This window comes from Streptacidiphilus sp. MAP5-3 (genome assembly GCF_041262505.1).
Lineage (GTDB): Bacteria > Actinomycetota > Actinomycetes > Streptomycetales > Streptomycetaceae > Streptacidiphilus.
In genome coordinates this window covers 225208-282878 of sequence record NZ_JBGCCL010000004.1, presented here as the reverse complement: position 1 = coordinate 282878, position 57671 = coordinate 225208, and the positions used below count along the sequence as shown (strand labels likewise).

Below are 57671 nucleotides of genomic sequence, written 5' to 3'. Positions count from 1 at the left end.
CCCGTTGTCGGTGATGGTGATGCGGGAGGCGATCTGGGTGCCTTCGAGGGCGCGTGCCGCCGCGGCGGGATCGAAGCACTCCACCTCGACCAGGTCCTCGGTTCCCGCCATGAGCTCGCCGATGGGGCCTTGGTGGATGACCTTGCCGCGGTCGACGATGGCGACCTGGTCGCAGGTGCGCTCGACCTCGTCGAGCAGATGCGAGGAGAGCACGACCGTGCGCCCTTCGTCGACCAGGGAGCGGATGAGTTCGCGCGTCTCGTGCATGCCGGCCGGGTCCAGGCCGTTCATCGGCTCGTCGAGGATGAGCAGCTGCGGGTCGGCGAGCAGGCAGGCGGCAAGGCCCAGGCGCTGGCGCATGCCCATGGAGTAGGAGGAGACCTTGTCGTCGGCACGGCCGGCCAGCCGGGTGCGCTCCAGGGCCGGCCCGATCTGCCGGTCGGCGCCCCCGCCTCTCGCGGCGGCCAGGATCTTCAGGTTCTCGCGGCCGGTCAGGTGGCCGTGGAAGCGGGGTTCGTCGACGATCGCGCCCACGCGGGCCAGGGCGCGACCGCGCTGCTGCGGGACGGGGATGCCGAGCAGTGAGATCGTTCCGCTGTCGGGGCGGGTCAGTCCGAGCAGGGATCGGATCAAGGTGGTCTTGCCAGCGCCGTTCGGCCCCAGATAGCCGAAGGCCACTCCCCGTGGGACGAGCAGGTCGACGGCATCGACTGCTGTGCGGGCGCCGAAGCGCTTGGTCAGTCCGTGCACCTCGACGGCCCACTGGCCGGGTTCACCGGCCGGTGGGGGCGCGGCGGCGCCTTGTTGGGAAACGCTGGTCATCTCTCGGGTCCTTTTCGGGGTTGTCGGCTGATGCCAGCGTCTCCGGGCGCCATCGGATGCGTCTGCGGTCGCCCGGACCAAGGCGTTCATCCGCAAGGATGAATCCGTCTCGCCGCAGGGATGAAGCAGACGGCCTGGTCAGCCGGTACGTTCGGGGTATGCAGGCTGTTCGGCGCGTCGTGGACGGTGACCTGGACCGGTTCCTCGATGCCGGGGTAGCGGTCACCGCAGCCGTGCTGGCCGCCGTCGCCGCGTGGGGAGTGTCCGGGCCGATCGGCACGATCCACGGCCCGGCGTGGCTGCGCGTACTCCTGCCGCTGGCCCTCGGCGCCCCGCTGTTGCTGCGCCGTCGCGCCCCGTTGTTGATGTGGGCGGCGATCTGGGCGGGCATCGCGCTGCTGACTCTGGTCGGCGGGCATCCGCCGCAGGGCCTGTACTTGCTGTTCGTCCTGTTCTGCGGCGCGTATGCCCTCGGGGCTCACGCGGGCTTCCGCGATGCTGTGATCGGGTTGGTCGGCACTGTCCCGGTCATCGCGCTGATCGGTCTCGGCGGGGTCGGCGTGGGCCTGGGAGCCGCACCGCTCGTGGTGTTCTGGCTCGCGGGTGTGCTTGTCCGCGCGCGCAGGCAGCAGACCGCGCTGGCCGAACGCAACGCGGAACTGGAGCGAAAAGCGGAGCAGGTCAGAGCCGCCGAACGGACACGGATCGCGCGGGAGCTGCACGACATCGTCGCCCATCACCTCAGTGTGATCGTGCTGCAGGCCTCCGGTGCCCGCGCCTCGGGCGCGTCAGCCGAGTCGACTCTGGAGAAGATCGAGAACAGTGGACGACAGGCGCTGAAGGAGACACGCCGCCTGCTCGGCGTCCTGCGCGAGGCCAACCCGGACACCGGATTCGCCCCGCAGCCGGGCATCGGCGAACTCGACGGGCTCGCCACCAGCGTCCGCGCCGCCGGCCTGCCGGTGAGCCTGATCATCACCGGCGACCACACAGACGTGCCAGCGGCCGTGGACGTGTCGGTCTACCGCATCGTCCAGGAGGCGCTGACCAACGTCCTCAAGCACGCCGACGCCACCCACGCCGAGGTGGCGATCACCTGCGCCCACGAGGCAGTCACCATCGAGGTCACCGACAGCGGATCCCACCAGCCACCCAACCCGACGCCGGCGGGCGGACACGGCCTGACCGGCATGCGCGAACGGGTCGCCATATTCGGCGGCGAACTGAGTACCGGACCGCACCCCGGCGGCGGCTTCGCCGTGCGGGTGCGGCTCCCCCTGCAGGACGGACCACCGTGATCAACGTTCTGATCGTCGACGACCAGGACCTCGTCCGCGAGGGCCTGCGGATGCTCCTGGAAGCCGAACCGGACCTGGCTGTCGCCGGAGAAGCCGGCGACGGCACCCAGGCTCTCGCCCACGCGCGCCGGCTGGACCCCGACGTGATCCTCATGGACGTCCGCATGCCCACCATGAACGGCATCGAAGCGACCACCCGGCTCATCGAAAGCGGCTCACGAGCCCGGATCCTCATGCTGACCACGTTCAACCTGGACGAATACGTCTACCACGCACTCAAGGCCGGCGCGAGCGGCTTCCTACTCAAGGACGCCACCCGCGAGCAGCTCGTCGGCGCCGTCCGCGCCGTGGCCTCGGGGGAAACCCTCCTCGCCCCCGCCGTCACCCGGCGACTGATCGAGGACTTCTGCAGCAGACCCGCCCCGGGCACCCCCACCGATGGCGCAGCGGGGCGGCTGAGCGAACGCGAACTCGGCGTCGTCCGGCTCGTGTCCCAGGGAATGTCCAACGCCGAGATCGCCGCGAAGCTCTACCTCAGCGAAGCCACCGTCAAAAGCCACATCGCCCGCATCCTCGCCAAACTCGACCTGCGCGACCGCGTCCAGATCGCCGTCCACGCCTACGAACACGGCATCGTCCGCCCCGGCCACAACACGCCGCCCCCAGCGCAGGAATTCTAGTTGGCCAGGCGCACGACTCCGGAACCGAGTCAACCCCCGAAGGACTTACGAACTCGACCACTTAGGTTCCGCGACGTTCGGCGTAGCCATCGCGGCGGGAAAGCGAGATGTCCGACACCGGTACTACCGGTGTCGGGCATCTGTCCTTCATAGCCGCAGGGCGAGGATGCTCACTCCGCTGGGTGCGCTCACCCGGATGTCGTCGGAGCCGCGCGCGCTTGCTCTCGCTGAGTCGTTCCATCTTTTGGCGATACCGGACTCGGAGCGCGATCAGCTGCCGCCCGAGACGACGGTGTCGACGCGGCTGCCGCGCCAGCGAGCGTCGCTCGCACCTCCGCCAACGTGAGGCCCGTCAGGTCAGCGATCTGATCACGCCGCTCGCCCAGCGCTGATAGATCCACCAGCGCCCGTTGCGCCGCCGCTTCTGGTACTGCGGCTGCTACTTCCGCGTCCGCGAGGAGCTTCTCCGCACGAGCCGCAGCTTGCTGCCTCAGAGCGCGTGCTCGTGCTGTCTCCTCGTAGTAGTCCGTGAGGGCGGACTCGACCCGCTTCTCGTGCTCCAAGCGCTGCGCGTCTCGCTGTGCCTTGGCTGCCTGTGCCGCTTTCGCCGCGGCTGACCGCGACGCTGCAATTCGTCCACTCATGCGCAGCACCATAGCCGCATCCTGCCAGGTGAGAAAAGCCTTCGGATTGCCCTTTGGGAAACGATGAGAAGTTTTGAGAAACGTCGAGACATCTCTCGAAGAAAAAACCTCGCCGAGCCTCCGATTGACATTGTCTGACCAGCAGCGTTGCTCCATCTCTGAGGTCATCCAGACACCTCTTGCAGATATTCTGAGCATGGCCCGCTGCGCGGATATAAGCTGCCCCTGATGACACGATCGGGAGCAGTGGAAAAGGCGGCGCGAATAGCGTCGCCCCGTCGCTGTATCGCGAATGTTTCGGGCAGCGGGTGGTCGCGTTGATGACCATCCACAAGCTCACCAGCGGGGCGGGCTACACCTACCTGACACGGCAGGTCGCGGGCGGCGACGTGCAGCGTCAGCGCGGCCAGGCGGCAGCCGACTACTACACCGCCAAGGGCAACCCTCCCGGCGTCTGGATGGGCAGGGGAGCGCCGCTGCTGGACCTGGCCGGGCAGACGGTGACCGAGGACCAGATGAAGCACCTCTACGGCCTTGGGCAGCACCCGAACGCGCAGCGGATCATCGCCGCCTACCTTGCCGAACACGTCACGGCTGGCATGGACGAAGCGCAGCGGACCAAGGTCGCCGCAGCGGCGGTGAAGGCCGCCACGCTCGGTCGCCCGTTCCCGGAGTACAAGGCGCTGGCACCGTTCGAGCAGCGCGTGGGGGAGCGGCTGGAGGTCCTGCGCAAGCAGGCTCGGCGCGAGCCCACCGACGGTGAGTTGAAGAAGATTCAGCGCGACGAGTCGGCCCGGCAGCGCGCGGCGGTCGCGGGCTTCGACGTGGTGTTCGCGCCGGTGAAGTCCGCCGCGTTGCTGTGGGCGTTGGACGAGCGCGAGGAAGTCCGCAGCGCTGTGCGCCAGGCCCACGAGGCCGCACGGGATTCAGCGATGGAGCTGCTGGAGCAGCACGCCGCGTTCACCCGCACCGGCTCGATCGGGCAGGCGCAGATCGAGACGAAGGGCCTGATCGCGGCGGCGTTCGACCACTTCGACTCCCGCGCGGGCGACCCCAATCTGCACACCCACGTCGCGGTCTCGTCGAAGGTGACGGGGGCGGACGGGAAGTGGCGTTCGCTGGACGCCCGCGCCCTATACGCGACCACGGTCGCAGCCTCCGAGCACTACAACACCCGCTTCGAGACCGAGCTCAGCGCGCGGCTCGGCGTCACCTTCGAAGCTCGCCAAACCTTGGGGAAGAAGGCCCCGGTCCGCGAGGTCGCAGGGGTTCCAGCGGAGTTCATCACGCACTTCTCCTCGCGCCGCACCGAGATCGAGGCGCGCTACGAGCAACTGCTCCGCGCCTACCGTGCCGATCACGGGCGCGACCCGTCAAAGGGCACCGCGCACAAACTGGCGCGGCAGGCCAACCTCGATACCCGCGAGAGCAAGAAGGCCGCCCGCTCCGTTCAGGAGATGCGCGCTGACTGGACGCGCAGCCTCACCGAGGCCCACGGCCCACACGCCGTCGGGCAGCTGATGGCGGCCGTGCCGGGCACCGCCCAGCGCCCCCAGTCAGCCGTGAAGAACGACCCGTCGGGGGTCGACTTCGAGGCCCTGGCCGAGCGCGCCGTCGCCACTGTGGCGCAGGAGCGCTCGACCTGGACCGTGTGGAACGTGCGTGCCGAGGCGGAGCGCCTGGTCCGCGAACTTGGCCCTGCCGACAGGCAGCAGCACGACGCCTTCACCGAGGCGATCATCACCGCGGCCGTCTCTGCGAAGCACAGCGTCCAGGTCACCGCCCCGGCCCTGATCACCGAACCGGCGGAGCTTCAGCGCTCGGATGGCAGCTCGGTGTTCGAGCAGCACGCCGCGATCCGCTACACCTCCCAAGCCGTCCTCGACACCGAGCAGCGCATCGTGGATGCGGCCAAGACCGTGACCGCGGTCGGACTGTCTGGCCCCTTCACCGCCGCGGCGATCGACGGCTTCGAGAGCCGCCACCGCACCCTGGACGCCGGGCAGCGCGCCCTGGTCCAGGGCTTCGCCACCGACCCGCGCATGGTCGTCCTGGGGCTTGGCCCGGGCGGCTCGGGGAAGACCACCGCGATGCAGGCGTACGTCCATACCGCTGCCCAGGCCGGGCAGCGCGTCGTCCCGCTGGCGACCTCCGCGGCTGCCGCTGCCGTCCTGGCCAAGGACCTGAAACGGCCCGCGGAGAACCTGCACAAGTCCCTGTGGGAGTACACCACCGGCCCCGCCGCGACGGCGCTCCAGAGCGGCGCTCTGGTGCCGCGCAGCCGCGCGTCTTTCGCTCTGCGTCCGGGGGACGTGGTGTTGCTGGACGAGGCTGGGATGGCGGGCACCGCGAACATCGACCAGCTGGTGAAGTTCGCCGCCGCGCGGGGCGCGGTCGTGCGCCTGCTGGGCGACTACCGCCAGCTGTCCTCCGTCGAATCGGGCGGCATCCTGCGCCGGCTCCACCACGAGGTCGGCGCCTACGAGTTGACCGAACTGCACCGCTTCGCGGACAAGGACGAGGCCGCCGCCACCCTCCAACTCCGTGTCGGTGACAGCGCGGGCCTGGACTTCTACCAGCAGCACGGGCGGATCGTCGGCGGGTCGCGCCTGGCGATGCTCGATGCCGCCTACGCCGGGTGGAAGGCCGACATGCTGGCGGGCAAGACCACCTTGATCAGCACCGCCACCAACGCGGATGTCACAGCCCTGTCCGCTCGCGCCCGCGAAGACCGCGTCGCCGCCGGACAGGTCGAGCAGGATGGCGTGCTGCTGGAGGACGGCAACTGCGCGGGCCGCGGGGACTGGATCGTCACCCGCGACAACAGCCGGACGATCACCACCAACCGGGGCCGTGACTGGGTGAAGAACGGCGACGCCTGGGAGGTCTTGGCGCGGCGGGCCGACGGTTCGCTGAAGGTCCGCCACATGGGCCACCGGGGACGGGTGACGCTGCCCGCCGACTACGTCGCCGCCAGCGTGCAACTGCTGTACGCGTCCACGGTCATGCGCTCCCAGGGCGGCACCGTGGACACCGCCCACCCCCTGGTGACCGAAGACATGACGCGCGAACAGCTGTACGTGCAGATGTCCCGCGCCCGCGAGAAGACGACCGCCTACACCGTCACCCACGAGCTGCTCGCGTTCGACACCGATGAGCAGTTGGATGCGACCCGGCACGACCCCGACACCTACGCCGCCCGCGAGGTACTGGAGCGCGTGCTGGCCCGCGAAGGCGCCGACCGCACCGCAGCCGAAGCCATCGCCGAGAGCCAGGAGGAGGCCGTCTCGCTGTCCACCCTGGTCCCGCGCTACGACCACGCCACCGACACCCTCACCCGCCACCATTACACCCAGCTCACCACAGCGATTTTGGGCCCGGACCTCGGCCAGACCATCACCGCGGACCCCGCCTTCAGTGCGGTCACCCGGGCACTTCGCGCTGCCCAAGGCCAGGGCTGGCAGGCCGAGCAACTGCTTGCCGCAGCCGCCCGCCAAGGCGACCTGAACTTGGCCGACTCGCCGGCCCAGCTGCTGGCCTGGCGCATCAACCAGCACACCGAAGACCACCAGCCCGCCGCCCACCTGCATCGGCCCACCACGGCCGACGCCACCCGCTACGCCCAACTCCTGGGCCTCGACTCTGTCGTCTTGAGCGCGGAGACGGCAGTGACGACGCCCGCTGCGCTGCGCACCGTCGCCGTCTCCGGCACGACGTCCGCAGGCCACCCATACGTCCCGGCACAGGACTTGGACCGGTACGCCGATGCTGTCGCACAGCTCACCGGAACCACCGCGACCGAAGTCACCGGACACCGCGACTGGCCACAACTCGCCGCCGTCCTCGCCGCAGCCCACCGAGCCGGACACGCCACCATCACCCTGCTGGACGCCGCCCACCCGAACACCGCCAACGGCGACAACCCGGTCCACGACCTCACCACCCAGGCCCGTCAACTCCTCGTCCAACAAAGCGTCCCCGCTGCCGAGCACCGCATCCCAGCCGCCCTGCGCCACCAGGCCGCCGCCCACCACGCCCTGGGCGACCACCTCGCTGAACAGACACGTCACGAGGCCGCCTGGCCCGCCCTGACCGCGGCCCTTCGCCGCGCCGAGACCGCCGGACACAGTCCCGACCAACTGCTGCGCCAGGTCGCCGACGCCCGCACGCTTAACGGCGCGGACAGCATTAGCCAGCTCCTGGCCTGGCGCATCAACAGCCACCTGGCCAACGCCCCGGCACCTGGCATCGATCAGCGCGCTACGGACCGTCACAGCGAGCAGTGGCGCACCCTTGCTTGGACCCTCAAGGCCCTTGAGAACAACGGCATGGACCTCACCCACGCCCTCACCAACACCGTGGGGGAGCACCAGCTTGAGCGACTGCTCCAGCAGGCCCGCACGCTCCACAACGCAACCGGCCGGGTGCGCCAGGACCTGCCCGCCTGGGTGACCGCGCCGCAGCCGAACACAGCCATGGACCCGGCACACCGCACCTACCTCGACGACCGCGCCCAGCTCATCTCCGACCGGATGACCGCCCTCGCCGAGCGCATCACCACCGACCGACCCGACTGGAGCCGGAACCTGGGCGAGCCCCCCACGGACCCGTCCGTCCACGTCACCTGGACCCGGCACCTGGCCACCATCGCCGCCTACCGTGACCAGTACCAGGTCACCGACAACAATCCCGCCCAACCCGCTGGCCCCTACATCGAACAAGGCCGCACCGGACACGCCGCCTACTGGACAGCCGCCGCATCAGCCCTCGCCGCCCAACAGTTGACGCGCGCCAGCGCTGCGTCGGGAGACGTGACGCTGACCCCTGAAGGTGCCACTCGCGCCACCTTCGCGGCCGACGTCTTCCAGACCCTTACGCCCGAGCAGCAGCAGGCCGTCATCAACGACATCGCCACCCGCACCGGCGCAACGTGGCTCCGGCACACCCCGGTCACCGACGACACGGCGCTGCGCCATGCCACCATCGCCGACCCGCTCACCACCGTGATGATCGAGTGCGGCCACCTCACCCCAGAGAGCCACCCGGCCGCCTCCGACACCCCGACATCAACCGATACTGAACCTCCCCAGGCGACCCAGCCAACTCTTGCCGAGCGCCGCCGAGCAGGCCGCGCCGCCGAACGCGCAGCCCACCGTGAGCAGGTACAAGCTGGCAACGGCCCGTCGACCCGCGGCACGAGACCGATGCGCCAGGTACCTCAGCAGCCGCCAGCGGCGGCGCGAACCGACCAGCGACCGCAGCAGTCCCAGCAACCCACCGTCCAGCAGCCTCCGATCCAGCGCCCAAACGAGCAAGGACCGCGGATCCGGTAGACAACCGACACCTTGGGAGTGAGAGCTGTTTGTTGCCGGCTAACCAGGCAGACCCAAAAGTCGAGCTGGCCGACGACCAACTGCGTCGGTACGCCGACCGGTTCGTTCGGCCCACCGGCGGGCCTGGCAGGCCGGGGACTGAACGTGCATCCCATGTGAGCAACTGAGCCGACGGCCGGGCAGAGAACAAGATCACGGCCAACGACGGGGGCTTACAAAGAAGCGCAAACGGGACGGGGATGGCGATACGTTTTTCCCGGCTTCGACAACCCTTCAAAGACATGCCTCAATTGCCCCATTAGTCATATCGCTTTCAGTCCATTCGTGGACGCACCTTGCATCTATCCTGGCGGTCGATCTAGCCTTCGCTACAGCACTCAGAGGATCGGCCGGTCAGGAAAGTAGCATTGAAGTATAGACGCATCAGACTGGATGAAATCCAGGTCGGGACTCCCATTAGGATCGACGTCGGCAACATTGTCGAGCTTGCAGAATCGATCAAGAAGAACGGCCTCAGGGAGCCACTGCTCCTAAACCCGCTCAACTTGATGATCATTAGCGGCTACAGGAGGTATGCGGCGTGCCGCCTAAAGGCCTCTGGTCTCACGGTAATGGCAGCGCTCCCCGACGACGTCACGGATGCGTGCAATGAGGTCAAGCAGCATCTTGACGCCCCGGATCGACAGTATTCACTCCCGCTTAATGCTCGCGAGCGAATCAATCTTGGGATCCTGCTAAATCAGCTTCCGAAGCCGTCGGAAGCGATCGGCAATTTCACCCATGACTCGGTCACAGGCCCAGCAATCGGCCTGACATCGGCAATTCTATGGCGCGTGAGATCAACTCTGGGAAGGGCAAGAGAATGGGAGCCTACCCCGGATGTCGACGCCCTCCTGGCAAGAAGAATAGTGCGTCTAATGCTGGAGGCGATCGATCACCCAGTTGAGGGCGTGAGCGCCAGCCAAGCCGTGAAAATCCTGCACGGGATGTGGAAGAGAGGGGAGTGTCCCCACTTGCTCTCAGAGGTGATCAAGCCGCGGCCGGAACGGCTCTCCAGCAACACTCCGACCAGGTCGAGGCAGGTATCCGTCGGCCTGGCTGGCATCCCCCGACGAGCCAGCGCCGTGGAATTCAGGCGCGGGGTAGACGCAATTTCCGGGGCGTGCGCCGGGTTGGCGAGCCTAGGAGCCACTGAGATCCCCAGGGAAGACGCTGATTACCTGAGCCGGGAGATCAAAACCGACATGCAGTTCCTTCGTCAATTTCTAAAGAAGCTTCAGGAGGCGTGATGACTACACGGCTGCTCACATCCAGCATCGAAATGATTCCCCCTAATGGAGTCACGACTGACTCGCGGGTCAATACGCGGCCCGTTGATCGCGCTTGGGTCCAAAGGAAGCTCCGGGAAGGATTCGACGAGAAGCGAATCGGAGTGCCCACAGTTTCTATGCGAGAAGATGGCTCGTTCGTCTGGCTGGACGGGCAGAATCGCGGAGAGCTCTGCAAGGCCGCGGGGCGTGGCGACGAGGCCATCAGCATGAAGGTATTTCGCGGATTGTCCCTTGCCGAGGAGGCCGAGCTCTTTCTTGGCTTGAATGACAATCGCAAGGTTGCGCCCATCTACAAGTTCATTGCTGAGGTCACCGCCCGGCGTCCTGAAGCAGTAGAGATCACTCGAATTGCCTCTGAGTTCAACTGGTCGGTTTCCGACAATGGCAGCACGAACAATATCGCTGCGGTAGCCGCGCTTAGCTCGATCTATCGCTCTACTAATCCACCTGGAACGACCCTCCGCGTGACCCTCTCTATCGTGACCCAGGCGTGGGGGCACTCGCAGGAGTCCGTCACTGCCCCTATTCTGCTGGGGCTCGCGTCCGTGTTGAATGACAGCCCTAACCTGAGCACGGTCTCGATGGTCAAAAAGCTCGCCAGCTATGACGGCGGGCCCGCAAGTCTCCTGGGCAAGGGACGAGGATTCCGATCAGCGACCGGTTGCACCGTAACTCAGGGGGTGGATCAGGTGATCAGGGCGACTTACAACAACGGCCGACGATCGGGTCGACTGAACACGTGGGGCCCGCCGGCAGCTCGGACCGCAACCCCACAGGAGCAGATGACCGTGCGCTTCTGAAGCTGAGCGCCCCGGTGCAGCCACCATGTGGCCACCGGCGCGAGGACAAGGGGGGCCGAAGAGGACTAGGCACTGTCCTGGCGATCACGGGCTGGACTGGGATCTGCAGTCGCGATCGCCAGGGTCCCCACCGCCGACTCTGGCCAGACAGGGGCGGGTCTTACGATCTGGCCCATGACGAGCACTCCGGAGTCCTGGACCATTCGCCATTTCTCCCAGGCCAATCCCGCCGGTCCGGGCTGTGACAGCGTGCCGACGCTCTTGCGGAGGATGGCCGATTCGATCGAAGCGTTGGGTCCTGTCGAGGTTCAGGATGTCGTCATCGAGTCGGAGATGACGCAGCATGGACCTTGGCGGTCGGGGACGGTCTACTTCCACCTGCCCGAAGACAACTGAGCCCGGCCAGCGCTCACGAGCGGAGCCAGACGACGAGGGCTGCTGTGGTGACTGTGCCGAGGAAGATGTAGGCACGCTTGTCGTACCTGGTCGCGACGGCGCGGAAGTTCTTCACCTTGTTGATGGCCCGCTCGACGGTGTTGCGTTTCTTGTACCGCTCTGTGTCGAAGCCGGGCGGCCGACCCCCGGCGCTCCCGCGCCGGACACGGTTGGCCGCCTGGTCCGACTTCTCCGCGATCACGTGCCGGATCCCGCGTCCGCGCAGGTAGGCACGGGTTGGGCGGTTGCTGTAGCCCTTGTCGGCGCTGTCCGGCTTCGTGCGCGGCCGTCCGGTGGCCAGACGCGGCACGCGGATTCGCCGCATCACCTCCTCGAACTGGGTGCAGTCGGCGCTTTGCCCAGGTGTGATGACCAGCGACAGGATGCGGCAGTGGCCGTCGGCGCTCAGGTGGAGCTTGGTGGTGAAGCCGCCGCGCGAGCGGCCGAGTGCTTCACCTCCCGCACCACCTCCGCCAGCCGGGCGACCAGGTTCGCCCAGATCCGAGCGGTTCTGACCGCCTGCGCGGAGCCCCCTTTGACACGACGTCGGCCACGGCGTCTTCAACGCTCACGCCCAGCGCATCCGCGAACAACTCCTGCGCCTGAACCAACAGATCACCGGCCACCGGCTGCTGCGTGGCGGCGTGCTCCCTGGCGGCGCACGCCTGCTCGCCCTGCCGACACCCGCCGAGATGCGGGCGATCGGCGAGGACATCGGCGACCTGGTCCAACTTGCCCTCGGCCACCCCGTCGTCAAGGACCGCTTCACCGGCACCGCCGCGCTACCAGCCGAGGCTGCCCGCGATCTGGGCTGTCTCGGCTACGTCGCACGAGCCAGTGGTCTGGCCCTCGACGCCCGCATTATGCACCCCGCCCTCGACCTCGGCCCCGCCCTCCACGTCCCGACGACGGAGACCGGGGATGTGCTGGCCCGATTCCAGATCCGGGCGAAGGAGATCGACATCTCCCTCTACCTGATCGACCAGCTGACCCGCCGTCTGGAACCGGGCAGCTTCACCGTTCCGCTCGCCGAGGAGGGACCCGGGCACGGCAGTGGACTGGTCGAGGGCTGGCGCGGCACCATCGCGACCCGGATCGAACTCGCTCCGGACAGCACTCTGACGCGGGTGAAGCCCGTCGACCCGTCGTTCTTCAACTGGCCCGCCCTGCCCGTCGCGCTGGCCGACACGATCGTCCCCGACTTCCCGCTGACCAACAAAAGCTTCAACCTGTCCTACGCGGGCAACGACCTGTGCCCCCCGCCCTGCGCGCATGCGACACCCGCGCGCCGCGACGCGCCCGCGTGCTACCAGGCCAAACCGGGCACCAGCCGCACCGTCCCACTGCATATCCGGGGTATGGACCGGCGTCCAGAAGACGCACCATGCAGACGAGGATGCTTGCCAACGCGCGGGCAGGGGGTGCGCGTGAGAGCGTGGCGGCCGCGTTGGCGGCGTCGGCACGCCCACCGGCCCGCTGCCATCCGACCACCAAGGGCTGACGTTTCCCGGAGCACCGTTGACGATGAGATCGCTTTCGCCGCCCGATTGCTGCCCGACGCCCGGGAACGAGGCCATCACAACGAAGCCGAGCGTCTACGCCAGTGCATCGACCAATTGCTCGACAGGCGCTCGGCCGGGGACACTCTTGACCCCTCCGACGGCCCGGAGCAGTGCTAGAGGTCAGGCCGGACTCGACTCGCCCCAACCCGTGCCATAGCCAAGTTCGAGCAGTCCCGGTTCAGCCCCAGGACGAGAAGAACCCCGCCCCGCTGCGGGACATCAGCCGCCGGGGCAGGTGGTACTGACTGGTCAGATTGATCAGAACGTCCTCGACCGTACCGGTCTGCCCCAGCATCTGCATAGGGGCACAGATCTCCTGCGATCTCTCCGGCTGAGAGCGTCAGTGTTCGGTGTCGTCCTCGACTCCGACGCCCCGTTCGACCATCCCCTCACGGTCGGAACGACAACCGTCACAAGAGCATTGTGGCCAAGAGGGTCACTTCTCTTGGCTATCGTGGCCGTGTGTGTGGCTGTCATGTCCAGTAGTAGCTGCGAGCTAACGGGGAACGCATGCAGACAGGGTTCGTTGACCGGGTCGATGAGATGGCGCATCTTGAGCGCCTCCTGGGTGGTACTGATGGGGCTGCCCGCTGCGTGATCATTGAGGGTGAGACGGGCATCGGTAAGAGCGCTCTGATCTCGGAGTTCGCGCGTCGGACGACGCAGCGGGCGGTGGCTCCGGTGGCGTGTCGGGTGGCACAGACCCGCTGCTATGCGCAGATCGGTCAGAGCCTCAGCTTCTATCCGGTCGCCGATCTATTGCACCAACTGGTCGGCAGCGGCCAACCCCAACCCTTGCCTTGGTGGCGGCGAGCCTTGCGCCAGGCCGGCCCCAGCGCGGTCGCGTCGGCGCCGCAGGTCCTGTCGGCGGTCGTGCCCGGGCTGGGAGCGGTCTGGACCGCGGGCCGGGAGATCGTGCAGGCCGCGGTGACGACGGGCTCGGTGCCGTTGGACAGCGTGATGCCGATCCAGCTTGGTGCGGCGCTGCGAGTCGCGGAGGCGATCTTGGACCTCGGGCGAGCCGCTGAGCCCGTGGTGCTCGTCGTCGACGACCTGCAGAACGTCGACCCCAGCAGCCTGATGGTCCTCGATCGCCTGGTACGTAGCTTGGAGGACAGCCAGATGTCGGTCGTCGTCACCTACGCCCCGGCGGGTGCCGCAGTGGACCCCGTGGCCGAGCTTCTCGACGAGTGGGTCAAGGACCGTGTAGCTGTGCGCCGTTCCCTGTCGGGATTGCCAGCAGACGCGGTCGCGGAGCTGGTGCGGTGGCGACACCCGGACGCACCCGCCGACCTCCCCTCGCGCCTCCAGGAACTGACACTCGGGCATCCCATGTTCTTGTCCTTGTGTCTGGACGATTGGCACTCGGACAACGGCGATACCTGGAAGCCATCGGAGAGCCTGAGGAAGACCGTCGAGAAGCGCCTGTCCGCGCTGGCAGGGCCGGACCGGGAGCTGCTGCTGGCCGCGGCCGTTCAGGGCCCGGTGTTCGTCTCCCGGGTGGTCGCCGAGGCCTGCGATCAGCCACACGAGCCGGTCCTGGAACGGCTGCGCTGGATCGGGACGGAGCTCGGCCTGATCCGGCCGGAGGAGACGCCGCCCGCGTGGGCGGAGGGAGAGCAGGCCGACTGCTACCGCTTCGAGCACCGCCTGGTCTGCCAGGCCCTCTACGACCTGCAGACGGGGCAGCAGAAGCGGACCAGGCACTCCCGGGTTGCCCATGCGCTTGAGGTCGCCCTGCCTGGACAGGAGCCAAGCGCCCGGCACCTGGAAGTCGCATACCACCTCGCACGCGGCGGCCCCGAGGATCGCGCTGCGGCAACGGACGCGTACACCGGCCTGGCCCGGACCGCTGCGCTGGAAGGACTCTCCTTCGTCGAGGCCGAGGAGCACTGCAGCCGAGCCATCGAGCTGGCGCGAGCCTTGCCAGAGGGCGACTTCAGCCGCGACCGGAAGCTCATCGCCGCGATCGAGCTGCTGCTGTCCCTGACCGAAGTCCGCTGGCGCGGCAACCACCAGCCCGCCGGCGGACCGGACATCGACGCCCTGGCCGCCGAGGCGGAACAGGCCGCGCAGCGGTGTGGGGATCCCGCCTTGCTTGCCCGTACTGCCCTGCTCCGTGGTAAGACGCTGATGGCCACACGGGGGCTGGTGCCGTCCCTGAACAAGCTCCGTGAGGCCGTCGAGCGGGCCGAGGCCGCTGGCGAGTCCGTGGCGGTTTATGTCGCCAAGGTCGAGTACGGGCGGCAGCTGTCGAAAAGGGATCTGGGCGCCGGACTCGCCCTGCTGCGCGAGGTCGAGCACATGTATGCCACCGATCCCGCTCTGGGCTCCGGGAACGACCCGGTCCTCCAGCACGCTCGGAATCTCGCCCAGATGCAGCTGGCGATCAGCCTGTACGACACCGGCCACCTCTCAGAGGCACTGGGGCGCTTGGAGGCCTGCGCGAGCCGACTTCGCGAGACGGCCCCCAGCACCGAGCTGCCCATAGCGCTCAACTACCTCGCTCAGGTCCACACGACGATGGGAGCCCCCGAGAAGGCACGCCTGGCGCTCGCAGAGGCCCGCGAGATCGAGGAACGCCGCGGCGGTCCCAGCGGATGGCACGCTTACAACACCGCTCTGCTCGCGCAACTGCTTTCCGCGGAACTGGAAGAGCGCGCAGAGGGCCTGGAGCTGATCGAGGCCGCCTGGCGGGAGACCGAGGAGACCTGGCTGCTCAACCTCGTCCCCATCGTCCGGAATCTGTACGCGCAGACGTTGCTCGACCAGGCGCCTCAGGCGGTGCCCCGTGAAGCGGATGAACTGTTGGCGCAGTCGGAGAAGCTCGCTCAGGACACTTGCGTGGAGACGCGGCAGACCGGGATGGTCCGCAGTGAGATCGCCGCCCGGATTCTGCTTAGCCGAGTCCATCGGGAGCGGGGGCAGCTGGGGGAGGCCGTCGCGCATGCGGACGGTGCGCTGGATCTGCTGGACAGTGTCGGGGACATGCCTGCCCTGCGTACGGAGGAGGTTTTCTACTACGCCGCCGTCGCCCACGGTGCCGCGGGGAACCTTGAGCGGGCACAGGGGCTGATCGACCGGGCGCGCACCGAGGTCCTTCGCAAGGCCGACGGCGTCGACGGCGACCAGGCACGCGAGACTTTCCTCCACACGTCACTTAACGACGCCATCCTGAAGGGCATTGGTATCCAGCCGTCATGCTGACCATCACTAAGGAGTTCGCCTTCTCGGCGAGCCATGTCCTGGACCGCCTGCCGACCTGGCATCCCTGCGCGCGCATGCACGGACACAACTACATCCTCAAGCTCGAACTGGCCGCGCCCGAGGAGGCACTCGACGACGTCGGATTTGTCCGCGATTATCGAGACCTCGATGCGTTCAAGAAATGGATGGACGACACCCTCGACCACCGGCACCTGAATGAAGCGATGGGGGGGGGTGTGTTCCCCGTCAGCTGAGAACTTGGCATTGTGGATCTTCAAGCTCTGGGCTGAACGCCTTCCTGAATTGAAGGCAGTCCACGTGTCCGAGACCCCGAAGACCTGGGCGGTCTACCGCCCAGATAGCCGCTGCCCGAGCTGCGGCAATCACGCGTGAAAGCTCTCCGGCGGCGATGACGTGTGGACCCCGGCCCGAAGGCTCCGGCCGCCCGCACCGGCGACTGGCACTTACCAACCGAGCCGTCGTCTCCCAGATCTGCGCCCACTCGCGCCGGTTTCTGAGCCGACCTGCGTGACCAACACACCCCGAACACCTGAGGCGGCCCTCGCCATCCCCGGCGTCCCGAAAGCGGGGCAAGCTTTCAGCGGATTGACCCAGCTCTCGTGCCTCGGCCTTTCCGGCGCCTGCCCAAAGGCATTGAGGCTTCTGTGGTACCCACACTCGCTGCTGAGTCCCTGTGGGGGTGGACTCCGGTCGCTTTGCGATGGTGCCCGCGTCGATCGGGGCCGCGTGATCAGGATCGACGCCGTGGAGTGCACTCTTGAGCTGGCGAACGGTGGTTCGGCTAGCGACCTCTAGCCTCAATACCAGTGACTTAAGAGTCCCATGTGCGTGGCACCTTGGTCGGTGGGTTGATCGGGGCGGTTTTGTAGTGCGGGGCGATGGCCACGGCTTCGGCGGGTTGTCGGGTTGGTTGTGGCCAGAGCCGGTGCTCGGCTCGCTTGACGGCGAAGTTGGACATCTTGCGTTTGACGACCCGGGCGTTGGAGCGTCGGCGCCGCCGGGGCAGCAGGTGGCGGGCTATCTCGCGGAGACCTTCGGCAATGGCTGTGGCCAGGCGATCAGGGGGAAAAGGCCGCCTGCGCGGTCACCTGTCGGCGCACGAGGCGGAGGGAGCGGGTGAAGGACAGCCGGTCCGGGTCGGAGCCGAGGTCCTGCGCGGCGGTATGCATGAGCTGGCGAATCGCGTGGTGGACCAGGAGGTGGGCCCAGACCTCCTGCTCGACGCCGTCGGGCGAGCGGGACCGCAGGACGGTGGCGGGGCCGCGCTGGTGGGTCTTCAGCTCGTCCAGCGTTGTCTCGATCTCCCAGCGCTCTTGATACAGGGCCGCCAGTTCCGATGCGGGTGCCTCCTCGTGGTCGAGGATCGTGGTGATCAGCCGGTACGGTGCCGGATACTGCGGGCGGCCGGGGTCATCCAGGGTGTACTCGATGACCCGCACCACGGTGGGATCGGTGCGCTTGCGGTGGTCGCGAGCGGCCACGATGTCCGACAGGTACGACCCGTCGGGGAGTTCCTCGCGCACGGGCAGGACGGCGGTGGCTTTGATGCGCCACAGCAGGTCGGCGCCGCCGGCCGAGGCGGCCCGCCACTGGTCCAGGCCGGCGAAGCCCCGGTCGGCCATCAGCAGGTCACCCGGGCCGACAGCGTCGAACAGCTCCCGCGCGAGCACGGACTCCGCCGTGATGAACGGCCCCAGGGCCGCGCGGGTGATGGCGTGGGTGCCGCACTCGGCGAGTGCCACCACCCGCACCTGGGGGAAGGCGGTCCGCTCGCCCCGGTGGGTCTTCGGACGGCCAAACCGCGCGTCGTTCTCCTCGCTGTCCGGCACATCGAACGTGGTCCCGTCGACCGCCATGAGACGCCAACGTCCGTACCATGCACCAGCGGTAGACTCGTTTGCCATGGGCTTGGCAGTCTGCTCGAACAGCGCCTTCAGCGGCTCCGGCCCGAGCTTGACCCGCGCCCGGGAGATCGCCGCGGTCGTCGGTACCTGCCACGACCCCGACCAGCGCCTGGCCCACGCGAGGCCCTCGGTCAGCAGCCTCGCGACCTCTTCATAGCCCTGTCCGGAGAACAGGCACATCGCCAGGACGAAGTAGACCACCACTCGTGGCGGCAGCAGCCGGTTGCGCTTCCCGGACTTCCCGCACGACTCCACGATCCGGTCCACCACATCCGGCGGGAACGTACGCGTCAGCAGCCCGATCGCGATCCGATCCGACAACCGCTCATCCGTCTCCGGCTTGACCTGCCCAGGCCGTGGCATCCCAGCACCTCCTGGACAGGCACCTTACCAGTCGGGATCCTTAAGTCACTGGTATTGCCTCTAGCCTCAATACCAGTGACTTAAGAGTCCCATGTGCGTGGCACCTTGGTCGGTGGGTTGATCGGGGCGGTTTTGTAGTGCGGGGCGATGGCCACGGCTTCGGCGGGTTGTCGGGTTGGTTGTGGCCAGAGCCGGTGCTCGGCTCGCTTGACGGCGAAGTTGGACATCTTGCGTTTGACGACCCGGGCGTTGGAGCGTCGGCGCCGCCGGGGCAGCAGGTGGCGGGCTATCTCGCGGAGACCTTCGGCAATGGCTGTGGCCAGGCGATCAGGGGGAAAAGGCCGCCTGCGCGGTCACCTGTCGGCGCACGAGGCGGAGGGAGCGGGTGAAGGACAGCCGGTCCGGGTCGGAGCCGAGGTCCTGCGCGGCGGTATGCATGAGCTGGCGAATCGCGTGGTGGACCAGGAGGTGGGCCCAGACCTCCTGCTCGACGCCGTCGGGCGAGCGGGACCGCAGGACGGTGGCGGGGCCGCGCTGGTGGGTCTTCAGCTCGTCCAGCGTTGTCTCGATCTCCCAGCGCTCTTGATACAGGGCCGCCAGTTCCGATGCGGGTGCCTCCTCGTGGTCGAGGATCGTGGTGATCAGCCGGTACGGTGCCGGATACTGCGGGCGGCCGGGGTCATCCAGGGTGTACTCGATGACCCGCACCACGGTGGGATCGGTGCGCTTGCGGTGGTCGCGAGCGGCCACGATGTCCGACAGGTACGACCCGTCGGGGAGTTCCTCGCGCACGGGCAGGACGGCGGTGGCTTTGATGCGCCACAGCAGGTCGGCGCCGCCGGCCGAGGCGGCCCGCCACTGGTCCAGGCCGGCGAAGCCCCGGTCGGCCATCAGCAGGTCACCCGGGCCGACAGCGTCGAACAGCTCCCGCGCGAGCACGGACTCCGCCGTGATGAACGGCCCCAGGGCCGCGCGGGTGATGGCGTGGGTGCCGCACTCGGCGAGTGCCACCACCCGCACCTGGGGGAAGGCGGTCCGCTCGCCCCGGTGGGTCTTCGGACGGCCAAACCGCGCGTCGTTCTCCTCGCTGTCCGGCACATCGAACGTGGTCCCGTCGACCGCCATGAGACGCCAACGTCCGTACCATGCACCAGCGGTAGACTCGTTTGCCATGGGCTTGGCAGTCTGCTCGAACAGCGCCTTCAGCGGCTCCGGCCCGAGCTTGACCCGCGCCCGGGAGATCGCCGCGGTCGTCGGTACCTGCCACGACCCCGACCAGCGCCTGGCCCACGCGAGGCCCTCGGTCAGCAGCCTCGCGACCTCTTCATAGCCCTGTCCGGAGAACAGGCACATCGCCAGGACGAAGTAGACCACCACTCGTGGCGGCAGCAGCCGGTTGCGCTTCCCGGACTTCCCGCACGACTCCACGATCCGGTCCACCACATCCGGCGGGAACGTACGCGTCAGCAGCCCGATCGCGATCCGATCCGACAACCGCTCATCCGTCTCCGGCTTGACCTGCCCAGGCCGTGGCATCCCAGCACCTCCTGGACAGGCACCTTACCAGTCGGGATCCTTAAGTCACTGGTATTGCCTCTAGCCTCGATCTTTCGTGACGGTCTGCCGGTTCTCCTGGCAGGCCGTTTTGGCTCGTCGGGACTTGGTGTCGTTGCTGGTCAGCCGAGGTTCGGCAGGTTCTGGAGGCGTTCGAATGCGGCGGTGATGACCGGAGCCCAGGGCCGGTGGCGGGACAGTCGGAGCCAGAGTCGGCGGCCGGAGGCGACGAGCCGGGCCGCGGGGGAAAACAGTCGCAGCCGCAATCGCTTGGGTTCCCACCTGCGGGCTTCGCCGGTGAGCGCGAGCATCGGCATCCAGGCGAGCAGGTCCAGGGCGAGCTGGACGATCTCCAGCCAGACCTGGTTCTGGGCGGTGTCGTGCAGGGGCAGGTTCCGCAGGCCGGTGTCGCGGGCCGCACGGATCCGGTCCTCTGCCCGCGCCCGCTGGCGGTGCCGCAGCTCCAGGGTCGCGATCGCGGTCCCGGTCGTGCTCGTCGCGAAGCAGGTCAGCCGCATCCCGTCAGCGTCGGTGAAGCGCAACTGCGCCGGGGTGGGGCCGTTCCTTGCGGACGACCAGCCGCATGCGCGGCGGCCAGCCCTTGAGGACATCGCCTGCCAGTTCGGCGACCCACGCGCCGTCGCGCACCTGGCCGTCCGTCCGGTTCGACGGCCGGCGTCCAGGCCGAGTCCGGAACCAGGAGAACGGCCTGATGGACGGCGTCAGTGATGGCCATCCCGACCGAGTAGGACAGCCACCGCCCGCGCCGGGTGAGCCAGTTCAGGAACTTGTGGGTGCCCCCAGCGGAGTCGGTGCGGATCAGCGTCCGCCGTCCGCGCCGGAACTGCTTGGGGAGTTGGGCCAGCGCTTGGCGGGTGACGGTGATGTGGTCGGCAGCGGTGTTGCTGCCCGCGTTCCCGGGCCGCAGCAGGCCCGCGACCGGCTCACCCGAGCCGCCTGGGCCGTGGTCGACGAACGCGACCAGCGGGTGGTGACCGAAGGTCTTCTTCCATGTCGCGGCGGCGTCCTCTTTCTCGGAGTGGGCCAGAACCAGCACGCCGTCGATGTCCACGATCACCTCGCCACCGGAGTCCGGGGCGGCCTGACCGGCCAATTTCCACACCCGTGCTCGGACTTCGGACCGTGCCCGGCGGATGGCCCCGAGCGCGCGGGGACCGGCTGCGGCGAGGGCGTCGACCAGCCGGGACACCGTCGGGTCGGACGCCACCGGGCCGAACACGTCGGGCTCGGCCCGCAGCATGCCGATGTCGGACAGGCAGTCGCCGCCGAGCGCGACGGCCAGGGCAAGGTCTAGCAGGACCTTGCCGGGATCGTGCACCGCCCGCGGCATATGCCACGGTTCCAGGGCGGTCGACAACGCGCCGTCCAGCCCGGTCCGGCTGGCGGTCTCCACCAACAGCACCCCGCCGGCCTGCGAGACCGTCTCCTCACCGTCGCCCCGGACGCGGACACGCGGATACAACCCGCTACGCTTGCTCACCTGGAGAGTGAGCCTTTTTCAACCTCATGCTGACGCGTTGAGGTGGAGGGTGAGAACGGCTTTGACGACGTCGGTGATGCGGCTCGGGCTGCAGCGGAGCTTGCGCAGGAGCCGCCAGCCCTTGAGGGTGGCCATAGCCTGCTCGCCCACCGCGCGGATCTTCGCATGCGAGAGGTTCGCGGCCTTCTGGCCTGCGGAGAGCTTGGTCCATCGGCCCCGGTACGGGACGCGGATGGTGCCGCGGGCTCCCTGGTAGCCCTTGTCGGCCCAGCAGCGGATGCCGGCAGCGGTGAGGGCGTCGATGATGCCGTGGGTGCGGGCGGCCTTGATGTCGTAGACCGCACCGGGAAGGGCTGGCGAAGCCCACAGCGGCCGGCCGAACGGGTCGGTGAGGACCTGCACGTTCATGCCGTGCCTCTTGTGCTTGCCTGAATAGTAGGGGCGGTCGGCGGCGACGCAGTCGATGGGCAGCAGGGTGCCGTCCAGGATGACGAACGCCTTGGAGGTGGCTGGCTCGACGGCCTGTTCCAGGGTTGGGGCCAGGGCGGCGAGGACGTCGACGGCCTCACGGACGTAGCGGTAGGCGGTGGCGACGCCGACTCCGAAAGCGGCGGCCAGGCGCTGGTAGGTGTCGCCGCAGCGCAGATGAGCGAGGGCGAGCAGGGCCTGCCGGCCCGGCGACAGCCGTCGCCAGCGCGTCTTCAACTGGTGCCGTCGCTGGGCCAGGTGGCGGGACAGCAGCCGCAGGGCCGAACTGGACAGGTCGATCGCGGACCGGTAGACAGGCACGACGAAGCTCCTGGTGGACAACGGGTGATCTTGGTCGTGAAACCCGTCTACCAGGAGCTTCACTGCTTCGTACAGCCGCGCACGTCCAACCCGCGTCGCCTACAGCCAGGTTGGAAAAGGCTCCGTGCTTCTTTCCTTGCAGCTGACAGGACCCTCGACAAGTCCCATCGTTGCAGGTCAGCAGCACTCTCCATTTATTTGATCAAGACTCGGACAGGCCCACTCGTGAAAGCGCGAGGCTAGAAGGCCCTATCCGTGTGCTGCCGCGTAGTAGGCTGATAGAACGTCAACTGCCCTGGGGGGGACATGAATGAGCTGGAAGTGCTTCAGGTTGCAACGCCCGCAGCGCAGGCTCTGCTCACCACCATGCTGACAGATGGATGGAGCGCAGTGAAAGCGCGTTTCGCCAAGAGCTTGTCGCGTAACTCCGCGGAGGAAGACAGTACTGCCACCTATTTGGAGTATTGTCGGACTCTAATTGTGGCCTCGGAGTCGAGCGACGTGGCGGAACGTACCCGCGCTGAACTCATAGAGCGCCTGAGGCTTGCGTTGATGGCGAACCCTGCTGCAATGCAGGAAGTGACGAAAATCGTGGACGGCATTGAGGGGCAAGCGCGGCGGGCAGAGCAGCGGACAGTAAAACAGTCCGCTACGGCCAAAGGAAATTCTGTCGTGTTCCAGCAGGGGTTTGGAACGCAGACATATGAGGCCAAATGACCTCGCAGTACGATCCGAACGACGGTTCATCCGATTCGACCCGGCAGTGGTCGAGCGTCCATGATCATGGGACGTCGTTTAACCAGAAGTACGGGTTGCAAATCTACTACTCCCCTCGCGAGCCCGGGTCGGTCGCGAGCCTTGAAGCGACTGCCAGGCGTGAAGCGCTCACAGATCTCCCTTTGGTGCGAGACTGTCACGACGCTATCGAATTTGGGGTGCACCCGGCCGCCCTTGCAGGGGGAAATAGGGTGCCCGCCTATGTCAGGCGGGATATCGATGAGGACCTTGAAACGCTGCTGCGCCCCGGCCGGTTCGTCCTACTGATCGGGGACTCTACGGCCGGAAAGAGTCGCTGCGCTTACGAAATCCTTCAAGCGCAGTATGCCGATTTTCTAATTCACTCCCCGGAAAATGGAGAAGAATTCTCTGAGGGTGTACTTGCTCTCGCGGATCAACGAAAAGTCATCTGGTTGGATGACCTGGAACGATTTCTAACTCCTCCAATTCTTCCCAGCAAGATGCTCGATGAAGCTCTTCGACAGAAATCAGTAATCTTGGGAACGATTCGCGCCGAGCAACTGAATCTGATATCTCCTCGGTATGCAACAGGCCCGAATGCCCCGAATGCCCAGTTGCTGCGAAATGCTCGCGCCGTTATCTCTCGCGCGCACACAATTCACGTTGAGCGACGGTGGAGCAGCGAAGAGATCTCGCGAGCATCTCGGATAAGTGACCCACGAATCCACGATGCACTGCACCATTCGGACGAGGTTGGGGTTGCTGAGTATCTAACGGCCGGGCCGCAGCTCTATATTGACTGGAAGAGTGCTTGGGCCCCGGGGGTGAATCCTCGCGGCGCTGCGCTCGTAGCAGCGGCGGTCGATTTCAAGCGCATTGGTGTAACAAGTCCTATATCACGTGCCATTCTCGAAGAGGCACACTCAGATTACCTTCAGGCCCGGGGCGGTGCGCGCTTGCGCCCTGAGCCGATTGAGGAAGCCCTCCACTGGGCGCTGCAACCACTCCATGCCACTAGCAGCTTGCTGACGCCATCAGAGGACGGCGACTCCTTCGAAGCCTTCGACTACCTGGTGGATGTCATGATGAGGGACACCGCCGCGCCGAAACCGCCAGGTTCTCTTTGGGAGATTGCCCTTAATCGCTTTTCGCCTGAGGTTGTGCACACAGTGGGGCACAGGGCAGAAGAGATGAAGGAACCCCTTGTCGCCAAGAAAATCTATCACGTGATTGCGGCAGCGGGAGTTGATCACGGCTCTTTCCACTTGGGCTTGCTCGCAGTTCAGCAAGGCAATCTGGAAGAGGCGGAGCGTTGGTATAGGACGGCGATTTCGCAGGGAAACAGGGACGCGCGAAACAATTTGGCAGCCACCCTGCTGCGTAGTGATGAAAATAGCACTGAGGCTTTGGAGCTTCTTAAGTCTGCAGCTGCGGACGATGACTTTTATGCCATTGATAACTTGGGTGATCTATATATTCGCCGCAAAAACTGGGAAGCCGCCGAGGAACTCTATGCTCGAGCGGTCGAGAAGCATGGGGCCGAGGCTAAGAAGCTAATGGGCGCGTTGCTGATCGCTCAAGAGCGGTGGGATGAGGCGTGGCGATGGCTTGATGATGCTGCGCTATCGGGAAGCAAGGAGGCATACTTCTATCTTGGAATATGGCATGAGCAGAATGGGGGCGTTGAAGCTGCCATCGAGTCCTACGAGATCGCCGTAGCAGCTGGCTTCTTGAGAGGCATTAACAATCTCGGGGTAGCACTGGCTAAGGCGAACCGCCGCAGCGAAGCTGAGGGCGTATTCCGTCGAGCTATCGGCGGAAGCGATTCCATGAGCGTGGCTCCGACCAAGAATCTTGCCGTTATGCTGATGAGGGATGGGCGGCATAGTGAAGCGGAACAGCTGCTAGTCACGCACCTTGAGCAGCATCCCCACAGTGACGCTGAAGTTCTACTCGGAGATCTTCTTGTTGAACAGAATCGGATAAAGGAAGCACTGCCACTGCTAAGCGCTGCAGCAGAGCGTAATTCCTCCATGGCTTACCTTGGGCTTGCAAGGCTATATAGGACCCAAGGAGAGCCGCGAAAAGCAATTCCTTGGATAGGAAAGGCTCTCGCTGTGCGGGGCTCAGAGGAAGTGACGTCCGCCCAGGTGGCATGTGAGATGGGACTGCTTCAAGAAAACCTGGGAGAGCCCTTGCGGGCGGCATTCTGGTATAAACGAGCAATTGCCGACGGAAGCGTGAAAGCAGAGGTTTGCCTCGGTTACCTGTGCGAGCGCACCAATCGGACCCGGCAGGCCATTAAGCTTTATAAGCACGCCATGGAAGCTGGAGATAACCACGCGCTCTATCATTTGGGGCAGTACTACTTGGGGCGGGGGCAGTTAAAATCCGCAATCGACTTTCTCGGGCGTGCGCAGAAGGCTGGCGAAGATGTCGTCATGATGCTGGCGTACGCCTACCAGGCCAGTGGGCGGCCTAAAGAGGCGATGTTGTTGGTGGAGGACGCTGCAAAGTCAGGCCATAAAGCAGCAGCAGATTTTCTTAAAACCCACACGGTTGCGGAAAAGGTTTGATGCCCCGTAGTCCCTAACCAGGGCGGAGTCGTTCCGAGGATCTGTCCGGTTTGATCATGTGATGCCGAAGGTGGCGAGCGGGCGTGGTGGCGGATCGCGGCGGCGATGTTGTCGTGACCCACGCGTCGGAGTGCGCCGATGGCGAGGTTGCGCAGGCTGGCCATCGCCCGGGGTGCAGTGCCGGTGCGCACGCGGGAGGCGTCCTCGGCGAAGGTGGTGTCGCGCACATGGTGGATCTTGTTCTCGATGCCCCAGTGGCCGCGGACCCATGAGGCGAGATCTGCCGGGGCTGCCTGGTGCGGTCGGAGGCTGGTCACACCGTAGACTCGTTCGAGGATGACCTTGCCGGTGGTGACGGTCCGGCGGCGACGCACGACCTGGACGGCCTGGGCGGCGTGGGGGAAGTCGAGGCCGCGTGCGACGGAGCAGGTCTTGATGCGGCGGATCTCATCGCGGCCGTGCGCGGTGGCACGGGTCCTCCCCTGCAATGGCACCTCCCGCCACGGCAGCCGCTTCAGCTCCTGCTGGAGGGTGGGGTGGTTCCCCTTGATCACGGCGATGTAGTGGGCGTGCTTGTCCTCGACCAGGAACCGGGCATGCTCGGTCTGCGAGTGCAGCGCGTCGAAGGTGACCACCGTGCCTGCGAGGTCGAGCGGCGCGAGCAGGGGCTTGAAGACGGTGATTTCGTTGGTCTTCCGGCCGACTTCGCGCTGGGCGACGACCTGGCCGCCCGCGGTCATGGCCGCGAGGAGGTGGACCTGGGTGCCGTCTGGTCGGCGGGCGCCTCGGACGGTCTTGCCGTCGACAGCCAGCGCACGCAGAGGTTGCCCGTCCGCAGCGTGTGTCGGTTCCGGCTTTCGGTCGGCGAGCCAGGTCCCGATCGCAGCGTCGAGGGCGTCGCCGTCGACGCGCCGCAGGAGGCGGCGCACTGTGGCCCCGGCCGGGGCGACCGGCCCGGTCGGCTCGCGCAGGGGCCCGCCAAGTGAGGTGAGCACGGCCGGCGGTGCGTCGGAGACCCACTCCGTGATCGCTGTCAGGGACTTCGCGCCGGCGAGAACGGCACATGCGGCCAATGCCAGGACGAAGGCCAGGGGATGGCGACGGCCAGCAGCCCGGCGCGGATCGGGTACGGCCGCCAGACGCTGGAGCAGGCCCGGATGCTCGCCGGGAGCGGGCGGTGACGCGGTGGTGAGCTGGCTCAGGCCAGTCGGGATGAGCGATGATGATCTGGCAGGCACGGTCTTCCGTTGCGGTGATCAGGGACTCGACACCTCATGATCACCCGGAAGCCGTGCCTGCTTCCGTTCGTTCCGTCCCGCGAACACACCAGCCATGCCAGCCATCTGAACCAGCATCAACCCGGACAGATCCTCGGAACGACTCCACCCTGCCGAGTCGATCAGTGCCTGAAGCTCTTCGAGCTCCCCCTCTCGGCCACGCAGATCGCAACGGGACAGCGATCCGCCCGACCCCGCCACTGGTGCACCCTTCCTGTCCTTACTCGCCAGCCGAACTCGGGCTCAGCCCACTGTGAGTGGAGAGCGTTCCTCCAGCGCCGTACCTTCGCCGGAGAGCGGCGCCTTGGCAGGTGTGTTCATTATCCAAGGAGCAGCAGCTCACAGGGGCCATGGGGCGAGTGACCCCAGCCACACCCTCCTTCCCGTCAGGTCCGATGTCAGTAACTGACGGTGACGCACTTGAGCCCTCTTGCTCACGCACCAACGTGGACCGCTGGCGGCATGACTTCGGAGAGGGGCTCTCGTGGTCAGGCCTGCAAAACTGCGAGAGCAGCGGGGGCAATGAGTTGTCCCTGGCTTCCCCTGCGCTTGCGGTCCGGGTCTGTTGGTCGCACGGGTTGCCAAGGCGACGGGCTGCTGCCCGAAGAATTTCTGATCCGGGCGGCGCCCGCCTCAATGGAAGCCACAAGTCTGTGGGCGGTCACCTGGGGGCCCGCCACCTGGGCTTATCGCTCTCTGTGACATGTGCGCCCGCGTCCTGCCGAACAGTTGATCGCGATGCGAGTGGCTGCGCACCCTTCTGACGTTGCATCAGTGTTGCATGAGAGGGTGAGAAAGGACGGAAAATGATAAGTATCATCGAGAAACATTCTTGCTGGTCAGGGCGGTGACCTGGGCCAAAAGCCCAGGTCACCGAACCCCACCTCCAAAACCACCCAGATCTACGAGGGCACCAACCAGGTCCAGCGCATCGTCATGGCCCGCAACCTGCCGTAGGGTCAAAAACCAAGTCTGATAAGCATGTTGAGCGATACTGCGGGCTCCTCTCCGGTCTGGAGAGGAGCCCGTCCCGCGTAGATGTCCGCCATCTACGAGGGCATGGCGAGGCAACTTCCGACTGCTTCGGCCTGATCCTGGCTGTTGTTACAGGTCAGCGGCTTGCGGTCGTCCGGTCGTCCAGCTCCGCTCCGATGTTCTACGGGGCCTGTGAGTACAGCTGTTGCGCATATGTCGCGTCAGAAGACGCGCCAGGCCTATCGAACCTCTGACGAGGGCTGCTGATGCCGCGTAAACTGGTGGCCTGCCGAGAGCCACACCATGCACGGAGAGTGAACGCCGACTGGTTCGGATCTGCCCCGGCTCCGGGGAATCAGCATGGGCCGCTGACGCCCTGGGACACCGTCGGATTCTCCTGTCGTCCCAGGGGGCAGGCACGCATCCGGGTCCCAAGCTCCGATGCCTGATACAAAACCCGGGGCGCTCAGATGGCGTCGTGTTGGTTCTGACGCTGTACTGCGTTCTGTGCCTGCTGCTGGATACAGTGGGATCTTCCCAAGGTAGGAGCGTCCGTGGCGGCTGGTCCCAGTGGTTCGTTGCCTGCGGCTGCTCGCCATCTGGTGGCCCTGTTGGCCGAGCACGAGCAGGGGCTCACGCGGGAGGAGCTGTCTGCAGCCGCGCAAGTGCGTTTTGTTGGGTTGCCTGTACGGCGAATCGCCGAGCTGGTGGAGCGGGCTGTTGCTGCTGGGGCACTTGTGGAGTCGCAGGGACGGTTACAGCTTCCATCGGTTGAGTCAGAGGAGGCGACAGATCGCCTTTCGCTGGTGAACCTGGACCGGCCCATGCGCGCCGTGGCGGTGGATCTGGAGTCCGTGGTGCGCACCACCGCCACGGAGCCTTACACCGACAAGCGGATCTTTCAGATCGGAGCGGTGCGCATTGGCACCGACGCTGCGTGGATCGGGCAGTCGCCCAGCTTCGATTGCTTCGTCGCCCTACCGAACAGCGAGTGGGAGATCCATTCAGAGAAGGTCCGTTCGCGCCACGAGGCCGAGGCTATCGCCCCAGTACAGGCGCTGCTTGCCTTGCAGGCGTTTTGCGACGGCACCGATGCAATCGTGACTTACAACGGCACGGAAGCTGACTTCCCCTTGCTGGCGGCGGCCTACGAGCGGGAAGAGCTGCCGATGCTGGATGCCGCCTTTGTCGACGCGTACTACCTCACGCTCGCCATATGGCCCACTGCTTCTAGCCACCGGCTTGCAGAACTCGCGGATGCTCTGGGCGTCGACCGCGCGGGGCTGGGGTGGCACGACGCGGTCGACGACGCGGAACTCCTGGCCCGGGTGCTGGCGCATGCCGCACTCGAGTTCGTGCGCTGGCCGACCGGGCTGCGGGACTTGGTCGTATCGGCGTGCGCAGACTCTGCCGGCTGGACGCTGCTGCGCCACCTGGCGACCGTCCAGCAGGGCGCGTTCTCAGAGGTCGGTCAGGTCCGCGAGCACGGCCATGCTGAGGTTGCCTCGGTTCTGGGCGCACAACTGTCCGTCCACACCCCGCGCCGCCCGCCCGTGGGACCGCCCGCCGGTCGGCGCGCGCTTCGGGTGGGAGCAGGACTGCGCGGCGCCGACGGTCGCGTGGACCCGGTACTCCTCGCCGCAGTGGCGCACGGCACCGCCGCGACTCGCCGCCCCGCACAGGAACAGATGACCACGGCGCTGCACAGCTGGGTCGATGCAGGGCTGCCTGCGCTGGTCGAGGCCCCAACCGGGACCGGAAAGAGCTTCGCGGTGCTCGCTGCCGCGCTCGACTGGCTGGCGGCAGGACCTCAGCGCACCGCGATCATTGCTACGTTCACCAAACAACTTCAGGCACAGCTCGCCACGGACGTGGTCAAGCTCGACCAGGTCGTACCCGGCCTGGTGGAGGCCAGCGACGTTGTGAAGGGTCAGGCCAACCGGCTGTCACTGCGCGCGCTCACGGTCGTGCTTGCGGATGCGACGACAGCTCCCTTGGCGCGGACCCGCCCTGGGAACCGCAACCGGTTCCTGGCCAGCACGGTGTTCCGGGAACTGACGGTGTTTTTGATGCTGCGGATGTTCGCAGCGACAGGCGTTCGCGATTCGTGGGCTGCCCACTCTGTGGACCCGGTGGACGTGCCGGCGTTCTTCTCCGGATACGCCGGGGCTCGGTTGCCGGTATGGCTCGAGTCGCTGTCGCAGGCCGTGAACGGGGAGTATCCGGCGGACGCGCCGACCCCGGTCGCGGCTCACACCGATGTGGTCCGCGAGGCCCTCGACTCGCACAGTCTGCTGCTGACCAACCACGCGCTCCTGCTTGCACACCTGGACGATCTCGGCACGCTTGGCGGGGACACACTGCTGATCGTGGACGAGGCACATCAACTGGAGGACGCGGCGACCTCCGCGTTGACGACTGCAGTTGACTACCGCACCATCGAGGATCTACTTGCCGAGTTGTCGGCCTGGCTCGAGACAGCGCGGGCTGGCACCGAGCGGGATGCAGTGCGCGAGGCAGCCGACAACCTGGGGATCCTGCTCGACCATGAGCAGTTGCCCAGGGTCGCCAGCCAGGCATTCGACGCCCGCGGCACTGCGGTCGGCACCGCGATCGGATCCCGTACGGTGACACTGGCCAGTGCTTACGCGGGGAGTTCCGGTATCAGTCAGGTCCGGACCTTGTCCGGGCTGCTGCTGCGTCTAGCCGGGCAGTGCGAGGCCTTGGTCGGCTCTCTGGCTGCGTACCTGGCCGCGCACCAAGGCACGGGGATGGACTTCTTCGACGCCGAGCGCGTGCGGGCACTGCTCGCGCGTTGCGCGGACATCAAGGAGTGCTCCCGCACTGTGGTCGCTGACATCGACGCTATCCTCGGCTCGCAAGCCGCTGTCGCCGCGGCCGGGCTGCCGGGATCTCAAGGCCCTACTGGCATGGACGAGGTAGCGGACGCGGGTGCGGCACCGGGCGACCTCTTCGCAGGGGACCACGTCGACGACAGTCTGGCGGACGAACCCAACGAGCAGGATGACACCCCGGACGAGCCCGGTAGCTATGAGACACCATCGCAGGACCAACTGTACGACACTGACGACAGCACGCTGACCTTAGGGGAACTCGCGCCAGGCACCTCGAACCAAGTCGTATACGCCGAAGAGCTCGAACCGCTGCGCGCGAGCCTGCGGTCCTACCGGTTCCGGATCGCGACCAGCCCGGTTGAGCTCGGCGCAGACGCCACTTGGCAACGGTTCCTTGCTGCGTTCGCGCGCACCTACTACGTGAGCGCGACGCTGCGGGTGGCCGGCCGATGGGACTTCATTCGCAGCCGGCTGGGCCTGCCTGGCGGCATCGCGACGCTGGACCTGCCGACACCGTTCGACCTTGCCAGCCAGGCCGAACTGGTGTGCCTGTCCGACTTCCCTTCGTGGGCCGAACAGTCCGAGGGCGCGATGCGCACCGTTGCGCACCAGCTCGCCGGATACGCCCGTGAGGTCATTCGACCCGTCCCCGTGTTCGAGGAACCTGCCCCTGGAACCCGAGGCGGCTATGACGGCGGCGCGCTCGTCCTGACCACCGCGCGATCGACCGCCGGTGGCATCGCCGACCACCTGGCCACCGAGTTTCGGCACCGCGGCGATCAGACGCCTGTGCTCTCGGCTCTGGTGTTGGGCAATCCGCGCGGTGTACGGCAGTTCACTGACCGCGAGTATGGCGGCGGGATCCTGGTCGGAACGAAAGGCCTGTGGCAAGGCGTCGATGTTGCCGACGCCGACCGGCTGAGCCTGGTGTGGATCAACAAGCTGCCGTTCGCGCCGTTCGCTGCCCCCATCATTGAGGCCCGGCGAGCCGCAGTCACCGCCCGTGCCGAGACTGTGCACGCTGAAGACCCCGAGGCTGTCGCGACCCAGGCGTACTACCTGCCGCTGGCTGCTCTGCAGCTGCGCCAGGCCGTGGGACGGCTGATCCGCTCCGAGCGCCACCGCGGTGTCGTGGTCATCAGCGACCGAAAGCTGGCCGGAGCCACTGCGCTGCGGCGCGCCTATCGCACGACGTTCCTGGGATCTTTGGAAGATGGGCTGCTGGTCGCTGACCCGGTGACGGGGGAACGCGCCGGCGGGAACGTCGTGCCAATGGCCGACGGGTGGGAACGCATCTGGCGCTTCCTGGCGCGTCACGGGCTACTGACGGCTGAGCGCGCCGCTGAGCTCTCGACGCCCGAAGCGCTGGAGGAGCACACACTGCTGCCACAGACTCGGCGGATCCGCTCCTTGGAGATGTCCCCGGAGCAGGTCGCTGAGCATCGGGTTGCCGGCACGTTGGAAGCAGAGGTGCTCCAGCGGGCGGCCGTGATCGGTGGCCTGCTGAACCTGTCCGATGAGCCGACACGACTGAAGGACTCCCAACGGGAGGTCATCACCGCGGTCGCCCAGGGTCGCAATGTACTCGGGCTGCTTCCTACCGGATTCGGCAAGAGCTTCTGCTTCCAGCTCCCGGCTCTGGTGCTGCCGGGCGTGACACTGGTCGTCTCACCGCTGGTTGCGCTCATGCACGATCAGGCCCTGGAACTGAACCGCAGCATCGGTGGTGCGGTACGGGCCCTGGTGGCACCGCTTCGCGAGTCGAGTTCAAGGGCCGGCAAGACGGAGGTCGCCGACCAGCTCCTGGGCCGACATGATCACCGCATTCGCCTGGTCTACGTCTCACCGGAGCGCTTGTGCCAGCGCCGCTTCCGGGAGGTGGTACGCCAAGCGGTTGCGGACGGGACGGTGACGCGCATCGCGTTGGACGAGGCCCATACGTTCGTGCAGTGGGACGATTTCCGTCCTTCGATGTCCCGCGTCGAGCAGTTCCTGGCTGAGCTTCGCCGGGACTTCAGCCTGCCGGTAACGGCGCTGACCGCGACGGCCAACCGCACCGTCCACGCCGGACTGCGTGAGGGGGTATTCGGCCTGCCCGCGCAGGCTCCGGGGGGTGCGGCGGTCGGGGAGGCGGTGGAGGCAGCCGCGGGAACCCTGCTGACGGTGCGTGAGAATCCGATCCGACCAGAGCTCGCCATCTTCCGCCGCAGTATTAACGCCGCAGGACCAGCGATCACCGCCGGTCTGGCCGAGGAGGTCCTGGACACCGTCGTCGACCACGCCATCTTCTACTGCTTGACGGTGAAGGAGGTTGTGGCTCTGCACGCGCATCTGCGCGACTATCTGGGGGAGTCGGGTGTGCGGGTACGACGGTTCCACGGGCGGCTGACGGAGGCTGAGAAATCTGCGGTGATGACAGAGTTCCGTGAGGCGCCGCGCAGGGGCGAGGAGGGATTCGCGCCGCTCGTCGTTGTCGCCACGAGCGCATTTGGGCTCGGCATCAACCGGCCGGACGTGCGCACTGTGTTCTGCGTGTCGGCACCGACCGATCTTGCATCTCTCTACCAGCAGATCGGGCGGTGCGGCCGCGACGCGGCGGGTAAGGCCATCGTCGGAGCGGACACAGCGGACACAGCGGACACAGCGGGCCTCGCGAAGGAGCACCTCCCCGGCGCGGCTGCGACCGCCGTGCAGGAGCCGACACACGGCGTGCTTAGAGACACGCCCGGCGCCCCGCAGAAGGCCGATGCCCCGGCCAGCGCGCCAGCCGAAGGGGGCGCCAAACAGCTGGACCAGCATCCAGAGAACGTCGGCCTCGCATTGCTGACCAGCCGCGGGCTGCGGACCGTCAACTTCATGACCGCAGGTGACCTCTCGCCAGCGCTGCTGGCCCGGATGGGACGGGCGGTCCTGGCCTCGGACGGCGTGCTGGATCCGGTGGACGTTGCCGACCAGCTCATCGGCCAGGACCTCGATGCGGGCCGCCTGAGCGTGGACGACGCCCGCAAGAGCCGCACCAGTGATGCCTACGTCGCTGGCGTCGTGCGGGCCTTCGCGGCGTTGGCCTCACTCGGCGCGCTCGAAGACCTCGGCGATTTTCCGCCCTATTGCGCTGTCAAACCAGGTGAGCTCCTTGGGCTCACCGCACCGGTAGGGAGCGCGGACGCGACGAGCCCGGATGGCAGCAGCACGCCATTCCCCGACGTGGTGGCGGGAGCCGTCCTTTCACTGCCTGTGCGCTCGTTGAGGCCGGGTACGCTACGCCGCAACCGGCTCGACGTCGCCAGACTCGATGCGCACCTAGCAGGCGCGGTGCCGGGATTCCGCACGCTGGCCCAGGATCCGGCGGGCACCTGGCAGCTCCTCGCAGACATGCACGACCAGGGGCTCCTCGACGTGTCGGCGGCACCCAGCCGCCGCCTGGTGACGGGCCTACGAGTGCGCACACCTTCTCTGCCCAGCGGCTTCATGGAGGCGCTGTCGGGCAAAGCAGCCCGTGCGGCGGAGGAGATCCGGTTGCTGCGGGAATTCTTCACGGACTCGACGGTGTGTGCGAACCAAAAATTCGCCGACTACTTCGGGGTGGCAGACCTCCCGCAGGGGTGCTGCTCGACGGCCGCCAACCGTTGCTCCGCCTGTTGGGACGCCCCTACTTGGTCTGCCGGGCAGGTGAAACCGAAGGCCGCCGTCGCGCTGGAGACCCCCCGACCCAGGCCAGCTGGCGCACGGACGGATGCGGTGCACCGGCAGCGGCGCTTGGACGAGCAGGTGTACCGACTGGTCTGGGAAGTGTTTGCTGGTGTGTACACCCGTGACCTGTATCGGGCGCTGCGCGGCGAGGAGACATACTTCCAGCCACGGACCCGCCGACGGGTGCGGCTGCGAACCGGCCTGGTCAACAGCCGGTTCTTCGGCGCGAACCCGGCGGTGCGTCTCGGCGACATCGACGACGCACTGGGCCGCCTGGAAGCGCTGGGCAAGGTAGTGGCACAGGGACCGCGATGGCGGGAGGCTGGCCACGTCCGCAGGGAAGACGTCCGGGCAGCGCGCGCCGCAGGCGCGAACGGGACGGGCATCGCAACGCCAGGACAGTGCGCAACGCCGTGACCAATCTCGAAGTGGATGCCGCCGCGCCCCTAGGAAGCCCGCCTGCGGGCACGCAGTCCCACGACAGTCGCCGGTCGGCGATGTGGGTGCCGTACGTCGCTGAGCCATTGCTCACACCGAGGATGGTCCTGGGCCTGGACGCGGCTGATCACAAGGATCGGCTGCGTCTGACCCGCTACCTTGCGGCGCTGGTCGCCTTCCGGCGTACGCCAGTACACGTCAACGTGGCCTTCAACGCCGTCTACTTCGGCTTCGATCTGGCCAGCGGCGGCTACGTCGGAGGGCCCCTGGAGCTGGAGGCCTTTCCCGAGGTGGCATTCGGCCAGACAACCGAGGCTCTGCCGGTGGGCGCGATGGTCAACATCGCGACCGGCACTGAGCCGCTGTTCGCCGAAATCGTCTACAAGGAAGGCGCACACCCCTCGCTCGGCGAGGACGGACAGTTGCCAGCGTGGCTCTCAGGTGCCCCTGCGGGGATGACCGGCCCGGGACGTTCCGACGAGTTGGCGCGGCCGGTACTGCGCGAACGGCTCGTGGTCGACGTGGACGCCTTCGGCCAGGGCCTGTCGACCACGCAGACCCGGCTGGACCGGCTGCGGCGCCGGGGCCGATGGCTGGACGCTGACGGGCACCTACTGCTGAACGGGCAGTACGACTCACAACGCGACGCCGACCTCGACGAGGTGACGTACTACGCCCGGTACCTGCTCACCCGCGGCCGCCAGCAGCTGCTGAGCATGGCTGCGCCGATGCCCTTGAACACGGCGCTCAGCGACGATGCCGGCGAGGAACAGCTCACCGAAGCGCTCTTGGGGCTGCTGCGCGCGGTCGCGCAGGCACTTGCGGAGATTCCCGAGTTGCGCCTCTGGCGCGACTACGCCTTCACCCGCGCCTCGTTGGCGTCACGGTTGCGTGACCCGGGAGCGCTCGGCGGCAACGACCTGGCGAATGTTGCGATTCGTCTGGCACGCAGCGCGGTGCCCTCCCGCCCAAGCCGGTGGACATCGGCACGGACCGTGACCTTCACCGCGATCGGCCCGCGACTACGCGAGGTGCGGGACGCCGCCGCGCACCTGACGGGGACCGGATACGCGCTGGCGGTGTGCCACGCGAATGCCGTCGTGAGCGACTACGCACGTAGGGAGACAGACGAGCAGACCGGATTGCTGCCCGGTGGAGTGCACCTGCGGCTGGACGATCCATGGCAAGGCGGTGGTGTGTGGCGCGCGGAGTACCCGGACAGCGCCTATACCCGGGTGGAGGTGACAGAGCCCCTGGGGCTCGGCTGGCTCGAGACGCTACCCACAGCCCTTCCCCAGGAAGCGCCTGCACCAGTTCCCGAGCCGCCGCTGCTTGAGGACGAGGAGGACGACGAAGGGGAGACCCAGCTGTCGGTTACCGACAGCCAGGTCTCGTGGACTCATACTCTGCGCCTCGCCCACCTCCTGGGGTCCCGGCTGCCGCTACCGCAGATACTGGGAACCCACATGCGCGACGCAGGCTTGTCCGGGGTACGGCTGCGCCTGATGCTCACGCACGACGGATACGATCTGGACCCGGCCGAGGCCGCGCAGGCAGTTGAATCCGAACTGGCTGGCCGCGTCCAGCTGTGCGGCGTCGAATGGCCGTGGGAGTTCTTCCCCAGCATCGTGCTCACCTGCACCTGGCCGCGCGGCGCGGGCGTCATCCGGGCAACCTCGACCCTGCTGGAATGCCCCGTCACCATTGATGGCCAGCACATCGAACACCGCTACGACGCATCCGTCCTCACCCGAGAGGCAGCACCAGGCACGCCGCGCCGCGGCGGAGTCGGGGCCGGCACACTGACGCTCGCCCAACGGGTACTACGAGCGGTCCGATGCCTGGGCCGACTAGAGCCCGGCGGTAGCACAGTGCTCGCCCGCTCCAGCTTGCCAATCGCTGTGTACGGCCGCCCCGACGACCTCGAAGCTGCCGCCCAGGCTGGCGAGACCGCAGCGATGGCGGCGTTGGGGCCAGCCGTCGACGAGCTCATCGCGGCGGGAGACCTGCGCGAAGAGATCGGGAGCCTCAACGAGGGCCGCCGCGTGCAGTACCCGGCCGTGCCCGGGCAGCAGCCCATCGTCGTGTTGGTGTACGAGCCGCTCGTGGTTGAAGGCCCGCCCCGGCCAACGCGCTCCCCGACGCAACGGTTGCTGGAGAAGCGCTTTGTCCGCGACCACCCTGTGGCCGGCCACTTGCGAGACCTCCGCAGTTCTGGGAGAACGGCGAGCGAGGACCAACGTGCGGCGTACCGGGAAGACCGAAAACGTTTCGGGCTGGCCGGTCCGGCAGAACTGCCCGACGGGTACACCTACATCCGGCCGTTCCGCCGGGGGCACTGAGCTGATCGAATACCTTTGCCCGATATATCCGTCACGATATCCATCACACTGCCGACACGTCAGATCGTCGGCCACTTAGGGAGGTTGCATGGCTCAGCGGCGCGCCAGCCCTTGCCCGCACGGGGATACGGCCAAACCGTATCCGGTATGGCCAGAGGACGGCTGGCCGTTGCACCAGAGCCATGAACTCGACAGTGCACTGTCAGAGCTCTCGAGAGCGTTGACGGCGTGCCAGTCACCACTCGCTTCCGCGATCACACAGCTGACGACACAAGACGTCAGCAAGGCGCTGTCAGCCACACCGGTGGACCACCGAAGCCTGGTCTTGCAGCCGCTGGGTCTGGCACTCACGCCACGCACCATCGGCCAGCAGCTATGCCGCGACACACTGGCACGCCTCAACCGGGTCGATGATCACGCAGCGCGTCATTCGGTGCCGGTGCTGACGGCGGCCACCATGACGGACATGGCCGCTTGTGCGTTTGCAGACGAGTTTCCCGAGCCGCCTCGGGACCCGGCAGAGCGGTGGTCCCCAGCCCTTGCACGGGTGGCAATGTGGGCAAATGGGTTGGCCACCGTTCGAGACGCCCGAATCTGGCTATGGGCAAGCCGACAGTCGTGGTTTCGACCGGGCGGAGTCACCGACTCCGACCTCGATGCAATCGTCCAGGCAACTCAGCAGGTGATCGCGGCCTCCCCCGCGTACACGTTGCTCGCCCATGCGCCTACGGAGCCGATCGCTGCGCCCCCCGCGGAGCGGTCTGTCAGCCCAGCAGTTCAGTATGAACCGAGTGAGGCCACACTGCCTCCTGGCTCTGCGAAGCCAGAACGGACGGAGAGCAGGGATCCCATGGGGGAGATGGCCGCCGCCGACGCCACCGAGGACATCCCTCCAATGCGCGAACCCGAGGAGCCGGTGACGCTGGAACGGATCGCGGCTCTTCGCGACGAGCTGGATGCCAAGCTGCGCGAGGCGCTACCAGCCGCGCAGCGGGTAGTGGACGTGCTCGCTGATGAACGCCCGCCCGCCACATCGGACCTGGCCACGCTGGCCCTCGTTCGTTCCTCGTTCGACTCGGCCTTCGCAGCTCTGGCTGATGCCGGAATCGTCATCGAGCACCACAACGCCTCGGCCGTACGCGCCGCAGCGGACCAACTGCGCGACAGCGAGGGCGACGAACACGCGCGCGAACTGCTGTGGCTCGTCAGCGGCTTGACCGCACCGCAGGACAATATGACGCTCACCACCCAACTGGGTGCCGCCCACGACTTGGCTAAGTCCCTACTGGCCCAGCGTCTGTGGGGCAAGGGCGCTCGTGAGGACGCTGCTGTCTTGGGACTACTCCCGGTATTGAGCGATCCGTCGACAGACGCCGCCGCACGGATGGCCGCGGTCCAGCAGATCGCCGCCACACACCCAGATCTTGTTCTGCTTGCGGTGAGCGCCGAGCAACTGGTGCGCCCGTCAAAGCAGGCGGCGACCGACAACCTGACCAGCTTCGAGGTGGCGGCTGCCGTGGTGCAGACCGCAAGTGTCGTCCCCAAGTCCGAGACGACAACTCCGCCAACACCTGGAATGCCGCCTCTGGCCATGCCCCCGGCTGTGCATGAGACCCGCACCACCGCGCCTGCCACGCCTGCGGTGAGCGAGGCGGCCCTGGTCCACAGTCACGTCGTGCGTTCGATCGCCAAACTCATCGGCGAGCAGCGCTACGGTATGGCGGCAGCCATCGCCGCTGCAGCCGACTGGCCGGACTCGCAGCAAGCAACGCTGCGGATCGCAGGACTGGCTGCAGCGGTGCGAAGTGAGACGGGCGCCTGTACTGCTGCCCTGCGTGGCGAACTTGACGCATTCGACACCAGTTCCGTCGTGAATGACACCGCCAGCGCGCTCATCGCTGTCCCCGCGCTTCTGCGGGCCGCTCTCGTCACCGGAGAGCCGACCGCCGGAGCGTTGCTGTGCGATCTTGCTCCTCATGTCGAGCCGAACCTCGGCGAGATCGCTAACCAGGTCGGGCGTCGGGCGCTACAGGGCACACTGGTCGGTGACCCACCACTAACCGTCCTCGCCGATGTCAGCGAGATCGAGCGTTCGCTGCACGCGGTCAGCGCCGCCGCCGGGCAGATGCTGCGTCCCCGCACGCTGCGCTTCAAGCGTGCCAGCGACATCGCGAAGGTGTGGCTGGCTCCCAACGGGCTCCTCGGCCGTCCCCTGAGCCTCGCTGCGAACCAGGAGCGCAACGCGGTGAACGAGGTCGCCAGTGCCATTCTGCGCCTGGGCGACAGCTCCCACATCAACCGCGAATTGGATGCCCTGGACCGCAGATTCAAGGGCAACAGCGGTAAACCGCTGCAGGGATCGGGTCGACAGGACCTCTTGAACCTTGTCGCGGAGGCCCTCAAACCGCTCGCCGACTGGACCGAGGCCGTCCTGGCACTGAACCGCTCACGGAGCAGCAGCCAACAGTGGAGCACGGGTGAAATCGCGGAGATGCGCACCACCGTCCTCGCCCACCACGAGGCCGTCCTGGCAGCCCTCGAAGGACAAGCCAGCCACAGCGAACCACTGACAGCCGCAGCCGGCCGCGCCGCAATCGCATCCCTGACGATGACCTTTGCTGTCCTCGAGGGCCAGTCCGCACTACCCACTGGCGAGTCCACCTCCGCCTTCACCCTGACGGTCGAGTTGCTGAAGGTGGCCGGCGCGGCGGTCGATGCGGCCCTGGGCCGCATCGCCGCGCCTGTCGACACGACCGTTGAGACACTGCTCGCGGCCGCAGAGCACGGGTGGGACGATGCAGTCGATGGGCAGGTTGAGGCGGAGAACTTCGCCGCCGCGCACTTCTTGCTCCATGCTGCCGACGAGCATCTCCTGCCCGGTGACGAAGACAGCGCCGAGCAGTGGGCCAGACGAGCCGCCCAAGTTGAAGTTGCGGAGGCCAACAGCCGGGCCGCCCTGGATGAGCTGCACGAACAGCTATCGGCCAAGCTGCGGCGCGCTCGACTGAACAACGAACTGTCCGACGAGCAGGACGGTGAGTTGACCAGCCTCCTCAAGGACGCCCGCACCGACACCCCTGATCTGGCGGATACGCGCGCCAAGCTCAGACGAGTCTCCGAGCTGCTACCTCGATACCAGACGGAGTCCGCCCGTCGCCTGTCCGAGCGTCTGACCAACCTTGCCAAAGCCGACGCAGGCACCGTCGAACGGATCACCCGCCTGATCGACAGTGGACAGTTGTCGACAGCCGAAGAGCTAATCTACTTTCTCGAGATCGATGTGCCTGTTCCCCAGGTGACCGCCCGCGCAGACCTGGGCCAGTTCTTCCCGGCGGTACCTAGGGTCCTGCCGTCTGGCCTGACAGCGTCTGTACTGGACGCCGTGCACAGCCGCAGCCAGGTCGACGGCTGCGCAATGCTGAACTTTGCGCAGCTTAGCCCCGACCTGGCGCGGCTGGCCGCCGAGGCGCTCGCTGGATGGCGGAAAATCGCAGGGACGCCGCCGGAGGGACGACTCAACAACATCACCGAGCGCGACCTGCTTCTCCCCGCTCTACGTGTGGCTGGCATCGACGGCAAACGCATTCGGCGCCTGGATGAACTGCCACGAGGTCGAGACCGCCGCTTCATCGACGTGTATGACGTCAACATCAGCGGCAAGGCTCTCGTGCCGGCATTCGGCACCAAACTCGGCGGCCAGTTGCGAGTACTTCTGGCCTGGGGGCAGCCCAGCGCAGAGTTGTTGATGAGCTATGCCGACCAGGATCCCTCAGGTGAGAGCCTACTCATCGCCTACTTCGGCACAATGAGCCCCCAGACGCGGCAGGAACTCGCGGCGCGCGCCGTGCGCAGCAGCGCACCGGTCGTTGTGCTGGACGACGCGGCGCTGGCATACCTGGCGGCACACGGGAACCGCCAGATGGACGCGGCCATGTCAGTGCTGCTGCCCTTCTCATCGGTGAACCCCTACCTGCGCGAGAAGCGGGGCCTGGTCGCCGAGGAGATGTTCTACGGACGGGACGCCGAACGCAAGGGCGTTCTCGACCCGGATGGCACACAGATCGTCTTCGGCGGTCGCGGGCTTGGCAAGAGCGCGCTGCTGCGCTCAGCCGGTGCCGTATTTGAAGGTCAGGGCGTACCCGGCGAGCGTCTCAGCATCTACCTCAGCCTCGACACGGTCGGCATCCGGACCGGCTCGGCGATCGGCCCGGATGCCATCTGGAATGCACTTCTGCGGGACCTGACTGACCGCGAAATCATCGCGCGGACACGGACAACGAACCGCGGAAATCCACAAGAACGGGTCCGTGCTGGCGTGCTGGCTTGGCTAAACGCCGACCCCCGCCGGCGCTTGTTGGTCCTCCTTGACGAATGCGACCGATTCTTCGAATCCGATGCTCCGGAGTTCCTGGAGACCACCCGCCTGAAGGACCTGGGGCTGAGTACTGATGGACGCGTGAAAGTCGTGTTCGCTGGCCTGCATTCCGTGCAGCGCTACGCCAAGAGCGCCCGCAACGGCCCCTTCAGTCATCTGGCGCAGCGCCCCACTATCATCGGGCCGCTGCGACCGCAGTTCGCGGCGAACCTGCTGACGCGGCCGCTGCACGCACTGGGCTTCACATTCGCCAACGAGGACCTGGTCAACCGCGTCCTCGGTTACTGCTCGTATCAGCCCTTCCTGCTGCAAATGTTCGGAAACCGACTGGTTGAGACCATGCATGCCAAGCGCGCGGTCGGAGTCAGCAACCATGAACCGCCTTACATCGTCACGCGCTCCGACATCGAAACCGTTGAGACAAACACCGACCTCAGAGCCGACATCAGCGCCGCGTTCCACGACACACTTCACCTGGACCCCCGCTACAACGTCATCGCGAATGTCCTGGCGCATAACGCACACGAGAGCGGACTCGACGCACGTCTATCGGATGTTCAGCTGCGTGAGGAATGCCTCGACTGGTGGCATGCAGGATTTGCAACACTGGATGTCGAAGGCTTCCGCTCTTACCTCGTGGAGATGGTCGGCCTCGGAGTGCTCGCACCCAACAATGATGGTCGCGGCTGGCATCTGCGGAGCCCCAACGTACTTCGCATGATTGGGTCGAAGGACGACGTTGTGACACAACTGGTTGGTGCCGCCATCCTGTCAGTGCCTGACGAGTTCATCGCGCTCGAAACCCGGCTGGCGCTGAAGAGCGGACGACGGTCACCGCTCACCGCGAGCCAAACCGATGACGTGCTCGGGGACCACGCCAACCAAGTACGTGTCGTGCTCGGCTCGTCAGCAACCGGCATCGAAGACGTTGCCCAAGCAGTGCGGCTCGCTGCAGACGTCGGTGACCGGTTCACAGTCCCAACCATCAGCAGCCGCCGTCAGTTCGAAGAGGAACTCATCACAGGCCGGCCGGGGGAGCGCCGAGTCGTCCTCACTGACCTGATGGCACTGCAACCACGCGAGGAGGCCTGCACAGCAACCCTCGCCGCCGCTCTGGACCGCAGGCCCACACGGTCTGGCGTTACACGCTCAGCGGTAATCGTCGCTGGCCCGCAGCAGCTACGCCTGTGGCAGACCGTGCTGGCCGACGCTGGTACCACCCCTGCTCTGGGAACGGTCGCACTGCGCCGCTATGACCGACGGTCGCTGCGGGTATGGGCACTCGCCAGCGAGAAGTTTAGCCTGGAGGAGCGCCTCGAGAGACTGCTGGAAGTCACCGGCGGTTGGCCAATGCTTGTCGAGCAAGCTGCGAGCCTGGTCGCCTCCGGCATGGAGGAGGGCGACGCGCTGATTCACGTAGCGTCCGGACTCGCGGCACCCGCTGGCGCCGCCGACCTCATCGACGCAGTCGGCCTGACCGCCGATGACAACATCGAACGGGCGTTCGCGGCAGTGTTGTCGCTAGTGGACAGCGATGGGGTGGGCTTGGAAGACCTACAAGCAGCGGCGAGCATGGCCACCGATACTCCGGAGACGGCGGTCGCGTGCCTTGCGGCCCTGCAGGTCTTCAACATCGATGCTGATGGTCTGTACCGTCCTGAACCTTTGCTCGTGCGCTGCTGGCCTCACCGTGCCTGATAGCGTCTGCCAACCCGACACGCGATATCGCCCACACCACGAAGACGATCGACTTGATGAGGACGGTTGAAAACGGCTCTGGCGGTGGCCCGGCGGGTGTGAGCAGCGACCGGCTATGGTCATTCCCGTGCGGTCTGCGGGCTCTGGGCGGTCAGCTGATGGCGATGGCGGGCTGGTCGGCGGGGTTGACCCACTTCATGAGCTGGGCCATGACGGTCGCCGTCCCAGCGACCGTCATGGCGGTGGGGCCAGCCTGGGGCCGAGGTCGTTCAGAGAGAATCCCGCGCCCAGCCCTTGACGGCCCAGTTCTGTCTCCGACGGCTCCCTGCGGTTGAAATGGTGGCCGGAGCGGAGGAGCGGCGGCCGGACGGTCCCGAGCACGCTGGGCAACTTCGCGCTGGTTACAGAATGTGACATGTGAGCTGGTCGAGCAGTGATGACTGACGGCGAGCAATGCCCACAGCCCACTCCTGACGTTGCGTCAGTGTTGCGTGGGAGAGCTGAAAGCCATGGCAAGCGGTACGAACTGATGAAGGGAGTTCTTGCAGGTCAGCCACTCTGCCCGGGGTAAAGTCCCAGGTAGCCCGGCTGTACCTCCAAGATCACCCAGATCTACGAGGGGACCAACCAGGTCCAGCGCATCGTCATGGCGCGCAACCTGCCGTAAGGACAGGTCAGAGGGCTAATTCGGATGGATCGGCGGACGCCGGCGGCGGGCTTGGATCATGATCCAAGCACCCGTGTTGCAACTATGTTGCAAGGGAGACGGCGCGCGGAAGGAACAGGCGTCCGTCGATCGCCCGGATGGCTCGCTCATGCGAGTCGGGCAGCATGTCATGAATCTCCCTTGGGGGCCCTCATATCCACCGCCAGCGGAGTGGCCGCGACAATCCTGGGCATCCTCGTAGGCACCCGGGCCGGGCGCCGCAATGAATCCGGGCAGTGGATTCGCGATCGGAAGATCGCGGCGTACGAGCGCCTTCTCCAGAGCTTCGGTGCGGTCGAGATCGGCATGCGCCACGCGTACTGGGAGCAGCGCGAGCCTGCGGGGATCGACTGGGAGGAGTGGAACGCCGCCTTGGTGTCGGTCAGCCTGGTAGCCGACACCGATGTGGGGATCGCTGCGGAGCAACCCGCCTCATTTGTGGGGGAGTTCAGTGCCTTCCCGTTCGGAGAGCCGAAGGACATGACGATGCTTCGTCAGATTCATACGAAACTCGACGCTGCACAACGGGAGTTCGTCAACGCTGCCAGGCGATCGATCCACGCGTCAGACACGAAGCAAGTCCCCTGGCGTTTGGGCGGTCCGCCACCCTGGGGTGAGCTTGAAGAGATCCATCAGCGAGACAACGACATCGGTCGCGTCATCCCCTGAACCACATGGGGTTTGGAGCGTCACGGGACATGCGCAAAGGGCCCTTCCCCTACCATGTCGGGCCGAACCGTCACGCGAACGACGGCCACCGGCAGGCGGCCCACTCCCGCCAGCCCGCCCAGCCGGAGGGCGGGCCGGCGACCTCGCCGCCTCCCAACTCCGCCGCGTCGGGCTCCTCGAAGTGCGCCCGGCCATCCAGGATGTCGGCCTCGGTCATCGGGAACGTCTCCTCGGGGGTGGTCGCCCAGCGATGGGCGATCCGGGCGCGCTGGGTCGCATCGTCCACCGGCAGGTAGAGCATGTGGAAGGACGCGCCCTCGGCCTGCGTCAGCCACCGGATCGCAGACCGTTCGTCACGGGACCAACAGCCGTAGTCCAGTACGACGTTGGTGCCCAGCTTGACCGCCTCCAAGGCGAGCCAGAGCATGCGCCCCTCCAACACGTCGCGCTTCCCGTTCGCCTCCGGCTCACGGAACAGGGGAATCATCCAGTCGTCAGGGGTCAGTCGCAGCGCGCTGTGCTCATCGGCGAGTTGCCGAGCCTTTGTGGTCTTTCCGGCCCCTGGCAGGCCGACCGTCAGGAACAACGTGGTCACACCGAGATGGTGGCAGGGAGGCCGGGCGGGCGACCACCGCTTTATCCGCGCGATCCTGGTCAGATCGCCCCGCCCACGACCCGAACAACGGCACAACGTGACGCGTCACGCGGTCCGCCGGGACAGAGCCTGGCCGAAGGAATACTCCCCATGCTCAAAGACCCCACTGCACCAGTTGAACGGGTGGGTACGGGGGCGGGTCACAGGCCGGGTGGGTGATCGTCTCCTGCGCGGTGGGTGAGGACGTGGCCAGATCGGACTTCTGCGACTCGCCGACCGGGCTCATGACCGGTGGTGTGGCGGGGCCCGGGTGCCGGGGTGGGCGGAAGTGATTCGATGCCGGGGGCGGGTTCGGGCCACACCACGCCGGAAGCCTCTGGCGGGTCCTCTCTCGGAGGGGGAGCGGGCAGTGTCTCGGCGCTCCCGCCGTCGTGGCTGGGGTTGGGGGTGGGGTTGGAGGGGATCGAGTACACCGCCGGCCAGGCCTGCCCGCGATTGCTGCCCGCAACACCGCAATGCTCGAAGCCGTGGCAGACCTGCCGCCCATCGTGATCAGCGACCTCTTCGGCATCAGCGCGAGCGCCGCCTATAGCTGGGCACGTCCGGCTCAGGACAGCTGGACGGATTACCTCGCGGCGTGCGCGGACCGATGATCTCAGCCGGCTGGCGGTTCGTCAGTCGATGGTCCCCGAGGCGTGCCCGAAGATTCAGGGGACGCCAGCCGGCGGCGTGCCCCAGGAAGATAGTCCCGGTTGTAGGCCCACCCGCCCATCCCCTTGGGGACGCCTCGCCACAGCGTCAAAAGGCCCACACCTGCGAAGGCCGCCCCGAAGAGGGCAGCGAACACCAAGTTGCCCGGCGCTGACTCCTGCTCCGCCGTCGAGACCGCGGAGACGTTCGAGGGATCGTTGCGGTCGTAGACAACAGGGATATGGTCGCCAACGCCGTACTGGTGCGGGACGCCGTCGATCCAGTCGGCCTGCCCGGTTCCCAGGGTGTCGGTGAATGCGATCTCTGCGGAGTCGCTGTTCTTTCCGTAGGTAACCTGCGCGACGGTCGCTGACGTTCGGGTGCCGTGCGCGAGGAGTTGTCCGGCCTCGTACCCGGAGACCACGTTGACGGCGGCTGCCCCGAGGCCGCCGACGATGAACAGCAGCCCCACCGTCCACCGGGCGACCGTGCGCCTGGTGGTCTCCCCCTCGCGTCTCTGCATGCCGGGGATCCTGCCATACGGGCCCCGGGCGCATAGCGCACTGGCTTGATGGCGTCGCCTCCAGTGGGACCAGTTCAGGCGGTGGGCAACCGAGTGGACGGGTCGGTTGGTCAGGACCGCGAAGAGATGCTGTACCTCGTTGAGAGTGAGGCGGGTCTGCCCATAGGTTCTGCAGAACGCGCACCAAATGAGACACCGTCAGCGCAGGTCGGTCTCTCCGCCGGGCAAGATCACGATTATCCCGTTGGTGGCTCCCCCAACGAACATAAGAGAAGGCCGCGGTCGGTACCCTGACGCGGTGACGACCGCCACTGCCTTGTCGAGGGCCATGAGCCGTACCGTCGACCCACCGCTGTGCCCGCTACCCGATCGCGTCGCAGAGCTCCTGACCGAGCTGGGAAGTCCGCCGCGCCTGGCAGCCCACCTGCGAGCCGTCCACGATGTCGCACACCAGCTGGTCGACTGGATGGGGAGGCGCTACCCGGCCGTCCCCTTCGACCGCGAGGCCGTGCTCTTCGGCGCCGCGACACATGACATCGGGAAGACCGTGCACATCTCCGAGCTCACTGGGCCCGGTGCAGCGCACGAGGAGGCTGGACAGGCTCTTCTACTTGGCCGCGGCGTCAGCCCGGAGCTCGCCCGCTTCGCCGCAACACACGCGTCGTGGACAGAGCCCGGTGTCGGCTTGGAGGACCTCCTCGTGAGCCTCGCCGACAAGATCTGGAAGAACAAACGCATCTCCGACCTGGAGGACCTCGTCGTTGCCCGGCTGGCCAAGGAAACCGGCCGGGCGGCATGGGAGGAGTTCATCGCACTCGACGAACTCCTCTCCCGCATCGGCGACGACGCCGACGATCGCCTGGCGTTCCTAGGGTCCTTCCCAATCCACGCCTGACAGAAGGGGGGCAGCAGGGCACTAGGCGGTCGTCGCGCTGGTCGCGCAGGCGTGCGACCCGACGTGTCAGCGAGCCAGCGCTCGGATACCTGCGACGATCAGCGCAATTCCCACGACCACGAAGATGCAGAGACCGATGCGGTTGATCATCACTCCGGCTCGGTAGAGGGGATGCTCTGGCCCGGCCCCGCCACGAAGATTGATCTTGTAGGCGATGCCTCGGAAGTTGATGACGTAGGCGATGAGAGCGAGCGTCACGACCGAAGCCACTATGACGAGAACCCAGTCTTGCGTGTGGCTCAGCTGATCAGTTTCCACGACGTTCGCCACCAACAACATCCCCACCTCCGACGCCAGGGTACTGAACGAGGCTGCTGGCGCGATCTCTGGCCGGTCCGGGTCGAAGCATGAACTGGGGCCGTGTGCTGGCCACTCGGGCCACGTCTCGGCCGACCAGGATCCAGCAAAGATCTGGGCCGAAGCGGGGTGGTCCATCCTCGATCGAGCAGCCTCGGCAGTCTGACGATCTCGCACTGAGCCCACCACCCATGTCATCGGAGCCGGGGAATGGCGCAGGATTGGAACACTGCCCGTTCACCAGTCAAACCCGAGAAGGTTCAAGTTGCGGTGCTTGAGCGGAGAGAGCCGGGCGATGTCCTCTTCGCGCGAACGAGCCGGGCGGCGAAGTAGTCCGGACCGTTACACAAACTCTCTGTACCCGCATGTCCGCCGAGATCCACAATCAGGGGCCGCTATTGATCATCACTCAACCAAGGATGCTGGCCCGCCCATGTCCCGCATCATCCGCCTGATCCTCGCCCTCGTCGTCTCCGCGTTCTGCGTTGCGGTGATACTCGTGCGCAACCACTCCCAGCCGAACACCGTGACGACGACCACGACCGTGGTCAGCGGTGCAAGCGGCTCCACGACGGTCACCGACACCAGTCACAGCGCCACGGCCCAGGTGACCGTCTCCGGTCCTCCGGATGAGGTCAAGCTCTTCGACATGCTGCCGAAGCCGCCCGCGGGGGCACACAAGTGGGCTGGCACGGGTACCGAGGGCATTCTGACGATGGAGCAGTACATCGAGGGCGTCTACTCACCCTCTGCCTGGGCCGACGAGCGCCAGGACCTGCCGCACCGTGGTTTCCAGTACGCGGTGCGTGTGGACTGGTGCGTGTCTGACGAGTCGTCCTGCGTCGATGTCTTCTTCGGACACTTCGCCACATCGACGGATGCCCAGAGCTACTACCTGGCCCAGACGTCCGCGGATGTGGCGATCTACGACGCCCACGGCACCTACTCCGTCCCTGGCGTGCCGGAGAACAAGGTCTTCGTGAAGGCGGAGCTGGATTCCGTCGGGGATGCGAAGCTCAACGCCTACGCCCACGACGGCAGCGACGTCGTCCACCTGGTGACCGAGACACCGGCCAATCCGGACGAGGCGACGCTCAACGCGCTGATGACCTCTGCGGTCAAGAACCTCGACGCCCTGCAGGGGTGAGCGCCGGGTCCGCCCCGGCGGTGGCTGTGGCGGACCCGTCGCTCCGGCCCGCTCAGGAGTGGGTGGGCAGCACCTGCGCGCTCACCAGGCCCCGAGGCCGGAATAGCGCACGGTCGGAAAACTGCCTCTTCACCAGTCGAGCATCAGGCGATGCAGCTGGCCGCGCCGGAGGCGTTCGCGTTCTTCATGGGCCTCGCGCCAGGGCGGCGGGTCGACCACGGCCCGGATGTCGGTGGGCGCCCGTAGCTTCGTTTTCAGCGCACCACGCCCGTGCGGGCGGCAGCAACGCGCGACGGGCTGGCTGCTCCGGATGTAGGCGGAGCGCGCTTCATAAGTCCCTATATCTATGCGGGGCTGGTGGAGCAAGGGCTGCGGATGGCAGCGAGCTGGCGTCGTCATCACTGGTCAGCGGCTTGCGATGCTTGGCTGACCGCTTCGGATCCGGTGCTCGAATGACGCCCTGGGGGGACCGTTGCACGGATGTTGCATCGGAGATGCACCGGGCCGAATCCGGCTTGTGGCGACGTCTGCTGAGCTTGTGTGCATTGGCGGCGGACTGAGCCCAGGAACTACGGAGAGTAGTTGCCAACTGGTGGGCCTTGCTCCGACCCGATGGGGCGCCCGCGCGGGCGGGCGGACCGCTCGCGCGAGGACAGGGCTTCTCCGACGGCCGCTGTCGGGAGCTGTGCGGGCGGCAGCCGCGAGTACCCACGGATCTCAATGCCGCCCCCCTGGTCTGCCAGTCGGAACCGGCCCCTACACTTCCTCGACCGCCACAGTGCGCGGGTTCGTGGTGGAGGGGCGTCATGCTCATACAGATCGTCGGGATGATCCTGGCTCCGCTGGTGGTCGCCGGGCTGGCCCGGTGGGCGGCGTCGCGGCGGCGGAACGGGCTGGCCGCCGGGAGGCCGGTGCACTTCCGGGCCAGGCTGGCCGGCCGGCGCGGCCGGCTGCTGTGCGACCCGCGGCTGGGCGGCGTCCCGGTCTTCCTGGACCGCGGCAACGGGAAGGTCGTGGAGGTGCCGCGCGGGGGCCGGACGCTGGAGGCCACCGTGGCTCCGCGGAGCGCCGTCAACAACGGTGTCGAGCGGGTGACACTGCGCTACCGCCCGCCCGGCGGCATGCCGCTGTCGCTCGGCCTGACCAGCTACGACGCGGCTACCCTCGGTGACTGGCTTTCCGCCCGCCCCGCCTCCACCGCTCCGGGGGCGCTCGCCCGGAGGCTACCGGTCGTGCCGCTCTGGGCGGTGCTGGCCCTGGTCGGAGCTGCGCTGGTGGCGCTGGTAGCCGCGGACGTCACACTGCTCGGCCACCGGACCGCCGCGGAGACGGTCAGCGCCGACCGGGCCGTAGGCACCTGCGTGCTGCGCTGGGACAACGGGCACTCAGACGCCACATCCTGCGCCGACGCGGGCGTCCGGCCCGGCGAACGGATGACCGCGCTGATCCTGCCCTGGCCGCTGCAGACCACCCCCGTGGACCCGGCCATGGTGGCGCCGACCGCCGGGGGTGTGGGCGGCGGCCTGGCCCTGCTCGGCATCGGCGGCGCGCTGGTGCTGAGCCCGGCGGCCGCCGCCCGCCGGGTGCGCAAGGTGCGCGAGGCCGGGCCGAACCTGTCGCCCGAGCCGCCCCCGGTCGAAACGGACGCCCAGGCGGACCCCGAGACGGACGCGGACCTGCCGAACGGGGTGCGGGACACCAGCTACGGGAGCCTGGCCGCAGCCGCCCGCCACAGCGAGCGGCACCGGCCCGGAGCCCCGATCGCGCCGCCGCGCGCCAGGCCTGACCGGCTCTCCGGCTCGCCGCGCCGCTGGGTGGCGGCCACCTTGCTCGGCACCGGCGCCTGGGGGCTGCTCGTCATCGCCGTTGCGGCGGTCGGCGATGACCACTTCCACCTCGGCTACTGGCGTTTCCCGGTGTTCGGCACGCTCGCCATCGTGGCGGCGGCCCGGATCGGCTGGCTCGTCACCGACCGCCTCCCGCTGGTGCGTCCGGTGCGGCGGGTGCTGCGCGGCGACGCCGCGGGCCCAGCATCCCCGCAGCCGATGCGCTACGTCCGGCTGCGCGGTGCGCCGGGCGAGTTGGTGCTGGTGTTGTTCCGGCCTGAGGGCGGTGCGGTGGCCGCGCCGGTGCTGGTCCAGCCGCTGTTGTGGGCACGCTCGGGGCGGCGCCGTGCCGTCGGCGGGCCTGTGCCGGTGGGGGAGGCGCTGGTGCATGACTCCGGGGTGGGACCGCTGGTCTGCGAGATCGACGGCGTTCGCTACCTGCCCAAGGGGCGGGCCACGGTCGTCACGGCCGATCCGGCCCAGACCGCCGCCAACCTGCTCGCGCTCGCGCACAGCCACCGCCGACGGGTCACCACCCGCTGAGTCACCGCCCGCTGAGTCACCGCCCGCTGAGCCGCGAAGCCAGCGCAGCCCGGTGTCGCCTCACCGACGAGGAGTTTCGGAGCAGAGCGCCGAGGGTGCCGGGCTCCGCCTTGCTGCTGGCGGTGGCCAGCAGAGCCTCGTTTTGCGGATGCGGTCAAGGTCGATGGAATCGATCAGGTCGAAGCCGGCCGGGGTGAGCCGGACCGGCACCGCGGCGGCTGGTGGGGCACGGGCGGCCGACCAGGCCCTTGGCGGTGAGCTTGCCAACTCCGCTGGTGATCGCTTCCGAGGTGACCTTCGCGGACCGGAGCAGCGCGCAGGTGTTGAGTTCATGGGGCTCGCTGGAGTGGTGCAGCGTGGCGAGTGCGCCGGACTCGGAGAAGTCGAGGCCGTGTTCGGCGAAGTGCGCCAGCAGAGCGGCGTCATCCACGTGGGGGCCATCCTCACCCGCCAGCTGCTCGAAGAGCACGAGTTCCTCAGCCAGCCCGTCGTCCTCGTGCTCAGCAAGGTCGGCAACGACGGCGAACTCCGACTGGCACAGCGTCAGATCTCCGCGACCAGCCCGGCATGGAGCACCATCGGCGTCCTGCACGACCTGGTGGGGGAGATCGCCTTCGACCTCCCCTGCATGGCCCAGCGGTCCGCGCAGCGTCCCGCCGACGAGCTGCTGGATCGGAGCAACGAAGTCCTCCGGCAACGGGTCCTCGACTTCGTCGATGCGTGCGGCAACCTCCGCCAGTGGCCTGTCGTGTCGCCTGCCAGGGCCGATCCGGCACTCGTTCGGCTTGTTCAGCTGGCCAGGACTCCAACACCTTGAGAGCTTGAGGGCAGCAAACCGCTTGTCGCCCTGTACCAGAGGTGGCTCATGTCCGACCAACCGCAAGAGCCACCGCCGCCGCCTCAGAACGCCCAGCCGCCGTGGCCACAGCAGCCACAGTGGCAACAGCCTCCCCCGCAATGGCAGCAAGCCCCGGCAGGCGCGCAGGGCGTCGCAGGGAAGAAGCCGCGCAACAAGTGGAAGATCGGCTGTCTCGGTTGCGGGGGTCTGGCGCTCCTCGTGGGAATCATCGTCGTCATCGTCATCGTGACGAGCGTCAACAAGGCGGTCAACAAGACCGTCAAGGTCGACTACAAGGTGACCGGTACCGCGAAGGACGTGACGATCCTCTACAGCAACTGGCAAAGCGACAGCTGGTCAAGCAGCACGTCCACCGTGCCCACTCTGCCCTGGTCCAAGCAGGTCACCTCCAGCGGCCTGGTGAAGGGCGGCGACCTCACGGTCACTACCGGAGCTGATGGCGGGACCGTGACCTGTTCCGTGACCGTGGACAACGGCACGCCGAAGACCGGCAGCGCGTCAGGGGCTTTCGCTACGGCGAGCTGCAGTGGTTTCGGCAGTTAGGGGCCGGAACGCGAACCTGGTCGGCCTGGGCGAAGGGCGCAGGGGGCTGGCCGTGAAGCGTAAAGTGCTTGCCCGAGCGGGGCTTCGGGTGGTCCGGCGGCCCCGCTCGGAGCACGGATTTGGTACGCATGAGGCTGAGAAATGTCGAGTAGCGATGGGTTCTACTGAGAAGTGATTTTCGCAGCTCAGGGCCTTGCCTGGGAAATCTTGTAAAAGCGGAGGTCTTCTCTGCACTTCACCCAGAAGAGTGACCCTGACTCTTGCGCTGGGGAGGCTGCAATAGCGGGTGCGCTGGGCAGGCCGGTGTAGGCATGATCCTCAGCGTGACCGACCTGTCGAGTTCCCCTGTGCCGCCCCGTTCTGTCCTTGATGCCTTCGGCGTGGAAGGCGACTCCGCCCCGCTGGCCGGAGGTCAGGGACGCAGCGTTCTTGTCGGCGGCTTCGTCTTCAAGCCTGCTGACGGAGCGGATGACTTCGTCGAGTGGGCTGCGTCCTTGTCCGAGAACCTCGCGCCTGCCAGCGGTTTCCGTGTCCCGTTGCCACTTCGGGCGGCTGACGGGCGGAGCGTTGTGGACGGCTGGAGCGCCAATGAGTTCCTCAGCGGTGAGCAGGGTCCGCGGGGGCACTGGGCTGGCGTTCTCGGTGCCGGCCGCGCCTTCCATGCTGCTCTGCAGTATCTGCCCCCGCCTGACTTCCTGGATCGGCGCACCGATCCGTGGGCTGTGGGCGATCGGGCCGCCTGGGGTGAGCAGGAGGTGGCCGTGATCGAGGATCTCGCCGCGTCGTTTGCGAATCTGCTGGAGCTGAGGCGCCGGTGGAGCAGTACAAAGCCCAGCTCGTGCACGGCGATCTGACCGGCAATGTGCTCTTCGCCGCCGATGAACCACCTATCGTGATCGACTTTTCGCCGTACTGGCGGCCGCCGATGTTCGCCGAGGCCATCGTGGTGGCGGACGGTCTGCTCTGGTTCGACCCTCCGTCCAGCCTGCTCACGGCCGGTGACGACCACCCAGAGTGGGAGCAGATGCTGATTCGGGCATTGATCTTCAGGCTCGTCGCCCATAGTGAGAGCGCAGGACCATCCGGGCAGGCTCAGCCGGGGGAACCGGCGCGCTATGTGAAGGCGACGGACCTCGTGGCGAAGTTGGTGGCGCGTCAGAAGTAGTCCCTTCTCTTGACCGCTCTCATGAACGAGTCCTGGGGATGCCGAGGTCGACCACGGGTCGGCGACGAGATCACTCCCGTTCCCAGGCCAGAGGGGGAACGGCACGAGCTGTATGCGTCAGTCCTTGCCCAGACAGCGCTGCGCACCGTGCACGAGGTGTTCACGGCCGACGCGGACGGCGCGGTCCAGACCGTTACCTTCAACGGTCACGTAGCAACGATCGACCGGGCCACGGGACGCGAGGTGCACCCGTGTCTGATCACGCTGCAGACTGGGCGGGAGGAGTTCGAGGAACTGGTGTTGGCTCAGGTCGATCCTCGGGCGTGCCTCAAGCGTCTGAGGTCGGTCGTGTCCCCGATTCCCATCGAGCTGGAGCCGGTCCGGCCGCTGGTCACTTTCGACTTGTCCAAGTTCCGGCTCATGGACGGGATGGACGTCGTGGCCGGGCTGGACCGTCGGCCGGTGTTGATCGACCTGACCCCGACGGAGTTCGAGCATCTCGTCCGCCTGTCGACGGTCACGTAATTCGGCTCTGTCGCTGATCTGTCAACGGCCTTCGCCGGGACCAGGACGCCGTCATCGCCGGACTGTCCAGCCCCTGGAGCTCCGGCCAGGTCGAAGGACAGAACACGAGAGTGAAGCTCCTCAAGCGCGCCGGATACGGCCGCGCCAACTTCGACCTCCTACGCAAACGCATCCTGCACAGAGCCTGGCCCCCGTGTCCTCGCACCGAAGGCTGAGCGCCCTCGCCGGGTTGAGGACCGGCGAGGTCGGCTCACTGATGTCGGCTGCCCTTGGGTTGCCTCGGACGAGACTTGAAGTCCGTCGTGGCCGATGTCAGAAATGGAACCGGAGCGGTCGCGCTGACCGTTGCACTGGACATGACCTCTGCTCTCATACTTGGAATCGATCCGCACACAGTGCCGGGTATGGACGGCGACGTTCTGCGCGCCGGCCTCGACAGGGAACTGGCTCGCTTTGGCGAGCACGACATCGATGCGGCCATGACGCTGATCGCGCTGGACGACTCGGCCGAGTCCACGGTGCTTGCAGCGCTGGCCGAACGCGAGTGGGACGTCGTGGTCATCGGGGGCGGGATACGCAAGCCCGAGCCGCTTCTGACACTCTTCGAGCACATCGTGAACCTGATCCGCCGACATGCGCCAAGGGCGGCGATCGCATTCAACAGCAGCGGTGGCGACAGCGTCGAGGCCGCCAAGCGATGGCTGTGAGTCCGAGCCCCGGACAGCCCGATCACAAGATCAGCGACAGAGCCCGTAATTCCCCACCCCCGGCGTCAGCTTCCCAACGCACCAGTTCGGCACGACCGACACTCAGACACTGCGCAGGCCAGGAGGCCTACGAACGCGATCTCCCATGTGATCGGATGACCGCCCCGGCCACGTGAGATCACGAGATGCGGCCTCGTCGGAGGGGTGAGATGCCACGGCCCGTAGAGCCCCGCGCGTGACCGCGGCTCCTGTGCTGGGTTCTCGCCGCATGCATTCTCGCGAGCATCGCGGTGGCGGTCGCAGCCCGGCACAGGTACCAACTGCTTCTGACATTGCCGCCGCAGCACGCCCTCTACGGCAGCGACGCACTGCTCAGGGCCGACATGTGGTTCGGGAACCTCATGGGCTGGCGCAAAGCAATGATCGCCGCGTCCGGGCTGCTGCTGATCGCATGGCGTGAGTTACTCACTGCGTGTCGCCCTCCGCGTGCCGTGGAGCCCGACGGCCCCTGAGCCGCCGTCTCCGAACCAGGGCGGCCGGCACGCCCCTCCCGAAGCACGGGATCCCGTCCGAGAAGAGGACGGCGGATACCCCGGGCGGGAATGCACAGGGGGCGCGCGGTTGCAGATCCCTGAGCGATGCGTGCTTCAGGGTTGAGGGCGCGGATTGGTTCCGGGGTGAAAGGCCGGGTACGCCCAGGGCTGTGGGTCGCCGGCCGGGCGGCTGCCGGAGCATTGTGCGTAGGGAGTCGAGATGAGCGGAATGAACGAGCTGGAGCCGGTCGCCACGTTCTGCGGCAACTGCGACTGCGGCTGCCCGCAGCTGTTCGTGGATGCCGCTGCCTCTGCGGAGCGACGGATCGTTCTGACCGACGACTTCGGCCAGAGGATCCAGATGAGCGCCGACCAGTTCGCCTCCCTGATCGGGGACGCGAAGGCCGGCCGCCTCGACACAGTCGCGGACGCCTGACAGGTGCGACCGATCGGGTCTCGACGTCCGATCGTTGGCGTTGAATCTGGCTGCTCGTCGTTTCGTCGCACGCCACCCCTGAGTCCGGCGGCTCATACCCACACGGGGTGACCACCGCGCGAGCCGCCGGGGTGGGTGAAGAGGTCGCTCTTATCAGCGCTCCATCATCCGCATGCCGGCCTCGTTGTGGGTGTCGCCGGCGGCCGGGGGCAGGCTGCTCAGCGCGGTGAGCTGGTCGTCGGTGAGGCGGACGGCGTCGGCGCCGGCGTTCTCCTCGACCCGGGCGACGCGGCGGGTGCCGGGGATGGGCGCGATGTCGTCGCCCTGGGCGAGTAGCCAGGCGAGGGCGACCTGTGCCGGGGTGGCGCCGATCTCGGCTGCGACGGCGGCGACCTGGTCGGCCAGGCGCAGGTTGTGCTGGAAGTTCTCGCCGGTGAACCGCGGGTTGTCGGCGCGGAAGTCGTTGGGGTCGAACTGCCCGATGGAGCGGATCGTGCCGGTCAGGAAGCCGCGCCCGAGCGGCGAGAAGGGCACGAAGCCGATGTTCAACTCCCGCAGCACGGGCAGGACGTGGGCCTCGGGGTCGCGGGTGAACAGCGAGTACTCGGACTGTACTGCGGTGATCGGGTGGACGGCGTGGGCGCGGCGGATGGTCTCGGGACCGGCTTCCGAGAGGCCGATGTGCCGGATCTTGCCCTCGGCGACCAGCTCGGCCAGGGCCCCGACAGTCTCCTCGATGGGCGTGCCCGGGTCGACGCGGTGCTGGTAGTACAGGTCGATGCGGTCGGTGCCCAGGCGGGCGAGGGAGCCGTCGACGGCGGCGCGGATGTTGGCCGGGCTGCTGTCGGTGGCACCGGGGCGGCCGGTGTGGGAGACGAGGCCGAACTTGGTGGCGAGTACCGCCTGGTCGCGGCGGCCCTTGAGGGCGCGGCCGACGAGTTCCTCGTTGGTGTAGGGGCCGTAGACCTCAGCGGTGTCGATGAGGGTGACGCCCAGGTCCAGGGCGCGGTGGATGGTGCGGACGGACTGGTCGTCGTCGGTACCGGCGCCGGTGTAGCCGTGGGACATGCCCATGGCTCCCAGGCCGATGCGGGAGACGTCCAGGTCGCGCAGGTCGATGTGCTTCACGGGAAATCCTGTTCGTTCGCTGCGGGTGCGTACTTCGCTCGGCGCGAGGGGGTGGTGACCAGGTCAGAGTGCCTGGCCGGCGGGGCGGAGCAGGATCTCGTGGATGGCCAGGTGCCGGGGGCGCTGGAGGGCGAAGGTGATGACCTCGGCCACGTCCTCGGCGGTGACCTCGGCGACGTCGTAGAGCTGCTTGGCCCCCTGCCGGGTCGCTTCGTGGGTGATGTGGGTGGGCAGCTCGGTGGCGACGACGCCGGGCTCGATCACGGTGACGCGGACGTCGGGCAGCAGCTCCTTGCGCAGCGACTCCGACCAGCCGTTGATGCCGAACTTGGTCGCCGCGTACACGCCGCTGCCGACGTTCGCGACCCGGCCGGCGACGGAGGAGATGTTGATCAGGTCGCCGCCGCCGTCCTTGAGCTGGTCGAGGAACACCTCGGTGGCCGTGATCGCCCCGAGCAGGTTGACCTCGATCATCTTGCGGTAGTCGTCGCGCTGCTCGGCGGAGAACGGCCCGAGCAGCATGACCCCGGCGTTGTTCACCAGCACGTCCGTGCCGCCGAACTCCTGCTTCACCCGGTCGGCCGCGGCGACAAGAGCCTCGCGGTCGGTGACGTCG

Annotated in this window: 41 protein-coding genes and 3 pseudogenes (2 of these 44 only partly in view); 27 read left to right on the top strand and 17 right to left on the bottom strand. The window is 67.1% G+C overall.

Translation table 11 applies throughout. The annotated features are described in order from the left end of the window. Positions 1-822 carry the 5' portion of an ABC transporter ATP-binding protein gene (locus ABH928_RS09820; RefSeq protein ID WP_370064295.1) on the bottom strand. It extends 162 nt beyond the left edge of the window, so only the first 822 of its 984 coding nucleotides appear in the window; the start codon lies at positions 820-822; the stop codon falls past the left edge of the window. A gap of 158 nt (positions 823-980) precedes the next feature. Here ABH928_RS09820 and ABH928_RS09815 point away from each other — a divergent pair, with 158 nt between their 5' ends. Next, positions 981-2120: a sensor histidine kinase gene (locus ABH928_RS09815; protein WP_370064293.1), complete on the top strand. Its 1140-nt coding sequence runs from the start codon at positions 981-983 to the stop codon at positions 2118-2120. Continuing rightward, complete coding sequence (locus tag ABH928_RS09810; RefSeq protein WP_370064291.1) at positions 2117-2800, top strand: response regulator; 684 nt, start codon at positions 2117-2119, stop codon at positions 2798-2800. The genes ABH928_RS09815 and ABH928_RS09810 overlap by 4 nt, the downstream gene beginning before the upstream one ends. 188 nt (positions 2801-2988) lie before the next feature. Here ABH928_RS09810 and ABH928_RS09805 read toward each other — a convergent pair whose 3' ends face one another. Further along, a complete protein-coding gene (locus tag ABH928_RS09805) occupies positions 2989-3612 on the bottom strand; it encodes a hypothetical protein (protein WP_370064289.1) in 624 nt (207 codons plus the stop codon). Positions 3613-3764: 152 nt separating this feature from the next. On the opposite strand from ABH928_RS09805, the gene mobF reads away from it, so the two are divergent. The 4 genes from mobF (at position 3765) to ABH928_RS09785 (ending at position 11304) form a co-directional block, all read left to right on the top strand. Then, entirely contained in the window at positions 3765-8777 is a 5013-nt protein-coding gene (gene mobF / locus ABH928_RS09800; protein ID WP_370064287.1) for a MobF family relaxase, read from the top strand. Between the two features lie 407 nt (positions 8778-9184). Beyond that, complete coding sequence (locus tag ABH928_RS09795; protein WP_370064285.1) at positions 9185-10066, top strand: ParB N-terminal domain-containing protein; 882 nt, start codon at positions 9185-9187, stop codon at positions 10064-10066. Beyond that, positions 10066-10908, top strand: coding sequence for a DUF6551 family protein (locus ABH928_RS09790; RefSeq protein ID WP_370064283.1), 843 nt, complete (start codon positions 10066-10068; stop codon positions 10906-10908). The genes ABH928_RS09795 and ABH928_RS09790 overlap by 1 nt, the downstream gene beginning before the upstream one ends. A gap of 174 nt (positions 10909-11082) precedes the next feature. Further along, a complete protein-coding gene (locus tag ABH928_RS09785; protein ID WP_370064281.1) occupies positions 11083-11304 on the top strand; it encodes a hypothetical protein in 222 nt (73 codons plus the stop codon). Positions 11305-11317: 13 nt separating this feature from the next. On the opposite strand, the gene ABH928_RS09780 is transcribed toward ABH928_RS09785, so the two are convergent. After that, positions 11318-11842 carry an IS5 family transposase gene (locus tag ABH928_RS09780; protein ID WP_370064431.1) on the bottom strand — a complete coding sequence of 175 codons (525 nt, stop codon included), beginning with the start codon at positions 11840-11842 and terminating at the stop codon, positions 11318-11320. Between the two features lie 55 nt (positions 11843-11897). On the opposite strand from ABH928_RS09780, the pseudogene ABH928_RS09775 reads away from it, so the two are divergent. Further along, positions 11898-13022, top strand: a pseudogene (locus ABH928_RS09775) (hypothetical protein); the annotation flags it as partial. Between the two features lie 61 nt (positions 13023-13083). Here ABH928_RS09775 and ABH928_RS09770 read toward each other — a convergent pair. Next, on the bottom strand, positions 13084-13206 hold the full coding sequence (locus ABH928_RS09770; protein WP_370064279.1) for a hypothetical protein: 123 nt from the start codon (positions 13204-13206) through the stop codon (positions 13084-13086). 209 nt (positions 13207-13415) lie between these two features. Here ABH928_RS09770 and ABH928_RS09765 point away from each other — a divergent pair, with 209 nt between their 5' ends. Beyond that, positions 13416-16112 carry an AAA family ATPase gene (locus ABH928_RS09765; protein ID WP_370064277.1) on the top strand — a complete coding sequence of 899 codons (2697 nt, stop codon included), beginning with the start codon at positions 13416-13418 and terminating at the stop codon, positions 16110-16112. Continuing rightward, a pseudogene (locus tag ABH928_RS09760) lies at positions 16106-16505 on the top strand (6-pyruvoyl tetrahydropterin synthase family protein). The gene ABH928_RS09765 and the pseudogene ABH928_RS09760 overlap by 7 nt, the downstream one beginning before the upstream one ends. A 686-nt stretch (positions 16506-17191) precedes the next feature. On the opposite strand, the gene ABH928_RS09755 reads toward ABH928_RS09760, so the two are convergent. From ABH928_RS09755 to ABH928_RS09735, 5 genes are all read right to left on the bottom strand, one after another. Continuing rightward, positions 17192-18400, bottom strand: a complete 1209-nt coding sequence (locus ABH928_RS09755; protein WP_370064275.1) for an IS4 family transposase — start codon at positions 18398-18400, stop codon at positions 17192-17194. 327 nt (positions 18401-18727) lie between these two features. After that, entirely contained in the window at positions 18728-19936 is a 1209-nt protein-coding gene (locus tag ABH928_RS09750; RefSeq protein WP_370064275.1) for an IS4 family transposase, read from the bottom strand. Positions 19937-20076: 140 nt separating this feature from the next. Further along, positions 20077-20565, bottom strand: a complete 489-nt coding sequence (locus tag ABH928_RS09745; RefSeq protein WP_370064273.1) for a transposase — start codon at positions 20563-20565, stop codon at positions 20077-20079. Continuing rightward, entirely contained in the window at positions 20463-21455 is a 993-nt protein-coding gene (locus ABH928_RS09740) for an IS1380 family transposase (protein WP_370064271.1), read from the bottom strand. Before ABH928_RS09740 ends, ABH928_RS09745 begins: the two co-directional genes overlap by 103 nt. 24 nt (positions 21456-21479) lie before the next feature. Next, on the bottom strand, positions 21480-22244 hold the full coding sequence (locus tag ABH928_RS09735) for a transposase family protein (RefSeq protein ID WP_370064269.1): 765 nt from the start codon (positions 22242-22244) through the stop codon (positions 21480-21482). A 306-nt stretch (positions 22245-22550) separates the two neighbouring features. On the opposite strand from ABH928_RS09735, the gene ABH928_RS09730 reads away from it, so the two are divergent. Further along, complete coding sequence (locus tag ABH928_RS09730; protein ID WP_370064267.1) at positions 22551-22961, top strand: hypothetical protein; 411 nt, start codon at positions 22551-22553, stop codon at positions 22959-22961. After that, the gene (locus tag ABH928_RS09725; protein ID WP_370064265.1) at positions 22958-25558 is read left to right on the top strand and encodes a tetratricopeptide repeat protein; all 2601 of its coding nucleotides are present in this window, start codon (positions 22958-22960) and stop codon (positions 25556-25558) included. The genes ABH928_RS09730 and ABH928_RS09725 overlap by 4 nt, the downstream gene beginning before the upstream one ends. Here the strand turns inward: ABH928_RS09725 and ABH928_RS09720 are convergent. Next, a complete protein-coding gene (locus ABH928_RS09720; RefSeq protein WP_370064263.1) occupies positions 25441-26796 on the bottom strand; it encodes an ISAs1 family transposase in 1356 nt (451 codons plus the stop codon). The two genes, ABH928_RS09725 and ABH928_RS09720, sit on opposite strands and share 118 nt — an antisense overlap. Positions 26797-28421: 1625 nt before the next feature. On the opposite strand from ABH928_RS09720, the gene ABH928_RS09715 reads away from it, so the two are divergent. From ABH928_RS09715 to ABH928_RS09700, 4 genes are all read left to right on the top strand, one after another. Beyond that, positions 28422-34772, top strand: coding sequence for a DEAD/DEAH box helicase (locus tag ABH928_RS09715; protein ID WP_370064261.1), 6351 nt, complete (start codon positions 28422-28424; stop codon positions 34770-34772). Next, the gene (locus ABH928_RS09710; RefSeq protein ID WP_370064259.1) at positions 34769-37135 is read left to right on the top strand and encodes a hypothetical protein; all 2367 of its coding nucleotides are present in this window, start codon (positions 34769-34771) and stop codon (positions 37133-37135) included. The genes ABH928_RS09715 and ABH928_RS09710 overlap by 4 nt, the downstream gene beginning before the upstream one ends. A gap of 859 nt (positions 37136-37994) precedes the next feature. After that, complete coding sequence (locus ABH928_RS09705) at positions 37995-43208, top strand: hypothetical protein (protein WP_370064257.1); 5214 nt, start codon at positions 37995-37997, stop codon at positions 43206-43208. Between the two features lie 877 nt (positions 43209-44085). Next, on the top strand, positions 44086-44583 hold the full coding sequence (locus ABH928_RS09700; protein ID WP_370064255.1) for a hypothetical protein: 498 nt from the start codon (positions 44086-44088) through the stop codon (positions 44581-44583). A 70-nt stretch (positions 44584-44653) separates the two neighbouring features. Here ABH928_RS09700 and ABH928_RS09695 read toward each other — a convergent pair whose 3' ends face one another. Together ABH928_RS09695 and ABH928_RS09690 are read right to left on the bottom strand one after the other, a co-directional pair. After that, positions 44654-45178, bottom strand: coding sequence for an AAA family ATPase (locus ABH928_RS09695; RefSeq protein WP_370064253.1), 525 nt, complete (start codon positions 45176-45178; stop codon positions 44654-44656). A gap of 154 nt (positions 45179-45332) precedes the next feature. Beyond that, on the bottom strand, positions 45333-45464 hold the full coding sequence (locus ABH928_RS09690; protein ID WP_370064251.1) for a hypothetical protein: 132 nt from the start codon (positions 45462-45464) through the stop codon (positions 45333-45335). Positions 45465-45705: 241 nt separating this feature from the next. Here ABH928_RS09690 and ABH928_RS09685 point away from each other — a divergent pair, with 241 nt between their 5' ends. Then, on the top strand, positions 45706-45831 hold the full coding sequence (locus tag ABH928_RS09685) for a hypothetical protein (protein WP_370064249.1): 126 nt from the start codon (positions 45706-45708) through the stop codon (positions 45829-45831). Positions 45832-45833: 2 nt separating this feature from the next. On the opposite strand, the gene ABH928_RS09680 is transcribed toward ABH928_RS09685, so the two are convergent. Continuing rightward, the gene (locus ABH928_RS09680) at positions 45834-46391 is read right to left on the bottom strand and encodes a DUF3592 domain-containing protein (RefSeq protein WP_370064247.1); all 558 of its coding nucleotides are present in this window, start codon (positions 46389-46391) and stop codon (positions 45834-45836) included. A 328-nt stretch (positions 46392-46719) separates the two neighbouring features. Between ABH928_RS09680 and ABH928_RS09675 the strand changes: the two genes are divergently transcribed. Continuing rightward, a complete protein-coding gene (locus tag ABH928_RS09675; protein WP_370064429.1) occupies positions 46720-47286 on the top strand; it encodes an HD domain-containing protein in 567 nt (188 codons plus the stop codon). Between the two features lie 66 nt (positions 47287-47352). On the opposite strand, the gene ABH928_RS09670 is transcribed toward ABH928_RS09675, so the two are convergent. Then, positions 47353-47616, bottom strand: coding sequence for a hypothetical protein (locus ABH928_RS09670; protein ID WP_370064245.1), 264 nt, complete (start codon positions 47614-47616; stop codon positions 47353-47355). A 460-nt stretch (positions 47617-48076) separates the two neighbouring features. On the opposite strand from ABH928_RS09670, the gene ABH928_RS09665 reads away from it, so the two are divergent. Continuing rightward, positions 48077-48790: a hypothetical protein gene (locus tag ABH928_RS09665; protein WP_370064243.1), complete on the top strand. Its 714-nt coding sequence runs from the start codon at positions 48077-48079 to the stop codon at positions 48788-48790. A gap of 806 nt (positions 48791-49596) precedes the next feature. Continuing rightward, a complete protein-coding gene (locus ABH928_RS09660; protein ID WP_370064241.1) occupies positions 49597-51159 on the top strand; it encodes a hypothetical protein in 1563 nt (520 codons plus the stop codon). A gap of 154 nt (positions 51160-51313) precedes the next feature. Here the strand turns inward: ABH928_RS09660 and ABH928_RS09655 are convergent, their stop codons facing one another. Further along, entirely contained in the window at positions 51314-51589 is a 276-nt protein-coding gene (locus tag ABH928_RS09655; RefSeq protein ID WP_370064239.1) for a hypothetical protein, read from the bottom strand. On the opposite strand from ABH928_RS09655, the gene ABH928_RS09650 reads away from it, so the two are divergent. The 8 genes and pseudogenes from ABH928_RS09650 to ABH928_RS09615 all read left to right on the top strand — a co-directional run bounded on the left by ABH928_RS09650 (position 51590) and on the right by ABH928_RS09615 (position 55927). Next, positions 51590-51976, top strand: coding sequence for a hypothetical protein (locus ABH928_RS09650; RefSeq protein WP_370064238.1), 387 nt, complete (start codon positions 51590-51592; stop codon positions 51974-51976). A gap of 48 nt (positions 51977-52024) precedes the next feature. Further along, on the top strand, positions 52025-52561 hold the full coding sequence (locus tag ABH928_RS09645; protein WP_370064236.1) for a hypothetical protein: 537 nt from the start codon (positions 52025-52027) through the stop codon (positions 52559-52561). 323 nt (positions 52562-52884) lie between these two features. Next, positions 52885-53415: a hypothetical protein gene (locus ABH928_RS09640; RefSeq protein WP_370064234.1), complete on the top strand. Its 531-nt coding sequence runs from the start codon at positions 52885-52887 to the stop codon at positions 53413-53415. Beyond that, positions 53376-53726 carry a hypothetical protein gene (locus ABH928_RS09635; RefSeq protein WP_370064232.1) on the top strand — a complete coding sequence of 117 codons (351 nt, stop codon included), beginning with the start codon at positions 53376-53378 and terminating at the stop codon, positions 53724-53726. The genes ABH928_RS09640 and ABH928_RS09635 overlap by 40 nt, the downstream gene beginning before the upstream one ends. Before the next feature lie 156 nt (positions 53727-53882). Further along, the gene (locus tag ABH928_RS09630) at positions 53883-54251 is read left to right on the top strand and encodes a hypothetical protein (protein WP_370064230.1); all 369 of its coding nucleotides are present in this window, start codon (positions 53883-53885) and stop codon (positions 54249-54251) included. Positions 54252-54277: 26 nt separating this feature from the next. Next, positions 54278-54466: pseudogene (locus tag ABH928_RS09625) on the top strand (transposase); the annotation flags it as partial. A gap of 141 nt (positions 54467-54607) precedes the next feature. Then, positions 54608-54958, top strand: a complete 351-nt coding sequence (locus tag ABH928_RS09620; RefSeq protein WP_370064427.1) for a hypothetical protein — start codon at positions 54608-54610, stop codon at positions 54956-54958. A gap of 753 nt (positions 54959-55711) precedes the next feature. Beyond that, the gene (locus ABH928_RS09615) at positions 55712-55927 is read left to right on the top strand and encodes a hypothetical protein (RefSeq protein ID WP_370064228.1); all 216 of its coding nucleotides are present in this window, start codon (positions 55712-55714) and stop codon (positions 55925-55927) included. A 153-nt stretch (positions 55928-56080) separates the two neighbouring features. Here ABH928_RS09615 and ABH928_RS09610 read toward each other — a convergent pair whose 3' ends face one another. Beyond that, positions 56081-57055, bottom strand: coding sequence for an aldo/keto reductase (locus tag ABH928_RS09610; protein ID WP_370064226.1), 975 nt, complete (start codon positions 57053-57055; stop codon positions 56081-56083). A gap of 63 nt (positions 57056-57118) precedes the next feature. Continuing rightward, on the bottom strand, positions 57119-57671 hold the 3' portion of the coding sequence (locus ABH928_RS09605) for an SDR family oxidoreductase (RefSeq protein WP_370064224.1). 182 nt of this gene lie beyond the right edge of the window; only the last 553 of its 735 coding nucleotides appear in the window; the start codon falls outside the window, past its right edge; it ends in the stop codon at positions 57119-57121.

Coding starts and splice junctions, on each gene's coding strand:
- ABH928_RS09675 (WP_370064429.1), top strand. CDS start 46,720: ATGAGCCGTACCGTCGACCCACCGCTGTGCCCGCTACCCGATCGCGTC.
- ABH928_RS09765 (WP_370064277.1), top strand. CDS start 13,416: ATGCAGACAGGGTTCGTTGACCGGGTCGATGAGATGGCGCATCTTGAG.
- ABH928_RS09815 (WP_370064293.1), top strand. CDS start 981: ATGCAGGCTGTTCGGCGCGTCGTGGACGGTGACCTGGACCGGTTCCTC.
- ABH928_RS09680 (WP_370064247.1), bottom strand. CDS start 46,391: ATGCAGAGACGCGAGGGGGAGACCACCAGGCGCACGGTCGCCCGGTGG.
- ABH928_RS09785 (WP_370064281.1), top strand. CDS start 11,083: ATGACGAGCACTCCGGAGTCCTGGACCATTCGCCATTTCTCCCAGGCC.
- ABH928_RS09660 (WP_370064241.1), top strand. CDS start 49,597: ATGCTCATACAGATCGTCGGGATGATCCTGGCTCCGCTGGTGGTCGCC.
- ABH928_RS09615 (WP_370064228.1), top strand. CDS start 55,712: ATGAGCGGAATGAACGAGCTGGAGCCGGTCGCCACGTTCTGCGGCAAC.
- ABH928_RS09790 (WP_370064283.1), top strand. CDS start 10,066: ATGACTACACGGCTGCTCACATCCAGCATCGAAATGATTCCCCCTAAT.
- ABH928_RS09725 (WP_370064265.1), top strand. CDS start 22,958: ATGACCTCGCAGTACGATCCGAACGACGGTTCATCCGATTCGACCCGG.
- ABH928_RS09665 (WP_370064243.1), top strand. CDS start 48,077: ATGTCCCGCATCATCCGCCTGATCCTCGCCCTCGTCGTCTCCGCGTTC.
- ABH928_RS09770 (WP_370064279.1), bottom strand. CDS start 13,206: ATGCAGATGCTGGGGCAGACCGGTACGGTCGAGGACGTTCTGATCAAT.
- ABH928_RS09750 (WP_370064275.1), bottom strand. CDS start 19,936: ATGCCACGGCCTGGGCAGGTCAAGCCGGAGACGGATGAGCGGTTGTCG.
- mobF (WP_370064287.1), top strand. CDS start 3,765: ATGACCATCCACAAGCTCACCAGCGGGGCGGGCTACACCTACCTGACA.
- ABH928_RS09805 (WP_370064289.1), bottom strand. CDS start 3,612: ATGACCTCAGAGATGGAGCAACGCTGCTGGTCAGACAATGTCAATCGG.
- ABH928_RS09645 (WP_370064236.1), top strand. CDS start 52,025: ATGTCCGACCAACCGCAAGAGCCACCGCCGCCGCCTCAGAACGCCCAG.
- ABH928_RS09690 (WP_370064251.1), bottom strand. CDS start 45,464: ATGAGCCCGGTCGGCGAGTCGCAGAAGTCCGATCTGGCCACGTCCTCA.
- ABH928_RS09745 (WP_370064273.1), bottom strand. CDS start 20,565: ATGTCCTCAAGGGCTGGCCGCCGCGCATGCGGCTGGTCGTCCGCAAGG.
- ABH928_RS09755 (WP_370064275.1), bottom strand. CDS start 18,400: ATGCCACGGCCTGGGCAGGTCAAGCCGGAGACGGATGAGCGGTTGTCG.
- ABH928_RS09620 (WP_370064427.1), top strand. CDS start 54,608: ATGACCTCTGCTCTCATACTTGGAATCGATCCGCACACAGTGCCGGGT.
- ABH928_RS09705 (WP_370064257.1), top strand. CDS start 37,995: ATGGCCGCCGCCGACGCCACCGAGGACATCCCTCCAATGCGCGAACCC.
- ABH928_RS09730 (WP_370064267.1), top strand. CDS start 22,551: ATGAATGAGCTGGAAGTGCTTCAGGTTGCAACGCCCGCAGCGCAGGCT.